Consider the following 57671-nt stretch of genomic DNA (forward strand, 5'->3'; position numbering starts at 1 on the left):
CGTCAGGACTGGAATGTCGGCGGCCATGAATGGAAGGCCGGCAGCCTGCTGGCCATCAAGGCAAGCGACTACCTGCAGGGCAAGCGCGACGTCGCCGCCCTGTTCCAGCCCAGCGCCACCACCTCGCTGGGCGGCAGCGCCGGCACCCGCGACGCGCTGATCCTGACCGTGCTCGACAACGTCAAGAGCCGGCTGGTCGAATGGAAAGTGGTGGACGGCAAATGGCAGTCGCGCCCGGTGGGCGCGCCCGGCTACGGCAGCATCAGCGTCAGCGCGGTGGACAGCGACGACTCCGACGACTACTTCTTCACCTTCACCGACTTCCTGACGCCGACCTCGCTGTCGCTGGCCCACGCCGGCAGCGACGCGCGCGAGCCGCTGAAACAGCAGCCCGCCTTCTTCGACGCCAAGCCCTATCGCATCCAGCAGTTCTTCGCCCGCTCCGACGACGGCACCCGCGTGCCCTACTTCGTGGTGGCGCGCAAGGACGTGAAGCTGAACGGCAAGAACCCGACGCTGCTGTACGGCTACGGCGGCTTCGAAGTGTCGCTGACGCCCTATTACAGCGGCACATTGGGCAAGGCCTGGCTGGAGCGAGGCGGCGTCTACGTGCTGGGCAATATCCGCGGCGGCGGCGAATACGGCCCGGCCTGGCACGAGGCGGCGTTGAAGCACAAACGCCAGAAAGCCTACGACGACTTCGCGTCCATCGCCAGGGATCTGGCCCGGCGCGGCATCGCCGACGCCCGCCATCTCGGCATCAAGGGCGGCAGCAACGGCGGCCTGCTGATGGGCGTGATGCTGACCAAGTACCCGCAGCTGTTCCACGCCGTGGTCTGCCAGGTGCCGCTGCTGGACATGCGGCGCTTCAACAAGCTCTTGGCCGGCGCCAGCTGGATGGACGAATACGGCAACCCGGACCAGCCGACAGACTGGGCCTACATCCAGCGCTATTCGCCGTACCAGAACATCCGGCCCGGCGCCAAGTACCCGGCCACGCTGTTCGCCACCTCCACGCTGGACGACCGCGTCCATCCCGGCCACGCCCGCAAGATGTACGCGGCGATGAAGGCGATGGGCGCCGATGTCCGCTATTACGAGCGCACCGAAGGCGGTCACGGCGCCGCCGCCAGCCACGATGAGGAAGCCCGCATCGCGGCGATGGAATACGCATTCCTGTGGAAAGAACTGCGCTGATCCACGACGGCCCCGCTGCGGGGCCGCTTTTTCCCCGGCAGGGGATGCGCCAACGCCCGGCCGCGCCAACGCGTCCCGGGCGTTTTATCGAATGCCCCCCGCCGGCGAAGCGCTCCCCTTTTGCCCGCTCCGCCCGGCCGCCCCCGCGGCAATCGGCCGGCCTCGCGCCTTCGCATGAAATGCAATTCAAATGCGCGCCGGCTCTACCTATAATCGAAAACGGTATCGCCGATCCGCCCCTCCTTACTCGCAGGAGCTGCCCGTGTCTCGGATTCCGCGTCTGTCCGGCTGGCTGAAACAGGAATTGCGGCTGATCGTCGCCTTCCTGTGCATGGTGGCGGCCGTCGCCGCGGTGGTGGCGTTCCAGGCGGGCCTGCACCAACGCCAACAGCTGCTGAGCGCCTACCAGATCCGCCTGGGCTACGTCACCCATACCCGCAACGACATCCTGCGGCAGCAGTTCGACCAGCTGCGCCGCGACGCGCTGTTTCTCGGCAACACGCCACCGGTGTCCGGCATCGTCCGCGCCGCGTCCAAGCAGGGCCAGGACCGCCGGAAAAACACCCGCGATGAAACCTGGAGGCGGCAACTGGGCACCATATTCGCCTCCTTCCTCGACGCCAACCCCGACCTGACCGCCATTCGCTTCATCGGCGTGGCGGACAACGGCCGGGAACTGGTGCGGGCCGAGCGCGGCCCCGGCGGCCAGGCGCAAATCGTATCCGCCCAAACGCTGCGCACGCATGGCGGCAGCGATTACATGCAAGCCACAGCCAAGCTGGCGCGGGGACAAGTCTATTTTTCCGACATCACGGCGGGCCGGCGCCATTCTCCGCATCCGCAACCCGATGCCGCGCTGCTCCCGACGCTGCGCGTGGCCACCCCGATATTCAACGAGCAGGGACGCATGTTCGGCATTGTGATCCTCAATTACAATGCCAGCCGGCTGCTGCAGTCGCTCCTGAAAAACATTCCGGTGGAGCTGCGCATCTACCTGACCAACCGCGACGGCGACTATCTGCTGCAGCCCGACCCTCAGCGCACGTTCGGCTTCGAGCATGGCCAGCGCTGGCGCTGGCAGGACGACTTCCGGCCGACTCCAGCCAGGGCCGACCAGCCGGATGGCCTGCAAGCCTATGCCTCGCCCCACGGCACCGCCTACGCCCGCTGGCTGGACATCCCCTTCGATCCAGCCGCGCCGGAACACTACTGCCGCATTTACGCCGCGCTGCCGGATCAGGCAGTCGCCAAGCTGGCCCAAACCGCCCGCCTGTCCGCGCTGGGCAGCGCGCTGGGCGTATTTTTGCTGATCGCCATGGTGCTGGCGGTCTACCGGCGCAAATACCGGCAAGCCAGCGCCCGCCAGGCTGAGCTGGCCGCCATCGTGGAAAGCTCGCACGACGCCATCATCGGCTGCTCCACCGAAGGCCGCATCGCCAGCTGGAACCTGGGCGCGGAAAAAATGCTGGGCTACCCGGCGCGGGAAACGCTGGGCAAACCGCTGGAAAACTTCATCCAGCTGCCCTCGGCGGACAGCCGCGCGCTATCCTTCCGGAGCGTCGAGCCGCGGGAGTTGACGCCGCTGGAGCTGATCTGCTTCCTCCACGACCGGGAGGGCAGGCGGCTGGATGCCGCCGTCACCGTCTCGCCGGTGCTGACCGCCGGCCGGCAGGGCGGCGTCGCTCTGATCATCCGCGACATCACCGAACAGGTGGCGAACGAGCGGCGCATCCTCGAAATGAATGCCTGGCTGGAGAGGCAAGTGGAACAGCGCACCGCGCAGATCCGGGTATTCTCCGCGCTGCAAAACGCCATCCTCGCCAATGCCGGCTACGCCATCATCGCCACCGACCAGGATGGCGTGATCACTCTGTTCAACCCCGCCGCCGAACGCATGCTGGGCTACGCCGCCGCCGACATGATAGGACGCGAATCCCTGACCCGCTTCCATGATCCGCGCGAACTGGCAGAGCGCACGCGTCTGATCGGCGAGCGCCTGGGCCAGGAGATCGAGCCCGGACTCGACGCCATCATCGCTCCGTCCCGGCTGGGCCCTGACGAAAGCCAATGGACCTACGTCCGCCGCAACGGCGGCACCCTGCCGGTGCTGCTGACCGTATCGGCGCTGGAAAACGACGATGGCCTCGTCACCGGCTATCTCGTCATCGCCGCGGACATCACCCAGCGCGAACAGGACCGCCGCCAGCTGGAACTGGCGCGCGACCAGCTGGTCAAGGCGGCGGAGGTAGCCGAACTCGGCATCTGGAGCTGGACGATAGACAGCGACATGCTGGAATGGAACGACCGCATGTTCGAGATCTACGACCTGCCCCGATCATTCCGCGACTTCGGCCTCTACTACAACCACTGGCGCGGCCGGGTCCATCCCGACGACGTCGAACAGGCGGAACACCAGCTGCAGCGCGCGCTGGAAGGCTCCGACGTCTACAACGCCGACTTCCGCATCCTGCGGCAGGACGGCGAAACCCGCCACCTGCAGGCCGCGGCCCGGGTCGAATACGGCTCAGGCGGCAAGGCGATCCGGGTGGCCGGCATCAATCGCGACGTCACGCTGGAGCGCGAACGCGAAGCGTGGCTGAGCCAGGCCAAAGCCGCGGCGGACAGCGCCAACCGCGCCAAGTCGGAGTTCCTGGCCAATATGAGCCACGAAATCCGCACGCCGATGAACGCCATCCTGGGCATGCTGCAGCTGATCCAGCAGACCGGCCTGAATCCGCGCCAGGCCGACTACGCCGACAAGGCCGCCTCGGCCGCCCGCACCCTGCTGGGCATACTCAACGACATCCTGGACTTCTCCCGGGTGGAGGTCGGCAAGCTGACGCTGGCCCCCCATCCGTTCAGCGTCGACAAACTGTTGCGCGACGTCGGCGTGATCATGTCCGCCAATGTCGGCGACAAGGACGTGGAAGTGCTGTTCGACATCGACCCCGAGCTGCCCGACTGGATCTCCGCCGACGCGCTGCGGCTGCAGCAAATCCTGATCAACCTGTCCGGCAACGCGATCAAGTTCACCGAACGCGGCGAAGTGGTGATGGCCGCGCGGCTGCTTGGCCGGAAACAGGACAAGCTGCGCATCGCCTTCTCGGTGCGCGACACCGGCATCGGCATCGCGCCCGAACATCTGCAACGCATCTTCGAGGGCTTTTCCCAGGCAGAAGCCTCGACCGCGCGCCGCTACGGCGGCTCCGGCCTGGGCCTGGCCATCAGCCAACGGCTGGTGACGCTGATGGGCGGCCAGCTGAGCGTGGAAAGCGAAGCGGGAAAAGGCAGCCTGTTCCGCTTCGAGATCGATTGCGAAACGGCCGAAGCGCCGAAACCGGCGGTCGACGTCGTCTCGCTGCGCGATCTCAGCTGCCTGGTGATAGACGACAACGACAACGCCCGCCAAACCCAGAGCGGCCTGTTGCGCGCCTTTGGCTGGCAAGTGGATACCGCGGCCAGCGGCGAGGAGGCGCTGGCCCTGATGGAGCGGCCCCGCCCGAAAGACTATGACGTTATCCTGGTGGACTGGCGCATGCCGGGACTGGACGGCTGGGAAACCTGCAGCCGGCTGCGCCAGCTGGAAAGCCGCGCGCGCGCCTCGGTGATCGTGCTGGTCACCGCTTATGGCCGCGAGCTGCTCGAGCAGCGGCGAAGCCAGTCTCCAGACATGTTCGACAGCCTGCTGGTCAAGCCCCTCACCGCCTCCATGCTGTTCGACGCCGTCGCCGACGCCCGGGCGGGCAATGGCCGCCGCGAAAGCCTCCCGCCTCCGGACGCGCCCCGGCAAATGCGGCTGAGCGGGTTGCGGCTGCTGCTGGTGGAGGACAACCTGACCAACCAGCAAGTCGCCCGCGAGCTGCTGGGCAGCGAAGGCGCCGAAATCGATGTGGCCGACTGCGGCATGGCGGCGCTGGACGCGGTTCGCAACGCCCCCGCGCCTTACAATCTGGTATTGATGGACATCCAGATGCCGGACATGGACGGCTATGCCGTCACCCGGCTTCTGCGGCAGGATTTCCCGTCCGAGGCGCTGCCCATCGTCGCCATGACCGCCAACGTGATGCCGGCGGATCGCGAAGCCGCGCTGGCATCCGGCATGAACGACCATGTCGGCAAACCCTTCGACCTGGCCCAGCTGGTCGGCGTCATCCTGCACCACGCCCGCGGCCAGGCCGCTCCGGAAAGCCGCCCTCCGGCCGCTGCCGTCGCCGGCCGGCTGCTGAACAGCGAAGCCGCCATCGTTCGCTTCGGCGGCAATCTGGAAATCTACCGCCACACCCTGCTCAGTTTCTGCGAGGAAAGCCGCGCGCTGCGGGATGGATTGCAGCAAGCGCGCCGCCTCCGGCAGCGCGAGCAAGGCATACAGTTTCTGCATACACTGAAAGGACTGGCAGCCACCATCGGCGCGGAAACCCTGGCGGCGACGTCCGCTCTGGAAGAAAAAGCGCTGCGGTCCGCCAAGCAGGATTGGCCCGCTGACTACGCCGACCTGGAACGGGAAGCCGGGCAAGCCGAACAGGCCGCCAGGCAATTGGCGGCGGAGCTGGAAAACTCGTCGCGCCTCAACGCGCCGCAGCATCCTGATGGCCAGGACCCGAGCCTCGAACTGGTCGAGGGCCTCGCCAGACTGGCCCAGCTGCTGCGCGAAGCCAATGTCGAGGCGATACAGCTGTTCGCCTCGCTCCGGCAACGCCATGGCCGCGCCCGGCCCGGCGAGTTCGACCGGCTCAACCAGGCGATCATGCAGATGAACTTCACGGCTGCCGTCCGCCTGTGCGAGGACATGCGGCAGCAGAAAGCGCCACAGCCATGAACCAAGACATCCCAGGCCTTGCCCGGCCTGCCGCCGGCCGGCGCGGCCGGATACTGGTCGTCGACGACCAGCCGGCCAATATCGTGGTCGCGCATCAGATACTGCGCGAACGGCACGATGTCTTCATGGCCACCAACGGCGAGCAGGCGCTGGAATTCTGCCGGGCCACGCCGCCGGACATGCTGCTGCTGGACGTGGAAATGCCCGGCCTCAACGGCATGGACGTATGCCGGCGCCTGAAACAGGATCCGGCCACCCATGATATTCCCGTCATCTTCGTCACCGGGCTGCAAAGCCCGCAACAGGAGCTGGAATGCTGGGAGGCCGGCGCCGCCGATTTCGTCAGCAAGCCCGTCACCCCCATCACCCTGCTCAACCGCGTCAACGCCCACCTGACGCTGAAATTCCAGGCCGACCAGTTGCGCGTGCTGGCCTATCACGACGGTTTGACCGGCATCGCCAACCGCAGGAATTTCGACGAGCGCCTCGACAAGGCCTGGCGCCACTGCCAGCGCGCGCGCAGCACGCTGGCGCTGATCCTGTCCGACGTCGACCTGTTCAAGAAATACAACGACAGCTGCGGCCACCACGCCGGCGACGAATGCCTGCGCCAGGTGGCGTCGGCGATCCAGGATCAGATGCGCCGCCCCTACGACCTGGCCGCGCGCTACGGCGGAGAGGAATTTGTCTGTCTGCTGCCGGAAACCACGCTGGCCGGCGCGGTGACGGTAGCCATCAAGATAGACGCGGCGGTGCGGGCCCTGCACATCCAGCATCCGGCCTCAAGCGTCGACGTCTGCGTCACGCTGAGCCAGGGGGTGGCCGTGATCGAACCGGATGCCGGGGAAGACGGCGAACGCCTGCTCCGCCTGGCCGACGACCAGCTGTACCTGGCCAAGCGGACTGGCCGCGGGCGCGTCTGCGCGGTTTAGCGCCCCAGCCCGCGCCTTACGATTTGCGGCTTGCGCCGTCCGCGCCGGCGCGTCCCGGCCCAGGCATTGGACAAGGCTTGATCGGAGACGATTGGACTCAAAGCCGCTAACAAAACTTCGTGGCATACCTGGGGCAAGGCGCGCGGACGCAGACCGTACAAGCAGTACGGCCAATCGACGCAACGCAGCGTCAGAGGCCTTGTTAGCGGTTCTTAGCCGCCGAGCGCGTCAACGGGAAGACGGCCCGCCATCCGGGTGGCGGATCACCAGCAAAGAGACGTCGTCGCTGGCCGCGCCGCCCTGCCTGTGCGCCTTGACGGCCTCCAGCACCGTATCCCCGATCCGGTCCGGCCAGCCGCGGCGGACCGCCTCCTCGACGCCGGGCAAGCCGAACATTGCGCCCTGGCCGTTTTTGGCCTCGGTGATGCCGTCCGAGCTGACCACCAGCGTCTGGGACGGCTGCCAGGCCAGCGTCTGCATGCTGTCATCCAAAGCATCAGCCGGCAGCACGCCAAGCGGAGGATGCTCGGACTTGCAGCGCGCCTCGACCTCTCCTCGCGCGTTGAACAGCAGCACGCAGGGCACGCCGCCGTTCCAGACGCGCGCCTGGCGGCCGGCGGAATCTATCGCTATCAGCGCGGCCGCGACGAAACGGCCGCTCGGCAGCAATTTGTGCAGCTTCTGGTTGACGCCCCGGACAATGGCCGGCATCTCGCATCCCGCCTCAGTCATCTCATGGAAACAATCGATCGCCGGCAAGGCGCTGATGGCGGCCGTCAGACCATGGCCGGTGCAGTCGGCCAGCATGATGTGTTCGCCGCCGCCCGGCGGCTGGCAGATGATGATCAGGTCGCCGTTGAAGCCTGCGGCGGGGCTCAGGTACTGCCAGACATGGTCCGGACGGGAAGTCCGCAGCCGGATCAGCCGCTCCATCAGTTCCAGCGCCAGTTGCTGCTCGAACTCGTTTTCCTGGTAATACTTCTCCAGCCGGATCGCATCCTGGTTGATCTGGTTCTGCATCTCGGCGATGCGCAGGAAAACATGGATTTTGGCTGTCAACAGGTCGAAGCTGACGGGCTTGGCCAGATAATCGTCGCCGCCGGCCTTCAGGCCTGAGACCACGCTTTCCAGCTCGTTCAGGCTGGTGAGGAAGATGATGGGCACCCAGTGCTCGCCGAACAGCTTGCGCAACTCGGTCGTGGCCTGCAAGCCATCCATCTCCGGCATGATGACGTCCATCAGCACCAGATCCGGCACCTGGCTCCGGCAGTACGCCACCGCCTCCACGCCGTTCTTCGCCGACACGCAGAGATAGCCGAGCTTCTGGATGAACTGTTCGATGAAGTAGCGGTTGGTGGCGCTATCCTCTACCAGCAAGATGGTCGTCGACGGCATCGCATCCCCAAGCCATTGCAGGTGGTCATGCACACGGTAGCCCGGCCTTTGGCCGGCCTGGCGGACGCGGCCCGAACGCCCCGTCCGCCAGGCCATTCCATAATAAGCCCCGTTCCGACCGTATTCCAGCCCATTAGCCGGACATGCGGATCATGACGAAAAGATGCAAGACGGCCATGAAAAACCCGCCGGCCGAAGCGGGCGGGTTCGGACTTGCCCGGCAGAGCCGGCTCAAGGCTGGTTAGGCGTGTTTTCCGCGAAGTATTCGTGGTTGTCCGCGTTGTTCAGCGCCTGGGCTGGATTGGTCTTCGCCAGGTTCTTGGCGCCGGCCTGGCCGTAGACGTGATCGTCGGTGCCTGCCACCACGGTGAAATGGGACAGCTCATGCACCAGCGTGCCGCCCTTGGAGTCGGTGCCCTTGGTCGGCGCGGTCCAGAAGGCGCCGCACAGATAGATGGTGTAAGGCTGCGACGGATAGACGTAGGCATAGGTGCCGCCATCGGTGCAGCTGCAATCCAGCTTGATCGGCTTGGTGTCCAGCGCGTCCTTGATGTTCACGTAATGCGACTTGGCGGTGCTCCAGTTGGCCTGGCTGTACTTGCCGAACCAAGTGGTGTAGCGCTGGGTGCCGGACGGCGTGCCTTTCAGATAGGCGTTGGTCTCGTCGGCCATCGCGCTGGCGGCGGTGACGCCGTCCCTGGACTGGTTCTGCTGGGTGACCGAGCAGTTGCCGGCGTAGGTCACGCCGCTGACCGCGGTGCGGGCCAGCGCCTGCCACTCCAGCTTGGCCGCCTGCGAACGCTGCAGCAGCGGGCTGGCCTTGCCGCCGCTGTAGCCGCTGACCGCATTGGAAACGATCGCCTCGTCCTGCGGCTGCGCCGCGCCCGACGACTTGGCGCTGACGCCGGCCGGCAGGCTGCGGTTCAATACCTTGCCGCTGTTGCTCTCGAAGCGCACGCTCAGCTGGCCGCCCTTGGACAGGTCGTAATAATCCGATACCCGCACCTTGGCATTCAGCGTCGCGCCAGGCGCCAAAGAAACCGTGTCGCGCAGCGACGGTGCCACGCGCTTGTAGCGCGGCCCCAGGTATTCAGCCTGTTTGCCGTTCACGTTCACCGCCAGGAACTGTTCCTGCAGCTCCTTGCCCGGCAGGTACCAGCGGTAAACGTGCAAGGTCTCCTTGCCGGTGTTGCGGTAGGTGACGGTGACGTCCACGTCCTGGGCGGCGCTGACTGCCGGCTGGCCCAGGCTGACTTGCAGGTCGCCGGCGAATGCGGATGAGGCGAGCAGCAGGGCCGCTGCCGCAATGGGTAATCTCTTGTCCATTGTTTTCCCTTTATTGTCAGGATGCTTTGTACATCACGAAAAGTTATAAAGTGCACAGTCATCATGCACAGATCATTAATTGCATGAACATGTCATGATCGCAATCAGAAAAAATCCTTCCGTTGCACATATCACACATGTCATATTTCAGCCACAGACCATCCACCTCCCCCGCCAGGTCTATAGTGGGTTAAAATCAGCGGTTTGCGCGGCGGGTGAGACCGATCCCGGCGCGCCGTCACAAACCCTCGACTGTTTTTCGACGGAATATGAACCAAGCATCTGATGAAAAAGCCCTGGTGGTGCTCTCGGGCGGCCAGGACTCGACCACCTGTCTCTACTGGGCGCTGCGCCGTTTCGGCGCCGGCAACGTGGAGGCCGTCACCTTCGATTACGGCCAACGCCACCGCGTGGAGCTGGATTGCGCGCGCAAGATCGCCGCTCTTGCCTGCGTGCGCCAGACCGTGCTGCCCATCGACACCTTCGCCGCCATCGGCGGCAACGCGCTGACCGATGCCGGCATCGCCCCTGAAGAAGGCGTCCGCGACGACGACGCGCTGCCCAACACCTTCGTCCCCGGACGCAATCTGGTCTTCCTCACCTTCGCCGCCGCCTTCGCCTATACCCGCGGCGCGCGCCACCTGGTGACCGGCGTCGCTCAGACCGACTACTCCGGCTATCCCGATTGCCGCGAGAACACGCTGAAGGCGCTGGAAGTGGCGCTGCGGCTGGGCATGGACAGCCGGGTGGAGCTGCACACGCCGCTGATGTACCTGTCCAAGGCCGAAACTGTGACCCTGGCGCAACAGGTGGGCGCGCTGGAAGCCCTGGCCTGGAGTCACACCTGTTACAACGGCGAGGTGCCGCCCTGCGGCCATTGCGCGTCGTGCGAACTGCGCGCCCGCGGTTTCGCCGAGGCCGGCATGCCGGATCCGCTGGTGGAGCGCTGCCAGGCCGAAGCGCAAGGACACTGAAATGCACGCCAGTTACCTGATTGCCGTCGCCGGCTTCGAAGCGGCGCGGCGGCTGCCGGCCGACCACGGCCAAGCCGCGCGGCCGCATGGCCACAGCTTCCGCCTGAGCGTGCGCAGCGATGCCCAAAACACCAGCCAGGACGCGCTGCAGGCAGCCGTCCAGGCCGCCGTGGCGCCGCTGGACTACACGGATCTGAACGCCGCGCTCGCCGCCAGCGACGATCTTTCGCTGGCGCGCCACATCGCCGACACCCTGCCCCACCCCGCAGCCATCCAGCTGCGCGGCGCGCCGGACCGCGGCGTGATGCTGGACGACGCGCGCGCGCTCAGCTGGATCAACTCATCCTTCGAGGCCGCCCATTATCTGCCCCACGTGCCGCCTGGCCATAAATGCGGGCGGCTGCATGGCCACGGCTTCGGCGTGCGCATCGTCGCCGACGCCGCCTTGAGCGGCCAGCATGATCTGGCGCGCGCCTGGGCCACGCTCCACGGCCGGCTCAACCATCGCTACCTGAACGATATTCCCGGACTGGACAACCCGACCAGCGAGGTGCTGGCCCAATGGCTGCACCAACAGCTGCGCGACGCCGTGCCCGGCCTCGCCTGGGTGGAGGTGCGCGAGACGCACAGCGCCGGCAGCCAGTTCGACGGCAAAACGTTCCGCATCTGGAAGGAGCAGCGCTTCGAAAGCGCGATGCCCTTCGACGCCGACGGCCATTACACCGGCCACAGCTATCTGGTCCGGCTGATGCTGTCCGGCGGCATCGACCGCGCCATGGGCTGGCTGCTGGACTTCGGCGACGTCAAGGACCGCTTCAAGCCCATTTACCGCCAGCTCGACCACAACCCGCTGGACAAGCTGGCCGGCCTTCGCCGCGCCGACAACGCCGCGGTGGCGGAATGGATCCACGCCCAGCTGGCGCCGCTGGTGCCGGAGCTGTCCCGGATAGACCTGATGGAAAGCGACGACGCCGGCGTGTCGCTGCATTTCCGCCAGGACATGCGCTGGCCCTTGCTGTGACCGCCGCCATCGATTGCGAGAGAATGTCGTGACTACCTATACCGTCAAGGAAATCTTCTACACGCTGCAAGGCGAAGGCCGCCAGGCCGGCCGCGCGGCGGTATTCTGCCGCTTCGCCGGCTGCAATCTGTGGTCGGGCCGCGAGGAAGACCGCGCCAAGGCCGTCTGCCAGTTCTGCGACACCGACTTCGTCGGCGCCGGCCCGGATGGCGGCAAGTTCGACGGCGCGGCGGCGCTGGCCGCCCGCATCGCCGCCGAATGGCCGCAGGACGCCGGCGGCGCGCCCTATGTGGTCTGCACCGGCGGCGAGCCGCTGCTGCAGCTGGACGCGGAACTGGTGGACGCGCTGCACGCCGAGGGCTTCGAGATCGCCGTCGAAACCAACGGCACCGTCGCCGCGCCGGCCGGGCTGGATTGGATCTGCGTCAGCCCCAAGGCAGGTTCCGAGCTGAAGCAGCGCGCCGGCGACGAACTGAAGCTGGTTTATCCGCAGGCGACCCAGATGCCGGAAACCGTCGCCCATCTGGACTTCGGCGCCTTCTATCTGCAGCCGATGGACGGCCCGGACCTGACCGCCAACACCCGTGCCGCCATCGCCTACTGCATGGCGCATCCGCAATGGCGGCTGTCGGTGCAGACCCACAAGGTGGTGAATATCCGCTGAGCGCGCCCCCATCCTGTCTCGCATGCCATTGATCAAGGGCATGAGCCCGATGCCCGGCATGTCCGGGCATCTTCGTTTCCGCGCCGCCAGCTCTCCTCCTCTCAAACGCTTCCCGTCGGGAAAATGCGCCTGCCGCGGCTCCGCTCATCGGCCATTCCGCGCCGCCGTTCTATGCCATCCGGGAAACCCGCACTATAACGACGAAAACATCCGCGCCGGGTGGAGGACGACGGCCCTCCGGCGCGGCGATCCTGCTCCGCGAAAATTTTTTGAACATTCGCGTAAGAAACGAAAAGGCATCGCGACTCAATGATTGTGCGGCGATGCCCATACGCCACCAGGACCCAGGCATCCGTCGCCATCGACAACAATCGCACTACCCAGGAGAGAAACCATGAACAGCAACAAGACTCTGATCGCCTCCGCGCTCGGCGCGGTGATCGCCCTCGGCGTGCTGGCCAGCGCCCCCGCCGCCGCCGCAGACAAAGACCAGTGCTTCGGCGTCGCCAAAGCCGGCCAGAACGATTGCAAGACCGATGCCCACGCTTGCGCCGGCCAGTCCAAGATGGACAACGACCCTGCCGACTTCAAGCTGGTGCCCGCCGGCACTTGCCAGAAGATGGGCGGTCAAACCAAACCGATGTGATTTATCCGGCTGGCAATTCCAGCCGCTTTGATTACCATACCCCGGCCGGACGGCAGAAGCCGTCCGGCGCACACTCAAGCAAGGAGTCACATATGAAGCAGAACAAAGCACTGATCGCATCCGCCCTGGGCGCCGTCATCGCCATGGGCGCGCTGAGCGCCGCCCCGGCCGCCGCCGCGGAAAAAGAAAAATGCTACGGCATCGCCCAGGCAGGCAAGAACGACTGCGCGTCCGGCACCCACTCCTGCGCCGGCCAGGCCAAAGTGGACAAGGACCCCGCTGACTGGAAATACGTAGCCAAGGGCAGCTGCGAGAAAATGGGCGGCAAGCCCGGCACCAAGTAATCCCCCATGCGGCCCGCTCATCGGCGGGCCGCCTTTTCCGGAACACCAGCATGTCCCTCACCACTCTTCCCGGCGTTTGCGGCATCGGCCTGCGCGCGCCGCACTACCGCGAAGCCCTGGCGCTTCAACCCGAGCTGGGCTGGGTGGAAGTGCACAGCGAGAATTTCTTCGACGGCGGCACCCCGCTGGCCATGCTGCGCCGCGTGGCCGAATGCTGGCCGCTGTCGCTGCACGGCGTCGGCCTGGGCCTGGGCTCGGCCGCGCGCCCTGACCGCGGCCACCTGGCGTCGCTTAGGCGGCTGGTGGACGAGGCCTGTCCGGCTTCGGTGTCCGAGCACCTGTCGTTCAACCACTCACCGCACCGCTACGTCAACGACCTGTTGCCGATGCCGTATACCCGCGCGGCGCTGGACGCGGTGGCCGGCCACGTGTCCGAGACCCAGGACGCGCTGGGCCGTCCCATCCTGCTGGAGAACCTGTCCAGCTACGTCGAGTTCCCCGGCAACCAGATGAACGAAGGCGAGTTCCTGGCCGAACTGGTCCGCATCACCGGCTGCGGCATTTTGCTGGACATCAACAACCTGTACGTCAACCGTGTCAACCTGGGCACCGACACCGGCGCCGTGCTGGCCGCCCTGCCTTTGGACGCGATCGGCGAGATCCACCTGGCCGGCTACAGCGAGCGCGAGGGCATGCTGGTGGACACCCACAGCCAGGCGGTGCATGACGAAGTCTGGCGCTTCTACCGCGAAGTGATCCGCCGCATCGGCCCGCGTCCGACGCTGATCGAGTGGGATCTCGACATCCCGCCGCTGGCCACGCTGCAAGCCGAAGCCGCCAAGGCGCAGGCGATACTGGAGGGCCGCGATGGACTGGCATGACTGGCAACACGCGCTGCTGGAAGCGATAGCCGATCCGGCGCAGGCATCCGCCGCCGCGCTGGATCTGAATCCCGCTGGGCTGGCGGTCTACCGCAACAACTACCGCATCGGCCTGATCGACGCGCTGGCACACAGCCATCCGGTCTGCCGCGAGCTGGTGGGCGAGGATTTCTTCACCGCGCTGGCGCGCGAATACGTGAAGAGCCACGCCTCGGACAGCGGCAATCTGCACCGCTACGGCGCAAGCTTCGCCGACTTCATCGCCGGCTTCGAGCATTGCCGCGACCTGCCCTACCTCGCCGACGTCGCGCGGCTGGAGTGGGCGGTCCACCGCAGCTATTACGCTGAAGACGCCCAGCCGCTGGACACCTCCGCGCTGGCGGCCATCGCGCCGGAGCAATGGGAAGCGCTGGCCTTCGCGCCGCTGCCCGACGTCGCGCTGTGCCGGGCCGGCAGCCCGGCGCTCAGCATTTGGCGCGCCCACCGCGAACAGGGTCCGCTGGACGGCCTGCTGGCGCTGCCGCCGGAAAACGCGCTGATCTACCGCGACCGCGGCGAGGTAAAAGCCCTGGCGCTGGACGATGCCCGCCACGCCTTCTACGCGGCGCTGTTCAGCGCCCCGCTGGCCGAAGCCATCGAAGCGGCCCAGGCGTTCGACGCCGATTTTGACCTGCAGCCGGCGCTGCTCGGCTTGTTCCAGCCGCCGTTGCTGGCCTCCATCCATATCCGACAAGGTGAAACCGAATGAATACCCTCGCCAAACCGGCGGTCTCCGCCTACCAGCTGCTGATCCGCAGCGCCGATCGACTGCAGCCGCTGATCTTGCTGCTGCTCAGGCTGTGGCTGTTGGATGTCTTCTTCCGTTCCGGCCTGACCAAGATAGACGACTGGGACATCACGCTGGCGCTGTTCACCGACGAATATCACGTGCCGCTGCTGCCGCCCGCCGTGGCCGCCGTGATGGCAACCTGCGGCGAGCTGGGCTTGTCCGCGCTGCTGGCGCTGGGCCTGGGCGGGCGCTTCGCCGCCGCCGGCCTGTTCATCCTCAACGCGGTGGCGGTGATCAGCTACCCCGGCTTGAACGACGTCACCCGCCAGTTCCACTACTTCTGGGGCGCCCAGCTGCTGGTGCTGCTGTCCTTCGGCCCCGGGCTGCTGTCGCTGGACACGCTGCTCAAGCGCTGGTGCGCGGGCCGCTGCCCCGCCAGCCTCAACTGAGCGGGAACCGCGCGCAGGACGGCGGCGGGCGCAAGACGTGGCATAATGAAAGCAATCGTCTTGACGCCCGATCGCACAATGAGCACTCAGAAAACCCTGGTCGTACTCGCCCCGCAGCCGGACCCGCGGCATCTCTCCGACATCGCCCGCCTGGCCGAAGCGCCGCAGCTGGACCATCCACACATCGATGTGGTGCGGATGCGCGGCGCCAATCCGGACCAAAGCCCCTCAGTGCTGGAGCGCTGCCGCTCCCACGGCTACGACGCCGCCTATATCGACAACGGCCAGGCCTTCGCCGATTTCCGCCTGCTGGTTTCCGATATGGATTCCACGCTGATCAACATCGAGTGCATAGACGAGATCGCCGACATCAAGGGCATCAAGCCCCAGGTGGCGGAGATCACCGAGCGCGCGATGCGCGGCGAGCTGGATTTCTCGGCAGCCCTGCGGGAACGGGTGGCGCTGCTGGAAGGCTTGCCGGAAGCGGCGTTGCGCCAGGTGTATGAGGAGAGGCTTAAGCTGAATCCGGGCGCCGAACATCTGCTGGCCGCCTGCCAGCGCCTCGGCATCAAGACACTGCTGGTCTCCGGCGGCTTCACCTACTTCACCGACCGGCTCAAGGCCGATTACAGCCTGGACCACGCCTACGCCAACCAGCTGGAAATCGTCGACGGCAAACTCACCGGCCGGGTGCAGGGCGACATCGTCGACGCCGAAGCGAAAAAGCGGCTGCTGATCGCCACCCGCGACGCGATGGGCCTGCGGCCCGAACAGGTGATCGCGGTCGGCGACGGCGCCAACGACCTGCCCATGCTGCGCGAGGCCGGAACCGGCGTCGCCTACCATGCCAAGCCCCGCGTCAGCGCCGAAGCCGACATCGCCATCGAGCATGGCGGCCTGGACGCCATCCTACGGCTGTTTCATTGAACAACGATGATGGCTGACAAGCAAACGTTCGAATTGCTGGAGCTGGACACCGTCAGCTTCGACGCCGATCTGCCCTTTCTGGCGCAGCCGCTGGAGGGCGACTACCCGCCCCGGCTGCAGCGCGAAACCCGGCTGGCGTTGCGGGTGCTGGCCGCGCCCGGCGAAACGCCGGACGACACCAATCCGGTGCTGATGCGGCTGGAGGCCAAGCTGGACCTGGCGCTGGAAGTCTCGTTGCTGGAACGCCACCCGGACCGGCCGTCCTGCACGCCGTGCCGCCTGGGGCTGAACGCGGTGGCCTGGCTGGACACCCAGCCATGGACGCCGGGCCAGCCGCTGCTGCTGTCGCTGTATCCCAACCCGGACTCTGCGCTCAGCCTGTGCCTGCACGGCCGGGTGCTGGAATCCCGTCCGCACGGCGGCACGCTTCGCCTGCTTAGCGCGGACATCCACGGCAGCTTCGATCTGGACACGCATTTGATGTGGGAGAAATGGGTGTTCCGGCGCCACCGCCGGGCGATATTGGAGCGTTGAAGCCGGTTCGAGGCCTCAGCCGCCGGTCATCGACATGAAGCGGACCAGCTTCTGCGGCTGCTCGCGGAATTCATGCCGCTCCGGCTTCAGCTCTATCGCCTCGCGCAGCGCCGCCTCCAGGCCGGCGTCGTCGATGCCGGCGCGCAGCAATGGGCGCAGCTCCATTTTTTCCTCCTGCCCCAGGCACATGTACAGCGTGCCGTCCACCGACAGCCGCACCCGGTTGCAGGTGGCGCAGAAGTGCTGCGAGATCGGGGTGATCATCCCCAGCGAGAAGCTGCCGTCGCGGCTGCTCCAGTAACGGGCGGGCCCTCCGCCCAGGCTCTTGGCCTGCTCGACCAGATCGAACTCCTGGCACAGGCGGCGCATCACCGGCTGCAGATCCAGGTAATGCGCGGAACGGCCGGTGTCGCCCATCGGCATCGCCTCGATCAGGCGCAGGATGAAGCCGTGCTCGATGCAGAAAGCGGTCATCGCCTCGATGTCCTGCTCATTGACGCCTTGCATCGCCACCATATTGATCTTGATCGGCGCGAAACCCGCCTCCTTGGCCGCCATCAGGCCTTCCAGCACCTTGGGCAGGCTGTCGCTGCCGGTGATCTCCGCCACGCAGTCGCGCCGCAGCGAATCCAGGCTCAGGTTGATGCGCCGCACGCCCGCGGCACGGAGCGCCGCCGCGTGGCGGCTCAATTGGGTGCCGTTGGTGGTCAGCGACAAGTCTTCCAGGCCGGGCAAGGCCGACAGCCGCGCGGCCAGCTGCGGCAGATTGCGCCGCAGCAGCGGCTCGCCGCCGGTCAAGCGCACGCGGCGGGTGCCTAGCCGGGCGAACACCGCCACCACCCGCTCGATCTCGTCGAAGGTCAGCCAGTTGTCCGGCTCCTCGAAATGCTTGAAGCCCTTGGGCAGGCAATAATTGCAGCGCAGGTCGCAGCGGTCGGTGACGGACAGCCGCAGGTACTCGATGGCCCGGCCAAAACGATCAATCAGCATGCATCCTCCGCAGCGCTTCCTTTGTGTCTCATTTAGTCGGCACTACACGGACAATCTGACATCGTCTCGCCACCGCCGCCAGCCACGGAACAGGATCGTCCGAGACTATTCTTCCATTGTACTTCACCATGCGCGGACAAGCTGATCGATAGCCATCAAAATCAAAGCGCGCGTCGCTGGCTCCAGCAGGCATGGGCCCTGTCGTCCCGCCCCCCGCTGCTCCGTCTCCCCGCCGTGGCCAATTCAGTTGCAAATGCTAGCTATTGCAGACCTCTCCCGCCCGGCTCCGCATGACAAATCGGTGGAATGGCCACACAGAATGTTACAAAAACGCTTAACTCGTCACAGAAGCCGCTCCCTATACTGGCCTCTCCAATTATTCCGATTGGATATCCGGAAACCTCATCCGGACCGGAGCCGCACCACAGAAACGCGGCCCGGCATCTACACAAGGAGCAAACAACATGGCGTTCAAAATGAAAATGCTGGCAGCCGCCCTGGCCGCCGTCGCCGCCTCCGGCGCGATGGCCGCCGCCCCGCAAGATCTGGGCAAGGTGGAGCAGGCCACCCCGGCGCAAAAACTGACCGTGACCATCGCGCTGAGCCTGCGCGACCGTGATGCCGCCGCCCGCTATCTGCAGGAAGTGCACACGCCTTCCAGCCCCAATTACCACCAGTTCCTGACCCCGTCCGAATTCCGCGCCCGCTACGCGCCGTCCGAAGCCAGCGTGGCCAAAGTCAGCGCCCGCCTGCAAGCCGCCGGCCTGAGCGTGAAGCGCGTCGGCAGCACCCTGCTGCAAGTCAGCGGACCGGCCGCCACCGTGCAAAAGGCCTTCGGCGCCGAGGTGCACGTGTTCCAGAACAAGGCCGTCGTCCAGGGCGCCGCCGCCCGCTACACCGCCCCGGTGCGCGCCTCGACGCCCGGCGTCGACCTGAGCGACGTGCAGGCCGTGATCGGCCTGGACAGCCGTCCGCACTTCCGCCCGCACCTGCGCCAGTTGCCGAACCACCTGCAGGCATCCATGGACAAGAGCGCCAGCGCCGTGACCACCGGCAATGCGCCGGGCAAATGGACCGTCACCGACCTGGCGCGCCACTACAACATCACGCCGCTCTACAACAAGGGCATCCACGGCAAGGGCGCCACCATCGGCATCGTCACCCTGGCAAGCTTCACGCCGTCCGACGCCTTCCAGTACTGGAGCTCGATCGGCCTGAACACCGATCCGAACCGCCTCACCGTGGTCGACATCGACGGCGGCCCCGGCGCGCCGAGCGACGATGGCGGCTCCAGCGAAACCACGCTGGACGTCGAACAATCCGGCGGCATCGCCCCGGACGCCAAGATCATCGTCTACCAGGCGCCCAACACCACCCAGGGCTTCGTCGATGCCTTCGCCAAGGCGATCGAATCCAACGCCGCCGACACGCTGTCGGTCAGCTGGGGCGAGTGGGAATGGTTCGACCAGCAGGCCCAGGCGGTCAATCCGGTGGGCGGCAAGAGCGCCAACGTGCTGCAGACTTACCACGACCTGTTCCTGCAGGCCGCGCTGCAAGGCCAGACCATGTTCGCCGCCTCCGGCGACTCCGGCGCCTACGACGTGAACCGCGCCGCGCCGCTGCCGCAGTACAACAAGGTGCTGTCGGTGGATAGCCCCGCCAACCAGCAGTTCATCACCGCAGCCGGCGCCACTACCGTGCCGACCACGCTGACCTTCCATCCCAACGGCAAGGAAATGAAGGTCAAGATTCCGACCGAGCGCGCCTGGGGCTGGGACTATCTGGGCGGCCTGTGCAAGGCGCTGGGCAAAGACCCGGTGGCTTGCGGCATCTTCCCCGTCGGCGACGGCGGCGGCGTCAGCAGCTTCATCGCCCGCCCGTTCTACCAGAACTGGCTGCCCGGCATGCAGAACAGCCCGGCCGGCCAGCAACTGGTGGACAGCAGCCAGAATCCGCCCCAGGTCGTCGCCACTCTGCCCGCCGACTTCAAGGGCCGCAACGTGCCGGACATCTCGATGAACGGCGACCCGGAAACCGGCTACGTGGTGTACTACACCTCCAGCAAGACCGGCTTCTCGATCCAGACCAACAACGGCGGCACCAGCTTCGTCGCGCCGCAGCTTGCCGGCATCGCCGCGCTGCTGAACCAGTCGCTGGGCGGACGCCTGGGCCTGCTGAACTTCTCGCTGTATGGCCTGGTGGCCACCGGCCACGCCTACCACGGCTCCAGCCGCCATGGCGCGCCGCTGCGCGACATCACCGCCGGCAACAACTGGGGCTACAACGCCCATCGCGGCTACGACCAGGCCACCGGCGTCGGCGTGCCGGACGTCGCCAACCTGGACGCGGCGCTGCAGCGCTACTTCTGGTTCTGAAGCGCTACGCGTGGATGAAAAACGGCCCCCTTCGGGGCCGTTTTTTGATGCTGGCGGACGAAATGCCGTCATTGCTGCAGATAATCGAACACTACCGTCCCCAGATCCAGCGTCAGATCGCAAATGAAATGCCGCGCCGACAAGACCTCCAGCACCGGCAGCGCCGAAACCGGCGCCAATGCGTGCGGGTGCAGCTCCAGCGCCCCCGGCGAACTCCACGCGCCCTTGATCACGACATTGGTGGTGTGATACCGCACCAGCTCGCAGATCCGAGGCGTGCCATCCACGTGCGGGATGATCTTCAACAAGAAGTTCGGCTCGGCCAGGCCGGCCTGCAGCGAAGACTGATCCAGCGTCTCGTGCTTGTAGCCCATGGTGCCAGTGGCGACGCGGACCGGACCGAAATCCAGGCTGCCCACCAAGGTATCCTGATGCACCTCCAGCCGGGGCTTGCCGGCCTTCTTCGGAAACCCCCACAGCTCGCGCCCTCCCGCCAGCGGCGGCTGGTCGTCCAGAAACATCGCCAGGGTATAGCTGCCGCGCTCGCCGCGGAACGTCACCGGGATCACCTGACCGCTTTCCGAATAATCGCCAAAGCCAGTCGAGTCCGGCATGCGGATGAACTCATAACGAACCACCGGCTCCGCCATCTGCAGCGGTTCCGGCAAAATCGCCTCGATCGCCGCCGGGTCGGTGCGATAGGTGATGATCATGTACTCGCGATTGACGAAACGATAGGGTCCAGGCGGGAAAGCCGGGCTGGTCAAAGGCATGGCGAACGCGCGCTGCCGGACTTCCTGCTGCTTCATGGCGAACTCCCTTCAAAAAGGATTGCATGCAAACCATCCGCAATATGTCGCAAATATCGCACTGCAACATAAACCACTGCCAGTAAGGCCAGTCGATGCCCCAACCCATTGGGACGCCGTTCCAAGCAAGACGAGATTGACGCGCCGCCGCCTCTGCCACCATCATTGCATACGCATTTTCCCATCTTGACATCGCCTCACCCCAGGCAAGGACCTGTTTATGAATGCAGCCAAGAAAATCCGCCGCTTCATCGAGGAAGGACACGATCCGCAGCAAATGCAGGTATTGAAAGAGCTGGCGGCGGCGCTGGAGATGGGCCGTTCCTATGACCTCAGCCAGCTGTACGACATCGACATGCGCTATTTCGATGTCGCGATCGACCTGCTCAAAGATTGGCGCTTCGACCACCACATCAGCTCTCGCAGCAAATTGCTGGAACAGCTGCTGACTGAAATCGCGCCGGAGCAGAAAGCCGCCGCCCAGGCCGAAGAGGCTGCCGGCGGCAAGAAAAAGAAGGGTTGAAACTCAGGCAGCCGGCTCTCGCAGATTGTCCGGCACCGGCTGCCAGCATTGCAGCATCGCGCTGCGCTTGCCCAGCTCCAGCAAAGCCATCACGCGCCAAGCCTCCTCCGCCGGCACCGGGTTCGCCTTGCCGTGCAGGATGGCGTCGCGCACCCCCGCGTAGTAGCGGAGATAATCGCCTGCCGGCCCGCAAAACACGGCCTCCTCCTCCCCGCTTACCAGCCGACCCGGTTTCATATCCACGCCCCAGCCTTCCCCGCCCGGACGCTCGCCGGCCTTCAGCGCATCCTCCTGTGGATCCAGCCCGTATTTGCTGAAGCTGCCCAGTGTGCCGTGGAGTATGAAGCGCGGCCCCGCATCGGCGACCAGCGCGCTGCCATGCAGAATCACCCGCTTGTCCGGGTAGCGCAGCATCGCATGAAACCAGTCATCGCTGGCGGCCCCGTCGCGCAGCCCCGCTATTTCCAGGCTCAGTGCCTGCGGCAAGCCGAACAGTTGCAAGGCCTGGTCCAGCAAATGCGGCCCCAGGTCGAACCACAGCCCGGCCCCCGGCCCGGACGACTCGCGCCAACGCTGGCGCACCTGCGGACGGTAGCGATCGAAATGCGACTCGAAATGGACGACCCGCCCTAAAGCGCCCTCATCCAACAGCTGGCGCACCGCCAAGAAATCCGCATCCCAGCGCCGGTTATGAAATACCGACAGCAGCCGGCCAGCCCGCTCAGCCTCTTCCATCAGCAATCTGGCCTGCGCGGCATCCAGAGTGAAGGGCTTGTCGACCACCACGTGCTTGCCGGCTCTCAACGCGGCCAAGGCTAAGGGGAAATGGCTGTCGTTCGGCGTGGCGATCACCGCCAGATCAATGTCGTCCTCAGCGAGCAAGGCCTCGGCATCAGGCAAGACCCGCGCCTGCGGCCAAGCCCGCAGAACTTGCTCCGGCCTGCTCGACGCCACCGCGATCAGCTCCACGCCTTCAGTCTCAGCCAATAAAGGGGCATGGAAGGTCGCGCCGGCATAGCCGTAGCCCAACAACCCCGCTCTCAGTCGTCTTGTCATCTTGAATCCTCCGGAGCCCACATGATACGTCGCGGCTGCCGAATGCCAAACCACGCCAACGGCAGGGTCGCGCTCAAGAATGGTTTGAAAAACTGCATCCAGAAAGGCCAAAGCCCCGCCGGGGACCGGTCGGGGCTGATGGAGGGCGGCGTTTCACCGGCACAAAGCACAAAGCCCAGCTCGTGTGAGCTGGGCTTCGTATGGGGCGTCTGGCGGTGTCCTACTTTCACATGGCGAATGCCACACTATCATCGGCGCTAAGGCGTTTCACGGTCCTGTTCGGGATGGGAAGGCGTGGGACCACCTCGCTAAGGCCACCAGACATAAACTGGCACAAACTGGAAGAAGCCTGGGCTGGTATTCAACCAACCCGCATATATTCGGTATTTGATGTACTTCGCACATCCACTCTCGTCGCCTAGCCTTGCTAAGCTACTCAAATGATAGGATCAAGCCTCACGAGCAATTAGTATCGGTTAGCTTCACGCCTCACAGCGCTTCCACACCCGACCTATCAACGTCCTGGTCTCGAACGACTCTTCAGGGAGGTCAAGCCTCCAGGGAAGTCTCATCTTCAGGCAAGTTTCCCGCTTAGATGCTTTCAGCGGTTATCTCTTCCGAACTTAGCTACCCGGCTATGCCACTGGCGTGACAACCGGTACACCAGAGGTTCGTCCACTCCGGTCCTCTCGTACTAGGAGCAGCCCCCGTCAAACTTCCAACGCCCACTGCAGATAGGGACCAAACTGTCTCACGACGTTTTGAACCCAGCTCACGTACCACTTTAAATGGCGAACAGCCATACCCTTGGGACCGGCTACAGCCCCAGGATGTGATGAGCCGACATCGAGGTGCCAAACACCGCCGTCGATGTGAACTCTTGGGCGGTATCAGCCTGTTATCCCCGGAGTACCTTTTATCCGTTGAGCGATGGCCCTTCCATTCAGAACCACCGGATCACTATGTCCTGCTTTCGCACCTGCTCGACTTGTCGGTCTCGCAGTTAAGCTACCTTTTGCCATTGCACTATCAGCACGATTTCCGACCGTACCTAGGTAACCTTCGAACTCCTCCGTTACACTTTGGGAGGAGACCGCCCCAGTCAAACTGCCTACCATGCACTGTCCCCAATCCGGATCACGGACCAAGGTTAGAACCTCAAACACACCAGGGTGGTATTTCAAGGACGGCTCCACTGAAACTAGCGTCTCAGCTTCAAAGCCTCCCACCTATCCTACACAAGTCTGTTCAAAGTCCAATGCAAAGCTACAGTAAAGGTTCACGGGGTCTTTCCGTCTAGCAGCGGGTAGATTGCATCTTCACAAACACTTCAACTTCGCTGAGTCTCAGGAGGAGACAGTGTGGCCATCGTTACGCCATTCGTGCGGGTCGGAACTTACCCGACAAGGAATTTCGCTACCTTAGGACCGTTATAGTTACGGCCGCCGTTTACCGGGGCTTCGATCAAGAGCTTGCACCCCATCACTTAACCTTCCGGCACCGGGCAGGCGTCACACCGTATACGTCCACTTTCGTGTTGGCACAGTGCTGTGTTTTTGTTAAACAGTCGCAGCCACCTATTCTCTGCGACCTGTCAAAGCTCCTCCCGCAGGGGATTCACCTCAACAGGCATACCTTCTCCCGAAGTTACGGTATCAATTTGCCGAGTTCCTTCTCCTGAGTTCTCTCAAGCGCCTTAGAATTCTCATCCTGCCCACCTGTGTCGGTTTGCGGTACGGTTCTTATGCAGCTGAAGCTTAGTGGCTTTTCCTGGAAGCGTGGTATCAGTCACTTCAGGTCCGTAGACCCTCGTCATCACTTCTCGGCCTTAAGGAGCGGCGGATTTGCCTACCACTCCAGCCTACCGGCTTAAACAGACTATTCCAACAGTCTGATGACCTAACCTTCTCCGTCCCCACATCGCACTGCATAAAAGTACGGGAATTTTAACCCGTTTCCCATCGACTACGCTTTTCAGCCTCGCCTTAGGGGCCGACTCACCCTACGCCGATGAACGTTGCGTAGGAAACCTTGGGCTTTCGGCGAGCGGGCTTTTCACCCGCTTTATCGCTACTCATGTCAGCATTCGCACTTCTGATATCTCCAGCATCCCTTACGAGACACCTTCACAGACCTACAGAACGCTCCCCTACCACGGACGCTTACGCGCCCATCCGCAGCTTCGGTTATCAGTTTGAGCCCCGTTACATCTTCCGCGCAGGACGACTCGACCAGTGAGCTATTACGCTTTCTTTAAATGATGGCTGCTTCTAAGCCAACATCCTGGCTGTCTGGGCCTTCCCACTTCGTTTACCACTTAACTGATCATTTGGGACCTTAGCTGGCGGTCTGGGTTGTTTCCCTCTTGACGATGGACGTTAGCACCCACCGTCTGTCTCCCATGCTCGCACTTTCCGGTATTCAGAGTTTGCCATGGTTTGGTAAATCGCAATGACCCCCTAGCCATAACAGTGCTTTACCCCCGGAAGTGATACATGAGGCACTACCTAAATAGTTTTCGGGGAGAACCAGCTATCTCCGAGTTTGTTTAGCCTTTCACCCCTATCCACAGCTCATCCCCTAGTTTTGCAACACTAGTGGGTTCGGACCTCCAGTGCGTGTTACCGCACCTTCATCCTGGCCATGGATAGATCACTCGGTTTCGGGTCTACGCCCAGCAACTAAAGCGCCCTATTCGGACTCGGTTTCCCTACGCCTCCCCTATTCGGTTAAGCTTGCTACTGAACGTAAGTCGCTGACCCATTATACAAAAGGTACGCAGTCACGGAACAAGTCCGCTCCCACTGTTTGTATGCATCCGGTTTCAGGTTCTATTTCACTCCCCTCCCGGGGTTCTTTTCGCCTTTCCCTCACGGTACTGGTTCACTATCGGTCGATCACGAGTATTTAGCCTTGGAGGATGGTCCCCCCATATTCAGACAGGATTTCGCGTGTCCCGCCCTACTTCTCGTATGCTTAGTACCAAGAATGCGTTTTCGTGTACGGGGCTATCACCCACTACGGCGGTCCTTTCCATGAACCTTCCACTAACGCAATCTCTATCACATACAGGCTGTTCCGCGTTCGCTCGCCACTACTTACGGAATCTCGGTTGATTTCTTTTCCTCGAGTTACTTAGATGTTTCAGTTCACTCGGTTCGCCTCCTCTGACCTATGTATTCAGTCAGGGATACCGCCTAAGCGGTGGGTTTCCCCATTCGGACATCGCGGGATCAAAGCTCTATTGCCAGCTCCCCCGCGCTTTTCGCAGGCTTACACGTCCTTCATCGCCTGTGATCGCCAAGGCATCCACCAGATGCACTTAGTCGCTTGACCCTATCATTTCAGCAGCCTAAACCACTAAAACAACAAGATGTGTTTGTGCGACGACTGCACCGCCCCTTTTGATATGGCGACGCAGCCTTAGATACAATCAAATACCCAAGATGACGATTTGTCCGCATGCAGAATTAACTGCATGCCTTCATCTCGCCGTCTCAATATATTCGGCTTCTTCAGTTTGTTAAAGATCGGGCGTTTATACAACGCAAACAGAATCAAACTTCTCAATTTGATTTTGTTTGCATTGAGTGGTGGAGGATGACGGGATCGAACCGACGACCCCCTGCTTGCAAAGCAGGTGCTCTCCCAACTGAGCTAATCCCCCAACTGGTGGGTCTGGTAGGACTCGAACCTACGACCCCTGCGTTATCAACACAGTGCTCTAACCAGCTGAGCTACAAACCCAGTAAACTTCTCTGCGCCAGGCCTCTCGACCCGGCTGCCCTTAACTACAAATAACCGATAGGCTGTAAGTGCTTGGCAATCGCCATTCTCTAGAAAGGAGGTGATCCAGCCGCAGGTTCCCCTACGGCTACCTTGTTACGACTTCACCCCAGTCATGAATCCCACCGTGGTAAGCGGCCTCCTTGCGGTTAGCCTACCCACTTCTGGTGAAACTCACTCCCATGGTGTGACGGGCGGTGTGTACAAGACCCGGGAACGTATTCACCGCAGCATGCTGATCTGCGATTACTAGCGATTCCGACTTCACGCACTCGAGTTGCAGAGTGCGATCCGGACTACGATCGGTTTTCTGAGATTAGCTCCACCTCGCGGCTTGGCAACCCTCTGTACCGACCATTGTATGACGTGTGAAGCCCTGCTCATAAGGGCCATGAGGACTTGACGTCATCCCCACCTTCCTCCGGTTTGTCACCGGCAGTCTCATTAGAGTGCCCAACTTAATGATGGCAACTAATGACAAGGGTTGCGCTCGTTGCGGGACTTAACCCAACATCTCACGACACGAGCTGACGACAGCCATGCAGCACCTGTGTTACGGCTCCCTTTCGGGCACCAAGATATCTCTACCAAGTTCCGTACATGTCAAGAGCAGGTAAGGTTTTTCGCGTTGCATCGAATTAATCCACATCATCCACCGCTTGTGCGGGTCCCCGTCAATTCCTTTGAGTTTTAACCTTGCGGCCGTACTCCCCAGGCGGTCAACTTCACGCGTTAGCTACGCTACCAAGGATTCAAACCCCCAACAGCTAGTTGACATCGTTTAGGGCGTGGACTACCAGGGTATCTAATCCTGTTTGCTCCCCACGCTTTCGTGCATGAGCGTCAGTGTCATCCCAGGGGGCTGCCTTCGCCATCGGTATTCCTCCACATCTCTACGCATTTCACTGCTACACGTGGAATTCTACCCCCCTCTGACGCACTCTAGTCGTGCAGTCTCCAATGCCGTTCCCAGGTTAAGCCCGGGGCTTTCACATCAGACTTGCACAACCGCCTGCGCACGCTTTACGCCCAGTAATTCCGATTAACGCTTGCACCCTACGTATTACCGCGGCTGCTGGCACGTAGTTAGCCGGTGCTTATTCTTCCGGTACTGTCATCCCCGCCAGGTATTAACCAGCGGGATTTCCTCCCGAACAAAAGTCCTTTACAACCCGAAGGCCTTCTTCAGACACGCGGCATGGCTGGATCAGGCTTGCGCCCATTGTCCAAAATTCCCCACTGCTGCCTCCCGTAGGAGTCTGGGCCGTGTCTCAGTCCCAGTGTGGCGGATCATCCTCTCAGACCCGCTACTGATCGTCGCCTTGGTGAGCTCTTACCTCACCAACTAGCTAATCAGACGTCGGCTGCTCGTATAACGTGAGGCCTTACGGTCCCCCACTTTCCCCCTCAGGGCGTATGCGGTATTAATCCGGCTTTCGCCGAGCTATCCCCCATTACACGGTACATTCCGACGCATTACTCACCCGTTCGCCACTCGTCAGCGGTGCAAGCACCCTGTTACCGTTCGACTTGCATGTGTAAAGCATGCCGCCAGCGTTCAATCTGAGCCAGGATCAAACTCTTCAGTTCAATCTCAAGCAAATTTTCTGGCACGCAAGTTCAAAGAAATAAACAAGTATCTCTTGTCTCTTGCAGTGCAAGTGTTCGGCTTTCGCCAAGCACTTACACCTATCGGTTATTCGTTCTGTTAAAGAGCTGTGCCGTCCGCTGCGTCACCCTCACCGGAACCGTTTCGTTTCCGCTGTTTCGTTCGCTGCGTCAGCTGAGGAGGCGAACTATACGCCCGGGCCCCTGACCCGTCAACACCTTTTGCGAGAAAAAATGAACTTTCTTCGGCTGATACGCGCAAGGCGTTGATTTATAATAAAAGGGGCCGGGAGGGATTTTCATGAAAAAGCAAAACGCCTCCCCATGAGCCACACTCCAGAGCTGTCGCCGCCAAACAAAACCGGCTCGAATCATGGATTCGAGCCGGTTTGCTTATACCTATTAATATAGATAACAGCTGATCACTCCTCGCCAGCACGCTTTTTGACAATGCTCCTGCCGCTGCCGCGCTTGCGCGCCGCCGACTGCGTTTGAGATGGCTCTTGAGTCGGAGCGACCGCCGGCGGAGCATCCTGGCCACCCTTCGCAGTCTGACGACGGACCGGCGGTTTGGCTGCAGCCGGAGAAGCCTTTGGAGCCGAAGCGCCAGCCGGCTTTTCTTCGGCCGGCTTCGCTGAACGGACTCGCCCCTTAGGCGCGGCCGGCGCGCTTGCGGGCTTGGACACCGCTCCTTCGGCTTTTTGGCCCTCCACCGGCTTGGAGGTCTGCCGGGCCGCGGGAGCGGGTGCCTTCCCCGTCTCGCCGACAGCCGGCTTGGCCAAGCGGGTTCGCCCCTTCGGCGCGGCCGGCAGGCCTGCGGGCTTGGTTGCCGGGGTGCCCGTCTCAGGCGCCGCGCTCTCGGCTTTTGCAGCTGACATATTGCCTTCCGCAGGCTTGGCTGCCTGGTCTGCCGCCGGCACAGAAGCAGCCCTCCTCTCTCCGGCTGGCTGGGCGGGACGCCTGCGTCCCGCCGGCGCCGGCGGCAAACCGGCCGGCTTCGACTCAGGCGGCTCGCCACTCGCCGGCGCCGCTGCAGCAACATGCGACCCTGCGCTTCCTTCGGCTTTTCCACCGCGACGGCGGCGGCTGGAACGGGCTGAGCCCCGCTTCTCGGCAGCGCCCTCGGCCGCCTCTTGCGCCGCGGGAGAGTCCTTGAACAGCGCGAAATCCACCTGGGAGCTTTCCAGATTGGCGCCCATCACCTTGACAGTCAGCACATCGCCAAGCCGGTACTGAACGCCGCTCTTCTCGCCGACGATGGCTTGCACATCCTTCTTGAAATGGAAGTAGTCCTTGCCCAGCTCGGAAATGTGCACCAGCCCTTCGACATATACATCGTCCAACAGCACGAATACGCCGAAGCTGGTGACCGCGCTGATCTTGCCCTGGAAGATCTCGCCGACCTTGTCGCGCATATAGTAGGTCTTGAGCCAGGACTCGACGTCCCGGCTGGCGTCGTCGGCGCGCCGCTCGGCCATCGAGCAGTGCACGCCGAGCTGCGCCCACTTGCCCGGCTTGTATTTGCCGCCCTTCAACACCGCCTTGATCGCCCGATGGACCAGCAGATCCGGATAGCGGCGGATAGGCGAGGTGAAATGGGTATAGGCTTCGTAAGCCAAGCCGAAGTGGCCGTGGTTGTCCGGGGTGTAGACCGCCTGCTGCATCGAGCGCAACAACATGGTCTGCAGCACCGGAGCATCCGGGCGCCCGTGGATCTGCTCGGCCAGCTTGCCGTAATCCTTGGCGGAGGGCTTGTCGCCGCCGCCCAGAACCAGGCCGACCAGCCGCAGATAGGTGCGCAGGTTTTCCAGCTTCTCTTCAGTCGGCCCCTCATGGACGCGGTACAGCGCCTTGTGGCCGTTTTTCTGCAGGAAATCGGCGGAACAGACGTTGGCCGCCAGCATGCACTCTTCGATCAAGCGATGCGCGTCGTTGCGCACGATGGGCACGATGCGCTCGATCTTGCCCTGCTCATTGAAGATCATCTGCGTTTCCACCGAGTCGAACTCGATGGCGCCGCGCTTGGAGCGCGCGGCCAGCAGGATCTTGAACAGCGCGTACAGGTCCTTCACCTGCGGCAGCATCGGATGGTCGGTGCCGTTCTGCAGCCAATCCCACGCCTGGTTGTAGGTGAGGCGGGCCTTGGACTGCATCACCGCAGGATAGAACTTGTACTTCTTGACCTCGCCCTTGGCGTTGATCTGCATGTCGCAGACCATGCACATGCGCTCGACGTCGGGATTCAGCGAGCAGATGCCATTGGACAGCGCCTCCGGCAGCATCGGGATCACCCGGCGCGGAAAATAGACCGAAGTGCCGCGATCCAGCGCCTCCTTGTCCAGCGCGTCGCCCGGCTGCACGTAGAAGCTGACATCGGCGATCGCCACCACCAGGCGGTAGCCCTTGCCCTGCTGCTCGGCATATACCGCGTCGTCGAAATCGCGCGCGGTTTCGCCGTCTATCGTCACCAGCGGCAGTTCGCGCAGATCGACGCGGTCCTTGGTCCAGTCTTTCTTGCGCACCTTCTTCGGCGTTTCCTTGGCCTGAGCCAGCGCGTCGTCCGGGAAGCGGTGCGGCAGCGCGTGCTTGCGCAGCGCGATCTCGATCTCCATCCCCGGATCGGCGTAATTCCCCAGCACCTCGGCCACCTTGCCGACCGGCTGATGGCGGGCGTCCGGCTGCTGCAGAATATCCACCATCACCACCTGGCCATCCTTGGCGCCGGCGTCGCCGCCCGGCTCGATCAGGATGTCGTGATTGATGCGGCGGTCTTCCGGGCGCACCACCCACACGCCGCGCTCATGCTGGATGCGGCCGACCAGCTTGGTCACCGCGTGCTCCAGCACCTCGACGATCCGCCCCTCCTGCCGGCCGCGGCGGTCGACGCCGGACGGCCGCACCATCACGCGGTCGCCGTGCATCACCTTCCTCATTTCACGCTCGGGCAGGAAGATGTCGCTACCCGTGCCTTCGCCTTCATCGGGCATGGCGAAACCGAAGCCATCCCGGTGGCCGGAAACCTTGCAGCGGATCAGATCGAGTTTCTGGGCGACGCAGACCGCGCCCTTACGATTGATGATGATTTCGCCATCGCGCTCCATCGCGCGCAGACGGCGTTCAAAGAAGGATGATTCGTCGCCGTGAATCGACAACATGCTAGCCAATTCACCCGGGAATAACGGCACCCCCTGCTCGGCGAGAATCTGCATGATGAACTCGCGGCTGGGCAAGGGATTGGAATATTTGAGTTTTTCCCTCTCGAGGAATGGATCCTGTTCGCGGAGGGAAGGACTTTTTTGCTTTTTTGAGGTTTGAGCCATTGACACCCTCAGAATTATGTCTATAATTCGCTTCTCGTTGCAGCGATGCAACAGAATGATACAGCAAAGCGACGCCCAGGTGGCGGAATTGGTAGACGCACTAGGTTCAGGTCCTAGCGCCCGCAAGGGTGTGGAAGTTCGAGTCTTCTCTTGGGCACCAATCTTACTATTGTAAGCCCGTCGCCAAGCTGGCATCATGAAAATCTGGTTGGCCCAGGTGGCGGAATTGGTAGACGCACTAGGTTCAGGTCCTAGCGCCCGCAAGGGTGTGGAAGTTCGAGTCTTCTCTTGGGCACCAATACAGATTAAAAATCGGCAGTACCGAAGCAATATGCCCAGGTGGCGGAATTGGTAGACGCACTAGGTTCAGGTCCTAGCGCCCGCAAGGGTGTGGAAGTTCGAGTCTTCTCCTGGGCACCAGATATTTTAAAATCTGACGCTTTCAGTTCCAGATTTCAGCAGCAATACAATTTAAAGTTTTAGCCCAGGTGGCGGAATTGGTAGACGCACTAGGTTCAGGTCCTAGCGCCCGCAAGGGTGTGGAAGTTCGAGTCTTCTCTTGGGCACCAAATTCAACGAAAACCCCATTGCTTCGGCAATGGGGTTTTCGTTTTTCAGCGCTCCGGAAAATACACGCTCACCCGCAATCCGCCCTCCATCGCCTGATCCAGCGACAAGCGCGCGCCATGCCGGCCCGCGATCTCCCTGACGATGGCCAGCCCCAATCCGCTGCCTTCGCGCCTCTCTCCCGCTAACCGATAAAATCGCAGCAACACCTTTTCCCGCTCCGCTTGCGGAATGCCTGGCCCGCTGTCTCTCACCTCCAGGCAAGCGCGCTGCCCATCCCGCACCGCCACCGTCACTACCGCCCCCTCTCCTGCGTAGCGCAAGGCGTTGTCCAGCAGATTATTCAGCAACTCGCGCAGCAGGGCGCGATTGCCGCGAACCGAAACGCTGTCCTCGCCCTCATATCCCAGATCCGCGCCGCGCTCATGAGCGGCGGCGGCCCACTCCAGCGCCACCTCGCGCGCCAGCGCCGCCGCGTCCACCATTTCCAGCGCGATGGGCTGGCCGTTGTCCGGCTCCAGCCGCGACATCTGCAGCAACTGCGCGACCATGTGCCCCGCCTGCCGCAGGCCAGCCAGCAATCGACGAAGTTGCCGCCGCTGTTCGGCTGGCTCCTCCTCGCGCAAAGCCAGTTCCGCCTGGGTCTGCATCACGGCCAGCGGCGTCTTCAGCTGATGGGCTGCATCGTCGATGAAGCGGCGGCGGGCGGCGAACAAACGCTGCAGCCGCTCGCCGTGCAGATTGAGCGCGTCCACCAGCGGCGCCAGCTCGCTGGGCAGCCCCGCCTTGGGCAGAGGCTCCAGATCGTCTTCGTTTCTCGACGCTACCTCGGCCGACAAACGCCGCAAGGGCCGCAGTCCCCTGCTTACCGCCAGCGAGACAATCAGCAGCAGCGTCAACACCAGCAGGATTTCCTGCAGCAAAGAGCCCAACAACAGGCTGCGCGCCAGCTCCTGCCGCGATTCGGGCGTTTCCGCCACCTGCACCCAGACATCCTGGTCCCGCAACGTGAGCATGTCCCGCACCGTTTGCCGCAGGCTGACCAGGCGCACCTCCTCGCCCAGATAGTCGGCGTCGGAAAACTGCAGCGCCGGCGCGCCCGCGCCCTTTCTCGCCGGCGCCGGCAAATCCTCGTAGCCGGTCAGCACCCTGCCCTTCTCGTCGCTGACCCGGTAAAACACCTTGCCGGCGGCATTGCTCTCGAACATCTGCAAGGCGAAGTACGGGATGTCCACCCGGATTTCTCCGCTGTGGCTGCTGATGCCGTTGGCGATGGCTCGGGCCGAGGTGTGCAGCATGCGGTCGAATGCCGCGTTGGCGCCGGCCAGGCTGCGTTGATAAGTCAGATAGGCGTCCAGCGACAGCAATAGCAGCAAGGGCAGCAACAGCCCCCACAACAAGCGCAGCCGCAGGCTGTCCGGACGCCGCCAAGCCTGGCCGTTAGCCATGGCCGCCATCCATCCGCGCCAGCAGATAGCCCAGGCCGCGCAAGGTGACGATGCCGACGTCGCCGTGCGCCAGCTTCTTGCGCAGCCGGTGCACGTAGATTTCCATAGCTTCCGCGCTGCCGGATTCGTCCAGGCCGAAAATGCGCTCGGACAGCGCGTCCTTGCTGATGGCCTTGCCGCCCTGCAGCATCAGCAGCTCCAGCACCGCGTGCTCGCGCGGAGTCAGCTTCAAGGCCTGGCCCGCCAGCGTGAACACGCGGCTGCCGCCGTCATAGCTCAGCCCGCCCACCGCCAGCAGATTGTGGTCATGGCCGTGGCTGCGGCGTATCAGCGCCCTCACCCTGGCCTCCAGCTCCACCAGGTCGAACGGTTTGGACAAGTAGTCGTCCGCCCCCATGTCCAGCCCCCGCACCCGGTCCTCCACGGATCCGTGCGCGGTCAGGATCAGCACCGGCACCGACTTGCGGCGGGCCCGCAAACGTCTGAGCACTTCCCAGCCATCCAGCCTGGGCAGGGCCAGGTCCAGGATCACCAGCGCGTAGTCCTGAGTATGCAGCACATGATCGGCGTCCTGGCCGTCATGCATCGCGTCGACGGCGAAACCCGCCTGCGTCAGGGCTTTGAGCAGGGATTCGGCCAGAGCCAGATTGTCTTCCACCAGGAGAATGCGCATGACTTGCCAAGCTGAAAGCGGATTGAAAGGTTTACTCTAATACCATGCTTGCCAGACCGCAGCCAATAGAGCCGCGGAATCAAGACGGGCCCGGTCAGGGCTCCAACAGGAGAAGGCATCATGCAAGGCAAGCTGAAACTATCACTCTGCGTCGCGGCGTTAAGCGGCTCCGCCTGGGCGGCGCCGGCGCACTATCCGTCCAGCTATCAGAATCTGGAAGCCGCCGCGGCCAAGGAAGGCAAGCTGATCATCTATTCCGCCACCGACAGCGCCGTCGCGCGGCCGCTGCTCAAGGACTTCCAGTCGCTGTATCCAGCGGTGAAGGTGGAATACCACGACATGAACACCACCGAGATCTACAACCGCTTCATCAGCGAAAACGCGGCCAACAGCGCCAGCGCCGATCTCGTGTGGAGCTCGGCGATGGACCTGCAGGTCAAGCTGGTCAACGACGGCTACGCCGCCAGCTACGCCTCGCCCGAGACATCCAATCTGCCCAAGTGGGCCCACTACCAGCAACAAGCCTACGCCACCACCTACGAACCGGTGGCCATCGTCTACAACAAGCGCCTGCTCAAACCTGAAGAAATTCCGCAGACCCGCGCCGACCTGATCCGCATCCTGAAAGCCAATCCCTCGCGCTTCAAAGGCAAGGTCACCACCTACGACATCGAGCGCTCCGGCGTCGGCTTCAACTTCCTGACCCAGGACTACCGCTACAGCCAGCAAGGCGTATGGGACCTGGTGCGCGCGCTGGGCCGATCCGGCGTCAAGCTGCAGACGTCCACCGGAGCGATGATGGAGCGCATCTCCTCCGGCGAGAACCTGATCGGCTACAACATCCTCGGCTCCTACGCCTTCGCCAAGGCCAAGAAGGACCCGTCCATCGGCTACGTCTATCCCAAGGACTACACCCAGGTCGCCAGCCGGCTGGCCATCGTGTCCAAGAAAGCCAAGCATCCCAACGCCGCCCGCCTGTGGCTGGACTACCTGCTGTCCAAGCGCGGCCAGGACATCCTCGCCAATCAAGCAGACCTGTTCTCGCTGCGATCCGACGTCGGCGGCGCAGCCTCCCTGTCCGCGCTGAACCAGCAATTGGGCAGCAGCATCAAGCCCATCCAGATCGGCCCCGGCCTGCTGGTTTACCTCGACCAGGCCAAGCGGCTGGACTTCATGCGCAACTGGCAGCAATCGCTGAAAAACTGAGCGCATCCCCCCGTCCGGCGCGCCGCATCGCCTCCGCGCCGGACGCCATACTCCGGAGTCCACGCAATGCACACTTCCTCCACCGCCGCGGCATCGCCGCCGGCGCCGCCAACCGCGCCCGGCCGCCGACTGACGCGCCACCTATGCTGGCGCAACCTGATCATCGCCTGCGTCGCGCTGGCCGTGATGGCGCCGCTGTCGCTGGTGCTGTACCAGAGCCTGCTCAACCAGCCCTTTTTCATGGCGGACAAAAGCCTGGGGCTGGACGCCTACCGCTTCATCTTCGCCGACCCGGACTTCTGGTCCGCGCTGAAGAACTCGGTGGCCATCGCCGCCGGCATGGCGCTGATCGCCATACCGCTGGGCGGCGTGCTCGCCTTCCTGATGGTCCGCACCGACCTGCCCGGCCGCCGCTGGCTGGAGCCGCTGCTGCTGACGCCGGTATTCGTCTCGCCGATGGTGCTGGCCTTCGGCTACGTGGTGGCCGCCGGCCCGGTGGGTTTCTACTCGCTGTGGCTCAAGCAACTGTTCGGCTGGGACGAGTTGCCGTGGAGCATCTATTCGCTGACCAGCATCGCCATCATCGCCGGCCTCACCCACGTGCCGCACATCTATCTCTACGCTTCCGCCGCCCTGCGCAATCTGGGATCGGACGTGGAGGAAGCGGCGCGCGTGGCCGGGGCCAGCCCGTTCCGGGTGGCGCGCGATGTCAGCCTGCCGATGATCATGCCCTCGCTGCTGTTTTCCGGCGTGCTGGTGCTGTTTCTAGGCTTTGAGATCTTCGGCCTGCCGCTGGTGCTGGGCGACCCGGAAGGCCATCTGGTGCTGGCCACCTATCTCTACAAGCTCACCAACAAGCTGGGCATTCCCTCCTATCACCTGATGGCGGCGGTGGCGGTATGCCTGATCGCCATCACCTTTCCGCTGGTGCTGCTGCAGCGGCGCCTGCTGCGCAGCGCCAACCGCTTCGTCACGGTGAAGGGCAAGGCCGGCCGCCAGCACGCGCTGTCGCTGGGCGCCTGGCGCTATCCCGCCGTCGCCATCGTGCTGCTGTGGCTGCTGCTGACCGTGGCGGTGCCGATTTCCGGCATCGCGCTGCGCTCGGTGGTCAGTCACTGGGGTGAAGGCGTATCCCTAGCCGAGGCGCTGACGCTGGAGCACTTCTCGCTGCTGTTCGAGGAAGACAGCATCGTGCGCGCCATCGTCAACACCCTGGGCGTGGGGGTGATAGGCGGCGCGCTGGCGGTGGGCTTCTACACGCTGGTGGGTTTCGCCGGCCATCGCCGCCACGACTGGGGCAGCCGGCTGCTGGACTATCTGGTGCTGCTGCCGCGCGCGGTGCCCGGCATCCTGGCCGGCCTCGCCTTTCTATGGGTGTTCTTGTTCGTCCCCGGCCTGCAGGGCGCGAAGAACAGCATGTTCTCGATCTGGCTGGCCTACACCGTGGTCTGGCTGGCCTATGGCATGCGGCTGGTGCAAAGCGCGCTGCTGCAGGTGGGCCCGGAATTGGAAGAAGCCGCCCGCAGCGTCGGAGCCAGCCCGCGCCGAGCGAGCCTGGACGTCACCCTGCCGCTGATCCGCTTCGGCCTGATTTCCAGCTGGCTGCTGATCTTCATGATTTTCGAGCGCGAATACTCCACCGCCGTCTACCTGCTGTCCCCCGGCACCGAAGTCATCGGCTCGCTGCTGGTATCGCTGTGGGCCACAGGCGCGGTGGACCAGGTGGCCGCGCTGTCCGTGATCAATATTCTGATGGTGGGCGCCGGCTTGGCCGTGGCGCTGCGCCTGGGAGTGAAACTGCATGACTAAGCTCGTCGTCGACAATCTGTTTCTCAGCTATGACGCCACGCCCATCCTCAAAGGCGTGTCCTTCATCCTCAATGCCGGAGAAGTCGTCTCGCTGCTGGGCGCTTCCGGCAGCGGCAAAACCACGCTGCTGCGGGCCATCGCCGGGCTGGAGCAGCCCTCCGCCGGCTCCATCCGCCTGAACGAGCAAACCCTGTACGACGGCGACGCCAGCCACAACCTGCCGGTGGAGAACCGCTCGCTGGGCCTGGTGTTCCAGTCTTACGCGCTGTGGCCGCACCGCACGGTGGCGGAAAACGTCGGCTACGGCCTCAAACTGCGCAAGACCGGGCAAAAAGAGATAGCCGACCGCGTGGGACAGGTGCTGGAGCAATTGGGTCTGGGCGCGCTGGGCCAGCGCTACCCCCATCAGCTATCCGGCGGCCAGCAGCAGCGAGTGGCCATCGCCCGCGCCCTGGTGTACAACCCGCCGGTCATCCTGCTGGACGAGCCGCTGTCCAACCTGGACGCCAAGCTGCGCGAGGAAGCCCGCGCCTGGCTGCGCGAACTGATCATAGAGCTGAAACTGTCCGCGTTGTGCGTCACCCACGACCAGGGCGAAGCGATGGCGATGTCCGACCGCATCCTGCTGCTCAAGCATGGCCGCATCGAACAGGCCGGCACGCCGACCGAGCTCTACTCCCAGCCCGCCAGCCTGTACAGCGCGCAGTTCATGGGCGCCAACAACACGCTGAGCGCCACCGTCGCCGCCAGCGAAGGCGACAGCGTCATCCTGCACGGCGACGGCTGGCAGCTGAAGGCCACCGCCCGCCAGCCCTTGCCGGCGGGAAGCCAAGCGCAGGCGGTGATCCGGCTGGAGCGGCTGCGAGTACGCGACGAGCCCGGCCACAACCGCCTGCCAGCCAAGCTGCTCACCTCGATGTATCTGGGCGACCGCTGGGAATACCTGCTGCAACAAGGGGAAAACCGGCTGCGCGCCTACGGCCAGGAAGCCAGGGCGGCTGGCGAATGCTGGCTGGAGTTCGGCGAGCGCGACACCTGGGCGTTCGGCCGGGAAGCATCCAATCCAAGCTAACCTCGGCAAGCGGCCGCTCCGGGCACAAACCCGGAACGGCTGTCACTCATGCCCGCCCGATACCTGCCGTCCGGCATCCTGCTCCAGCTTCCAAAACTGCAGGCTGGACAATACGGTCAGACCGCCCATGAACAGGAAAGCGTGGCCAAAATCGCCGGCGGTCAGCTGTTGATGGCCCTGCAACCAGGCAGCGCCCTGCAACGCGAACGCGCCCACGGTCACGCCGAAGCCGGCAGCCAGTTGCTGCGCGACGCTGGACAAGCTGGTGGCGTGGCTAAGCCTCTCCTTGTCGACATCGGCGAAAGTGATCGCATTCAGGCTGGTGAACTGCAGCGAACGCAGGCAACCGCCCAGCACGAACACCAGCAGCAGCAGCCAATGCGGCGTGTCTGCCTGAAACAGCGAGTACACGGCCACCGAACACCCCGCCAGAATGCTGTTCACGACCAGCACCCGCCGAAAACCGAACCGCTGCAACACCTTGGAGACAACGGTCTTCATCCCTATCGCGCCCATCGCGGTGGAACAGGTCAATAGGCCGGACTCGAACGGCGAAAAGCCGAAACCCAACTGCAGCATCAAGGGCAGCAGGAAAGGAATGGTGCCGATGCCGACCCGGAATATGAAGCCTCCGACCACGCCGGCATAAAAAGTGGGCAGCCTGAGCAACGACAGATCCAGCAGTGGATGCGACTGCCTGCGGTAATGCCACAGATAGGCCAGCAGCAGCGACGCGCCCAGCATGGATAGCCAGATCGAAGCGGTGGCTGACAACATGTGCTTGCCCTCGGTGGCCAGCCCCAGCATCAGTATCGACAGTCCGGTTCCGGTCAAAAGAAAACCCCACCAGTCCAGCCTGGGCACTTCATCCTCTTTCAGATTGGCGATAAAACGGCCCGCCAGCGCCAATCCGAGCAGGCCGATAGGAATATTGATCAGAAAGATCCATCGCCAGTGGAAATAAGTGCTGATGAAGCCGCCCAGCGGCGGCCCTATCACCGGCCCCAACAGCGCCGGCACGGTCAGGTAGCTGAGCGCCCGCACCAGATCCGCCTTGTCTATGGTGCGCAAGATGACCAGCCGCCCCACCGGCACCATCATCGCCCCGCCGATGCCCTGCAGGAAGCGCGCCAGCACAAAGCCGTGCAGGCTGCCGGTCATCGCGCACAGCAGCGAGCCCAGCATGAATACCAGAATGGCGGAACGGAAAATGCGGCGGGCGCCGAAACGGTCGGCCATCCAGCCGCTGATGGGAATGAACACCGCCAGACTGACCAGATAGGACGTCAACGCCAGCTTCAGCGAGATCGGGTCCACCCCCAGATCCTGCGCGATCACTGGCAGCGAGGTTGAAATCACGGTGGCGTCCATGTTTTCCATGAACAGCGCCGTGGCGACGATGAGCGGCGTCAGCATGCCGGGAGCGATTTTCAACTGCATGACAAAAGGATATGAGCGAGAAGCGTTTCAGTTTATCACTCTGCGACCGCCAGCGTGCCGAATGTCATGAACGCTAACAAAAAGCCGCCCGACAAAGCGGGCGGCCCGGCAACCTTCAGAGTGGAGCGGCTTAGTTGAAGGTCAGCGCCGAGGCAAAGTCACCCATCGGCTTGCCGCCGTTCCTCACCAGCGCGACATCCCGCGCGGTCACGCCCGGCAACGGCTGCAGGCTGAAGCGCCGCGTCAGGAATCGCAGGATGGATGCGGTGTCGTACTGGGTGTGATCGACATAGCCCTTCTTGGCGAACGGCGAGATCAGAATGGCCGGAATGCGGGTGCCCGGCCCCCAGCGGTCGCCCTTGGGCACCGCCGCGTGGTCGTAGAAGCCGCCGTTTTCGTCATAGGTGACGACCACCAGCATGTTCTTCCACTGCGGGCTTTGCTGCAGCTTGGCGATCACCGAGGCGATGTGGGCGTCGCCGTCCGCCACGCTGGCGTAGCCTGCATGCTGGTTCAGGTTGCCCTGCGGCTTGTAGAAAGCCACTTGCGGCAGCGCGCCCGCGGCTGCGGCGCTCAGGAAATCCTGATCGAAATCCTTCAGATGCTGGCTGCGATAGGCCGCCTGTTTGGACGAATCAAAACTGGCATAGTAGTTGAACGGTTGATGGTGAGCCTGGAAATTGGGCACGCCGCCGTTGTAGATCTTGCTGCGGTCGGCGGTGGACTGCGCCCAGCCGCCGGCATACCAGGCCCAGCTGATCTGCTTCGCGTCCAATCGGTCGGCGATGGTCGCCTGGGTCTGCGCCGGCAAGGTGTTGGCTTTGGCCGGATCGGCGTAAAGACCGCTGGCGTCGCCGGAAGCCGGCGCGTTGCCGCTGGGCTGGAACGCCGGCTGCATGGTGTTGACCGCATAGTACATGCCGGTCGCGTCCTTGGGCGTCAAATTATTGTCGTTCAGATACTTGGCCGCTCCGGAGAGCACGGATGCCGGCGTATTCGCCGCCGGCGTCAGCCGCACGAAATTGCCCTTGTCGTCGGTATCGATCGCAGAGATGCTGCCCTTGGCCGGCGAAGCATCGGCATTCGGATACTGCGGCGCGCAGGCGCAGACCAGATACTGGTGATTGAGGAAGGAGCCGCCGAAAGCGCCCATGAAGAAGTTGTCCGCCAGCGTGTATTGCTGGGCCAGCTTCCACATCGCCATCTTGCTGCCGTCGTAATAGCCCATCGACAGGCCGCCGGCGTCGGAATAAGCGGCGAACTTGTCGTTGGCGCCGCCATTGATCTGCATCTGGTTATTGTAGAAGCGGTGGACCAGGTCGCGAGTCACCACCGATTGCGGCACCGCCACGCCGGTGCCGTTCAGCCCGTTTGGATTGTCGATCTGGAACGGCGTATTGGCGAAGCCCATGGTCTGCGCCTGGCTCAAGGTCACCGCCTGGCCGGCGGCGGTCAGGCCGCCCCAGGTCGGCGGCAGCGCCGGCAGAGTCGAGTTGTCGAAATCCTTCTGCGCGACGTAGCCGCCCCTGGATGACGGATTGACGCCGGGAATGCCGTTGGCGCCAGGAAACAGGCCGTACAGATTGTCGAAGCCCCGGTTCTCGGCGTAAATCACCACCACGTTCTTGATGTCAGACAGCGCCATCCGCCTGTGCAGGCTGCTCTTGACGTCGCCGCCGGCGCCCGCCTCCTTCACCGCGCCGGCGATGGCGTCGATGTTCTGGTTGATCGCCGCCTTCAGCGCGGCTTTGACGTCGGGATCGCTTTCCTTGTTGTGGTCGCCCAGCAGCTTGTCCGCCGGCACGCCCACCCGCGCGGCCACCGCCTTGCGCGCGCTGTTCAAGTCCATGCCGCCATCCATCAGATCGGCCACCTCGGAAGACAGCGAGCTGACCACGCCGTTGGCCGCCGCCGGCGCGCGGAATACCAAGGGGTCGGTCACCGGCGCGGCGGTCTGGGTATCGGGGTCGTACCGAACGGCATCAGTGCCCACTTCCACCACCACGTCGCCCTGGCCGCTCAGACGAAACGCGCCATTGTCGTCGGTATAGGTCGAGAGCTCGGCGGCATCGCAGCGGCCGTTGCCGTTGCGGTCCAGACAGACTTTGGCGTGGCGGAAGTAACTGCCGGTCACCACCCCGCTGGTGGAGGCAGAGCCGCCGCCGCTGCCGCAGGCGCTCAATACAGCGGCGCCGACCAGGGTCAGCGCCAGGCCACAGGCTAAACGTTGCATCACGGATTTCCTTGCTGTTTAACGGAAAATGCGAAGTATCGCGACGGCATGTTACATTACATTTACATTCTGTCAGTATTTCCCGTATGAACAGATGCCGCATTTCCATTTTCATCTTTTTGTCATTAACCCCAAGTACAGTCCCGCCACCGCAATCAACACCGCCATCATGCAACGCCTTCTGCTCTCCATCGCCTTCGCCTGCGCCGGCCTCGTCCAGGCTGCCGCTCCGGCCAAACCCGCCTATCAGAGCGCCAGCTATGCGCCCGGCCCGCACCCGGTCAGCGCCAAACAGCTGGAGGAGCTAGGCCGCCAGTTGTTCTTCGACCGTTCGTTGTCCGCCTCCGGCCGGATGTCCTGCGCCACCTGCCACAGCCCGTCCCATGCCTACGGCCCGCCGAACGGATTGGCCGCTCAGCTGGGCGGCAAGGATGGCAAACAGCCCGGCACCCGCGCCGCGCCTTCCCTGCGCTATCTGCAAAGCGTGCCGCCATTCAGCGAGCACTTCCACGACAACGACGGCAACGACAGCGAAGACGCGGGGCCCACCGGCGGCTATACCTGGGACGGCCGCGCCGACTCCACCCATGCCCAGGCCTCGCTGCCGCTGCTGGCCGCCAACGAAATGGCCAACGGCACGCCGGCCGCGGTGGTCGACAAGCTGCGGCGCTCCGCCGCCGCCGCGCGCTTCCAGAAGCTGTTCGGCACCGACATCTTCAGCCACCCCGCCCAGGCTTTCGACAAGGCCGCGCTGGCGCTGGAAGTGTTCCAGCAGAATCCGCGCGAGTTTTATCCCTACAACAGCAAGTACGACGCCTACCTGCGCGGCCAGGCCAAGCTGAGCGCGAAGGAAGCGCGCGGACTGAAGGCGTTCAACGATCCGGACAAGGGCAACTGCGCGTCCTGCCACATCAGCCAGCGCAGCGAGAGCGGCGCCTTCCCCGCCTTCACCGACTACGGCCATATCGCCGTCGGCGCGCCGCGCAATCCGGAGCTGGCCGCCAACCGCGACGGCCATTACTTCGATCTGGGCCTGTGCGGCCCGGCGCGCACCGACTTCAAGAACCGCGGCGACTACTGCGGCCTGTTCCGCACTCCTTCGCTGCGCAACGTGGCCAGCCGCACGACCTTCTTCCACAACGGCGCCTTCCATGACCTGCGCCAGGTGCTGCGCTTCTACGCCGAACGCGACACCCGCCCCGGCAAGTGGTATCCGAAGGGCAAAGACGGCAAGGTAGCCAAGTTCGACGACCTGCCGGCGCGCTATCAGGCCAACGTCAACATGGAAGCGCCGTTCGGCGGCAAGGCGGGCGGCAAAGCCATGTTCAGCGAGCGCGACATCGACGACATGCTGGCCTTCCTGAAAACGCTGAACGACGGCTACAAGCCGGCGGGCCGCGGCAAAAGCTGAGCCGCGGCGGCGGGACAGCGGCTATGCTGAAGGGTCGATTCCATACCGCCGGAGAGCTCGATGAAAGTTCAGCGCATCGTCGCCAATATCGCCACCGCCTCGCCGGCCGCGGCGGAACGCTTCTACCGCGATGTGCTGGGCCTGGACATGGTGATGGACCACGGCTGGATCCGCATTTACGCATCCGACGCCGCCATGCAGCCGCAAATCAGCTTCGCCAGCGAAGGCGGCTCCGGCACCCCGGTGCCGGAACTGTCCATCGAAGTGGACGATCTGGAGCAGGCGCTGGCGCGCGCGCAGAGCGCCGGCATCGCCATCGAATACGGGCCGGCGGTCGAGCCCTGGGGCGTGCGCCGCTTCTTCGTCCGCGACCCGCTGGGCAAACTGGTCAACATCCTCCAGCACTTGGGCTGAGCCTTTCCCGCCACGGGCTCCGTACATCCACTTAATCCCGCCAAACGCTCCCCCGCAGCACCCGCTCCCGGCATATGTTTCAAACACGGACGGCCTCAACGCCGCCGCGCAGATCATAAAAACAGCCGCATCCACGCACCCGCATCAGGAAAGGGACCGACGCGCCGCGTCCGGCCCCGGGAGCCCCCATGAGCAAACTCAGACCGGCCCAGCTCGGGCCCATCGTCGGCCATACCACCGCCAGCAGCGCGCGCGTCTGGATACGCGGCTCCGCCGGCGACGAGGGCGCAGACATCGACGGCGAGTGCCGCACCATAGGCGTGATCGCCATCGCTTGGGAAAACGGCCGCCGCCCGCGCCGGCGCCGCGTCCATTATTTCCGGCTGCGGCGAGAGTACGACCGCACCGGCACCTTCACCCTGGGCGAGGAGCTGGGCCTGAAGCCGGCGGACAGCGCGCCCGCCCCGCTGCTCCCTGACACCGATTACATCGTCCGCGTCGGCACCCTGCTGCTGGACGATCCCGCTCCGGAAGACGACAGCCTGTCCCACGACGAGCTGGCCAAGCGCCTGCCCGCCGCCGAAGTCTGGCTCGACGATCTGGAGGCGCTGCCGGCGGAAGAATCCGAAGCCCGCTTCCGCACTTTCCCGGCGGCGGACGCGCCCGCCGGCCGGCTGAGCTTCATCGTCGGCTCCTGCCGCTATCCCGGCCTGCTGTGGAAGACCAAGCAATCCGACGCCATCTTCGAGCCGCTGCTGCGGGAAGCCAAGGGGCAGGATGGGCGCGACGCCGCGCGGCTGCTGTTGATGGTGGGCGACCAGATCTACGCCGACATGCTCAACCGCCACGTGCCGCTGGGGCTGGCCGACACCTTCGAAGAGTTCCAGCAGCGCTACCACAGCGCCTTCGGCTCCCGCCACATGCGCCGGCTGCTGCGCCAATTGCCGGCCTACATGATCCTGGACGACCACGAAATAGAGGACAACTGGAGCCAGGACCGCGTCCGCCGCGCCGAGAGCCGGCGCGTGTTCAACCTGGCCATCGCCGCCTACCGCAGCTACCAGTGGGTGCACGGCCCCAGTTGCTACGGCCAGCGGCTGTTCTACCAGTTCCAGTGCGGCCGCTACCCGTTTTTCGCGATGGATTCGCGCACCCAGCGCTATATGGACGACGTGCCGGACAATCTGGACGACAACCACCTGCTGGGCCGCCCCAGCCTGGCCGACGAGGAGCCCAGCCAGCTCGACCTGCTGCTGGCCTGGCTGGCCGATTGCCAGGACAAGCTGGGCGACACGCCCAAGTTCATCGTCAGCCCCAGCGTGTTCGCGCCCAATCCGATGGACGCCCGCAGCGGACGCGCCGGCTGCGGCGCGGACCGCGCCCGCTGGTGCGAGGCCACCGACTCCTGGCCCGCCTTTCCCGCCACCCGCGCCGCGCTGCTGCGGCTCATCGTGGAGAAGCGGGTGCAGAACGTGGTCTTCCTGTCGGGCGACATCCACTGCAGCAATATCGCCGAGCTGAGCCTGAGCGGCTCCGCCGAGGCCGAGCGGCTGCGCGTATTGTCGATCACCTCCTCGGCCTTCTACTGGCCCTTCCCCTTCGCCGACGGCGACCCGTCCGGCTTCGTCCACGACTCGCGCGCGCAGGGACAGGAAGACGGCTTCGACTTCTGCGCCGGCGGCAAGCCGCACCGGATGGACTACCGCGCCTGGAACTTCACCCAGGAAGACAATTTCTGCCGCGTGGACCTTGATCCCGCGACGGCGAAACTGACCGTGACGGCTTTCGGCAACCAGGGACAAGTGCTGGAGAGCGGCGGCTGGTTCGGCCAAAGCGGCAAACCGCTGCGCGCGGAGCTGGCGCTGGCGCCGTGGACTGAGACTTGAGTCGAGCGCATCCAGGCAAACAAAAAGCCCACCGCGAACGGTGGGCTTTTCTCTGGCTGAACCTAGGTTCGATTACAGACCGAACGGGTGGCGCAGCACGATGGTTTCTTCGCGGTCCGGACCGGTGGACACGATGTCGACCGGGGCGCCGCACACCTCTTCGATGCGCTTCAGATAAGCCTGGGCGTTGGCCGGCAGGTCTTCCCAGCGCTTGACGCCGACGGTGGTGCCGGTCCAGCCCGGCAGGGTTTCGTACACCGGCACGCACTTGGTGACGGCGTCAGAGCCGAACGGCAGGATGTCGACCTTCTGGCCATCCAGCATGTAGCCGGTGCACAGCTTGATCTCTTTCAAGCCGTCCATCACGTCCAGCTTCATCACGCACAGGCCGGACACGCCGTTGATCTGGATCGAGCGCTTCAGCGCGGCGGCATCGAACCAGCCGCAGCGGCGCGGACGGCCGGTAACGGAACCGAACTCGTTGCCGCGCTCGGCCAGGAAGGCGCCGATTTCGTTTTCCTGCTCGGTAGGGAACGGACCGGAGCCCACGCGGGTGGCGTAGCCCTTGACGATGCCCAGCACGTAGTTGAGCATTTGCGGCGCCACGCCGGCGCCTGGCGCGGCGGCCCCGGCCACGCAGTTGGACGAGGTCACGTACGGATAGGTGCCGTGGTCGATGTCCAGCAGGGTGCCCTGGGCGCCTTCGAACAGGATGGGCGTGCCAGCCTGGTCCAGGTCGTACAGGATGCGGGACACGTCGGCCACCATCGGCTTGATGCGCTCGGCCATCTTCATGGTGTCGGCCAGGATCGCTTCGTAGCTTACCGGCTCGGCCTTGAACAGATTGGTCAGCAGGAAATTGTAGTAGTCTACGTTTTCCTTCAGTTTGGTCTCGAAGCGGGCCGGATCGAACAGGTCGATCACCTTCAGCGCGCGGCGGGCGACCTTGTCTTCGTAGCAGGGGCCGATGCCGCGGCCGGTGGTGCCGATCTTGGCGTCGCCCTTGGCGGCTTCGCGGGCCTGGTCCAGCGCGATGTGGTACGGCAGGATCAGCGGGCAGCCTTCGGCGATCTTCAGGCGGGCCGAAGCGTTGACGCCGGCGGCTTCCAGCTCGTCGATCTCCTTCAGCAGCGCTTCGGGCGACAGCACCACGCCGTTGCCGATGAAGCACTCGACATCCGGACGCAGAATGCCGGACGGCACCAGGCGCACGACGGTTTTCTTGCCATTCACCCACAGGGTGTGGCCGGCGTTGTGGCCGCCTTGGAAGCGCACAACGGCACGCGCGTGGTCGGTCAGCCAGTCAACGATTTTGCCCTTGCCTTCGTCACCCCACTGGGTGCCAATCACGACAACGTTCTTGGACATTGGAAAAAACCTCTTCGTCAGTCAGATTCAAACAAAAATTCAATGAAACGGCGCCAGCTGCCAGCCATCGGCAGCGGGAACCAGCTCTCGGTCGCAATTCAATGCGGCCGCGGATTCTCCCAGGTAATCCACCACCACCATCTCGCCGCCGGCGCGCAGGCGCGCCACTTCGGCCGCTGCCGCCGGCAGATGGCGGGCGGAGACGCGGATGCCGCGGCTGGGATCGCGCTCCGGCAGGATGCGCAGCAGATCGCGCAGATCCAGGCTAAAGCCGGTGGCCGGACGGGCGCGGCCGAAACGGCGGCCGACATTGTCGTAGCGGCCGCCGCGGGCGATCGCGTCGGACCAGCCCGGCGCGTAGGCCGCGAACATCAGGCCGGTGTGGTAGAAGTCGCCGCGCAGCTCGGCCAGATCGAAGCTCACTTCCACCCTGCCCTCCATCGCGCGGGCGATCGCCGACAACTGCATCAGACCCAACTCCACCTCCGGCAGCGACGGCAGCCGGGTGCGCGCCTTCTCCAGCACCGCCGCCGGGCCGTACAGCTCCGGCAGCGCCAGGAAGGCGCTCTTGTAGGGCTCGGCCACGCCGACCACCCGCGCGGCGATGCCGGCGGCGTCCTTGTTCTGCAGCAGGCCGAACAGCTCGCGGCTGACCTCGGGCGACAGGCCGGCCGCCGCGGCCAGGCCGCGGTAGATGGCGATATGGCCGACGTCCAGCCGCAGCTTCTTCACGCCGGTTTTCTCCAGCGTGGACAGCATCAGCTCGATGATCTCGAGGTCGGCCTCGATGCCGGCGTAGCCGTACAGCTCGGCCCCCACCTGCAGCGGCTCGCGCGAGCTGGTCAGGCCGGACGGGCGGCTGTGCACCACGCTGCCGGCGTAGCACAGGCGCGTCACGCCGGTGCGCTCGCCCAGCAGGTGGGCGTCGATGCGCGCCACCTGCGGCGTGATGTCGGCGCGCAGGCCGAGCTGGCGCCCGGACAGCTGGTCGTCCAGCTTGAAGGTTTTCAGGTCCAGCGTGTCGTCGCCTTCGCTCACCAGGGAGTCGATGTATTCGATCAACGGCGGCAGCACCAGCTCGTAGCCGGCCACGCGAAAGCCTTCCAGCATCGCGGCCTTGGCCGACTCCACCTGGCGCGCGGTGGCCGGTAGGATGTCAGCGATGTATTCGGGTAACAGCCAATTACGCATTTCGTTTCAACAGAATAAAAGGCGGGAGGGGACCCGCCTTGTCATCAGCAAACTGGCCAGGTCGCCCCGGCCAGTCTTCTTAAAAATCAATTGTCGCCTACTTGCTCTTGCCTTGCCCCGCCTGCGGATTCTTCAAATATTTGAAGAAATCGCTGCTCGGATCGAGCACCATCACGTCGCTCTTGTTCTTGAACGACTCCTTGTACGCTTCCATGCTGCGCCAGAACGCGTAGAACTCGGGGTTCTTGCCATAGGCGTCGGCGTAGATCGCCGCCGCCTTGGCGTCGCCCGCGCCCTTCAGCTCCTGCGCCTTGCGGTAGGCTTCGGCCAGGATCACGTCGCGCTGCTTGTCGGCCTCAGCCCGCACGCGCTCGGCGTCGGCGGAGCCTTCGCTGCGCAGCTGGCTGGCCACGGTGCGGCGTTCGGACTGCATCCGGTCGTAGACGGAACTGCTTATTTTATCCGGAAAATCGACTCGTTTTAAGCGCACGTCGAGAATTTCCACACCTATTTTACGCGCATCCGCGTCCGCGCGCTTGCGAACCGTCTCCATCACCTGGTCGCGCTGGCCGGAAATGACGTCGGCGACGGTCTTCTGGCCGAACTCGGCGCGCAGGCCGTCGTTGATGGTCTGCTTCAGTCGGGCCACCGCGCCAGCCTCGGAGCCGACGCTCTTGTAGAACTGCGACACATCCACAACCCGCCATTTGACGAAGCTGTCGACCAGCACGTTTTTCTTCTCGCGGGTGTTGAACAGCTCCGGCGCCTCGGCGTCAATGGTCTGCACGCGACGGTCGAAGTAGCGGACGTTCTGCAGCAGCGGGATCTTGAACTGGATGCCCGGCTCGGAGATCACCTTCACGACTTCGCCGAACTGGAAAACCAGCGCGTACTGGCGCTGATCGACGGTAAACAGCGACAGGCTGGCGACGAACAGCACGCCGACCACCGCCGCCAGGGTGGGAATCAGTCTTTCAGTCATCGCTCCGCTCCAAAGAAATCACGACCGCGCGACGCGTCGCGCCCGTTCTTCGCCGCGGGCGGCGAAGCCGGCTGGGCCGGGGCCTCGGGGGCCGGGGTTGCGGAGGGTTGCGCCGGAGCGGCGGCGCCCGGAGAGGCCATCTGCGTGAGCTTGTCCAGCGGCAGGTAGAGCAGGCTGTTGCCGCCCTTCTGGTCCACCAGCACCTTGCTGCTGTTGGTCATGATCTGCTGCATCATGTCCAGGTACAGCCGGTCGCGCATGACCTTGGGCGCCTTGTTGTATTCAGGCAACACTTGTTTGAAACGCTCGGCATCGCCCTGGGCGCGCTCCACCACCTGCTGCTGGTAGCCTTCGGCCTCCTGCACCAGGCGCGAGGCCATGCCCTTGGCCTTGGGCACCACTTCGTTGGCGTAGGCCATGCCCTCGTTGCGCAGCTTGTCCTTGTCCTGGCCGGCCTTCACGGCGTCGTCGAACGCCGCCAGCACGGCCTGCGGCGGCTGCACGTCGTTGATGTTGACCTTGGCGACGCGGATGCCGGCGCGGTAGCGGTCCAGCACATCCTGGATCAGCTTGCGGGCGTCGGCGGCGATCTGGGCGCGGCCTTCGTTCAGCACGAAGTCCACCTTGTTGCGACCCACCACCTCGCGGATCGCGGTTTCGGCGGCCTGCTTGACCAGATCCTTGCCGTCGCGCTCGCGCGCGGCGTTGTTGAACAGGAAGGCGCGCGCGTCCTTGATGTCGTACTGCACCGATAGCTGCACGTCGATGATGTTCTGGTCCGAGGTCAGCATCAGCGACTCTTCCGGCACGCGGTTCTGCGCGCTGCCGCGGTAGCCCACTTCGATGCTGCGCAACTCGGTCAAGTTGACGATCTCGGCCTTCTCGAACGGATACGGCGCATGCCATTGCAGGCCGGGCTCGGTCAGGCGGTTGTAGCTGCCCAGCCTCAGCACCACGCCCTCTTCGCGGGCGTCGACGATGTAGAAGCCGCTGGCCAGCCACAAGGCGGCCAGCACGCCGACCACGACGGCGGCGCCGCCCTTGTACGACGGCGGAGTGAACGACGCGCCGGGGCGGCCGCCCTGATTGCCGCCCTGGCCGCCCTTATCGGGCTTGCCGCCCAAGAGGCGGGACAGTTTTCGGTTCAGATCACGGAACACTTCATCGAGGTCCGGTGGCCCATTCTGGCCGTTGCGGCCACGGTTCGGGTCATTCTGCGACATGCTCGTATGGTTCTTTATGGTTGTTTGCGAAAGGTTGCACCCGTTCGGCAATCGCCTCGCGCAAGAGTTCCAGGCCTTCGCCCTTCAACGCCGACACGCGCACCGAGACGATCACGCCCTCCTCGTCCCGTTCGATCTCCGGCGGCAGCTCGCGCAAATCGCTCTTGTTCCACACGATCAGCTGCGGGATGCCGTCGGCTTCGATTTCGGCCAGCACCTTGTTCACTTCGTCTATCTGCGCGTCGCGCGTATCGTTGGCGCAGTCCACCACGTGCAGCAACAGATTGGCCTGCACCGTTTCCTCCAGCGTCGCGCGGAACGCCGCTACCAGGGTATGCGGCAGATCGCGGATGAAACCGACGGTGTCCGACACCACCACCGAGGCCTGGTGGTGGAGGAACAGCTTGCGGCTGGTGGTGTCCAGCGTGGCGAACAATTGGTCGGCGGCGTAGATGTTGGCCTTGGTCAGCGCGTTGAACAGCGTGGATTTGCCGGCGTTGGTGTAGCCGACGATGGACACCGAGGCAACGCCCGCGCGGTTGCGACTCTTGCGCTGGGTATTGCGCTGTTTCTGCACCTGAGCCAGCCTGTCCTTCAACGCCTTGACCCGGATGCCCAGCAGCCGGCGGTCGGTTTCCAGCTGGGTTTCGCCCGGGCCGCGCAAGCCGACGCCGCCCTTCTGCCGCTCCAAGTGGGTCCAGCCGCGCACCAGGCGGGTGGACAGATGCGACAGCTGGGCCAGCTCCACCTGCAGCTTGCCTTCGTGGCTGCGCGCGCGCTGGGCGAAGATGTCCAGGATCAGGCTGTTGCGGTCGATCACGCGGCACTGCAGCGCGCGCTCCAGGTTGCGCTCCTGGCCCGGCGACAGCGCGTGGTTGAAGATCACCACGTTGGCGCCGGAGGCCCGCACCATGGAGGCGATCTCCTCCACCTTGCCCTTGCCGGCGAACAGCGCCGCGTCGGGACGCTGCCGCTTGCCCTGCACCATGCCCAGGATTTCCACCTTGCTGCCGCGCACCAGCTCGGCGCACTCCGCGACGCTCTCCTGGTAGTCGGCATCACCAAAATCCAGGCTGACCAGGATGGCCTGGTCGCCTAAGTCGGGACGATCAAACACTGTTTGCTAACCATATTGAGTACGGCGGTAAATGACAAAGGCCGAATGGCCGCATCCTGGGATGCGGCCAATCGGCCCGACCGGCGAAGCTAAGACGGCTTAAGCGTCCTGCGCCTGTTCCTGCTTTTGCGCCGGGTGCTCGTGCGGGATGTTGACCGGGCGGGCCGGAACCACGGTGGAGATGGCGTGCTTGTAAACCATCTGCGTCACCGTGTTCTTCAACAGAACGACGTATTGGTCGAAAGATTCAACCTGACCTTGCAGCTTGATGCCGTTAACCAGATAAATGGAAACCGGCACGTGTTCCTTGCGCAGGATATTCAGGAAGGGGTCTTGTAACATTTGCCCTTTAGAGCTCATTCGTTTTTCTCCGAATCGTTGATTGTTGTATTAACTGTCCAGCGAACAGCGCGGCGGCCTGCTTATTTTTAGCAGAAAACATTCCGTCGTACTATTTCTTGCTGTTTTTGCCGTAGCGAACTTCCTTTTCCCTGCCCCGCATCTTGGACATTGGCTTGGCCTTGGCCCGCGGCTTGTCCTTTTCATCGTTGTCGAACGGATTGTCCGACGACTTGTACTGCACTCTCAGCGGCGTCCCCTGCAGCTTGAACACTTTACGGAAAGTGTGTTCCAGATAGCGGGTATAACTGGCCGGAATGCTGTCCAGCGCGTTGCCGTGCACCACGATTATCGGCGGGTTCTGGCCGCCCTGGTGCGCATAGCGCATCTTGGGGCGGATCAGGCCGGACCGCGGCGGCTGCTGACGCTCCAGCGCCACCTGCAGCACGCGGGTGAGCTTGGGGGTCGCCAGCTTGGCCATGGCCGCGCGGTAGGCTTCGTCGATGGACTTGAACAAGTCTGCCACACCGCGGCCCTCGATGGCCGAGATGTAATGAAACTTTGCGAAATCCAGGAAGTTCAGCTTGCGGGCGATCTCGCGGCGCACGTTTTCCTTCTGCTCGCCGTCCAGATTGTCCCACTTGTTGACCGCCACCACCAAAGCCCGGCCCGCTTCCAGCGCGAAGCCGGCGATGGTGGCGTCCTGTTCGGAGATGTCCAGCTGCGCGTCCAGCACCAGCACCGCGACGTTGGCGTCCTCGATCGCCTTCATGGTCTTGATGACGGAAAACTTCTCCAGCATCTCGTTGACCTTGGCGCGGCGGCGCACGCCCGCGGTGTCGATGATGGTATAGGTATGGCCTTCGCGCTCAAAATCAATATAGATGCTGTCGCGCGTGGTCCCGGCCTGGTCGAAGGCGATCACCCGCTCTTCGCCGAGGATGGCGTTCACCAGCGTGGACTTGCCGACGTTGGGGCGGCCGATCACGGCGAACTTCGGATGGCGGCTGTCTTCTTCCTCCACCTCGTCGGGAAAGCCTTCCAGCACCAGTTCCATCAGTTCGCGCACGCCGTCGCCGTGGGCGGCGGAGATCACCAGCGGTTCGCCCAGCGCCAGTTCGTGGAACTCGGCCCCGGCGATCGCGTGCTTCATGCCTTCCGCCTTGTTGACGGCCAGGAATACCGGGCGGTCAAGCTGGCGCAGGCGGTTGGCGATGATCTTGTCCTGCGGCGTCAGGCCGGAGCGGCCGTCCACCAGGAACACCACGGCGTCCGCCTCGTCGACGGCCTGCAGCGTTTGCTTGGCCATCTCGAACAGGATGCCTTCGTCCACCACCGGCTCGAAACCGCCGGTGTCGACCACCAGGTACGGCTTCTCGCCGACCCGGCCTTGGCCGTAGTGTCGGTCACGCGTCAGGCCCGGCTGGTCGGCGACCAGCGCGTCGCGGCTGCGAGTCAGCCGGTTGAAAAGGGTCGACTTTCCCACATTGGGGCGGCCGACCAGCGCTACGGTAGGTTTCATCTAAAACTGCTTATCCCAGATTCAGCATCGCCAAGCGGCCGTCCTGCCCCTGGATCAGGGCGGAGGAGCCGAGCGACACCGGTTGATTGACCGGCCCGGTGGTGCCGATCTTGTTGCGTCCGACGATGCCTCCGCTCTCGTTGGACAGCAGATGGGCATAACCCTCGCCGTCCACCACCAGCACGAAGCGTCCGATCATTGCGGGACCGGAAACGCCGCGGTATTTGAGGTCGTCGTTTTTCCATACATTGCGGCCGCTCTGGCGATCATACGCCCAGATCGAGCCGTCTTCCGCAGTCACGTAGACATTGCGGGCATCCACAGCCACGCCTCGGCTGGACGACACCTCGCGCGCCCACTGCAGGCTGCCCGAGCGGGCGTCGAAGCACGCCACGCGGCCCTGGTAGGCCACGGCGCACACCTGGCCGCCGTCGAAGACCGGGCGGCTGGTGACGTCGGTGACCCGCTCCAGCTCGGTGGCGCCGCGCGGCGTCGCCACCGCGCCCTGCCAGATGGTGTTGCCGGTGAGCGGATTGACAATGTCGACGCGGCCGCCGGCCTGCCCCACCATCACCGCTTCCTTGCCCACCGACTGCATCGAGCCGTTGTTGCGCACGGTCAGTTGCGGCAGCACGTTCACCACCGACCATTGCTGCTTGCCGTCGGCCAGGCTGAAGCCGGTCAGGCGGGCGTCGTTGGTGCGGACCACGGCGATATCGCCGGCGATCTGCGGCGCCTCCAGCATCAGGCTGGTCAGCGGCTGTTCCCACAGGATCTTGCCGCTGGTGCGGTTGACGGCCAGCAGCTTGGCATCCTGGGTGCCGACCAGCACGGTGTCGCCGGCGACGGCCACGCCGCTGGCCAACGCGCGCTTGAGCGACACATCGGACTGCGCGCGGCCGGACAGCGCGTCCACGCTGCGGATGCGGCCTTCCACGTCGGCGGTCACCACATTGCCGTTGGCGTACACCGGCAGGAAGCTGGCGGCCGGCGCGGCCTGCTGCAGCGTCCATTTGACGTCCAGCGTCTGCAGCGGCTTGATCGCCGCCAGCGGCGTCGGCTGGAACTGGGTGGAGCCCTCGAACCAGCTGGCGCAGCCGGCCAGCAGCAGCGAGGACGTCAGAGCGGTAAGCAACAGTTGGCGGCGCATGCGGTCAGCCTCCCAACGCGTCGAGCTTGGTTTGCGCCAGCTGGCGGCTCGGGCTGTCGCCCAGCATCTTCGCCAGCGCGGCCTTGTAGGCGTCGCGAGCGCCGCTGCTGTCGCCCTTGGCGACGAACACATCGCCCTTCAGCTCCAGGAACTCGGCGTCGAAAGCGGCCGGATGGGCCTGGTTCAGCTCGCCGATCGCGCCGTCGAACTTTTTCTGGTCCAGCAGCAGCGAAGCCAGGCGCAGACGGGCGATCGCCTGCAGCTCCTCGTCCTTGCCGTTCTTCAATACCCACTCCAGCTGGCTGGCGGCCAGCGCCGGGTCGTTCTTGTCGAACGCGGCCTTGGCCAGCACCAGCGCGGCGCGGCTGGCGTAGAGGGTGCCGGCGTATTCGCCCTGCAGTTGCTGGGCGGCCGATTTCAGCTTGGCGATGTCCTTGGCGGCCACCGCGTTGTCGACGGCCTCGTAGGCGGTCGCGGCCTTCTCGGACTGGCCGCGTTCGTACATGCCGTAAGCCTTGTAGCCCAAGTAGCCCAGGCTGACGGCCAGCACCGCGCCGCCGATCAGCTTGCCCCACTGCTGCCAGAATGCCTTCAGAGAATCGATCTGTTCCTGTTCCTGCAAGTCGAACGCCATCGCGTTCCCCCTTCCTATCAAGCTTTCAGAGTGGCGAGGGTGGCCAGAACCGCATCGGCCGCCACGGTCTGCTGGGCGGCTTCGGCGCGCAGCGCCTTCACCACCACCTGACCGGCCTGGATTTCGTTCTCACCGACGATCAGCGCGAACTGCGCGCCGCTGGCGTCGGCCTTTTTCATTTGCGACTTGAAGCTGGCGTCGCCCAGATGCTGCACCACCGAGTAGCCGGCGGCGCGCAGGCTCTGCGCGAGCTTCATCGAATACAGGCCCGCGCCCTCGCCCTGGTTGACCAGGAAGACGTCGACGCTGCGCTGCGCCGGCAGCAGGCCCTTGTCCTGCAGCAACAGCAGCACGCGCTCCATGCCCATGCCGAAGCCGATGCCGGAGGCGGCCTTGCCGCCCAGCTGCTCGATCAGGCCGTCGTAGCGGCCGCCGGCGCAGATGGTGCCCTGGGCGCCCAGCTCGGAGGTCACCCACTCGAACACCGAGCGGTTGTAGTAGTCGAGGCCGCGCACCAGGCGCGGGTTCTCGATGTACTCGATGCCCAGCGCGGCGATCATCGCCTTCCAGCCCTCGTAATGGGCGCGAGACTCCTCGCCCAGATAGTCGGACAGCTTGGGCGCGGCGTTGGCCATTTCCTGCAGCGCCGGGTTCTTGGTGTCCAGCACGCGCAGCGGGTTGGTGTGCATCCGGCGCTTGCCGTCCTCGTCCAGGATGTCGACGTGGCGCTCCAGGTAGGCGATCAGCGCCTCGCGGTGGGCGGCGCGCTCTTCGGCGTTGCCCAGCGAGTTGATCTCCAGCCGCACGTACTGGCTGATGCCCAGGCGGCGCCACAGATCGGCGGTCATCGCGATGATCTCGGCGTCGATGTCCGGACCGGCCAGGCCCAGCGCCTCCACGCCCACCTGGTGGAACTGGCGGTAGCGCCCCTTCTGCGGGCGCTCGTGGCGATACATCGGCCCCATGTACCACAGCTTGGGCGTGGCGTTGTACAGCAGGTTGTGCTCCACCACCGCGCGCAGCGTGCCGGCGGTGCCTTCCGGGCGCAGCGTCAGGCTGTCGCCATTCAGGCTGTCGACGAAGGTGTACATTTCCTTCTCGACGATGTCGGTCACTTCGCCGATGGAGCGCACGAACAGCGGCGTGCCTTCGACGATGGGGGTGCGGATGTTCTGGTAGCCGTAGTCGGCCAGCAGCTTGCGCAGCGCCTCTTCAAAGTATTCCCACTGGTAGGATTCGGCCGGCAGCACATCGTTCATGCCCTTGACCGCTTGGTATTTCTGAGCCATTGCTATCTTCTTGTATCAGCTGGATTCTGGTTTCGTCAGACGCTCACCGAACGGATCGGAATGATGCGATTGCCATCCTCGCGGCGCTTGGCGCCGCCCTCCCCGTAGCGGGTCTTCACGTACTCGTCGACGATGGCGGTGAACTCCGCGGGAATGTTGTCGCCCTTCAGCGTCACATCTTTCTGCCCGTCCACGTAAACCGGTGCCACCGGCACTTCGCCGGTGCCGGGCAGCGAGATGCCGATGTCGGCCAGCTTGGATTCGCCCGGCCCGTTGACCACGCAGCCCATCACCGCCACCTTCATGTCTTCGACGCCCGGATACTGCAGCCGCCAGATGGGCATCTGCTCGCGCAGATAGTTCTGGATGTGGTCGGCCAGTTCCTGGAAGAAGGTGCTGGTGGTGCGGCCGCAGCCCGGACAGGCGGTGACCAGCGGCGTGAAGCTGCGCAGGCCCATGGTCTGCAGCAGTTCCTGCGCCACCACCACTTCCTTGGTGCGCGCCTCGCCCGGTTGCGGGGTCAGCGAGATTCGGATGGTGTCGCCTATGCCTTCCTGCAGCAAGACCGCCAGCGCGGCGCTGGAGGCGACGATGCCCTTGCTGCCCATTCCGGCCTCGGTCAGACCCAGGTGCAAGGGGTAGTCGCAGCGGCCGCCCAATTCGCGATAGACGCTGATCAGGTCCTGCACATTGCTGACCTTGCACGACAGGATGATGTTGTCCGGCGACAGGCCGATCTCCACCGCCTTGTCGGCCGACTCCAGCGCCGACACGATCAGCGCCTCCTGCATCAGCTTGGGCAGCGGCAAGGGATTCGCGGCGCGGTTGTTGGCGTCCATCATCCGCGCCAGCAGCGCCTGGTCCAGGCTGCCCCAGTTGACGCCGATGCGGACGGCCTTGTCATGCTCCATCGCGGTGCGGATCATGAAGGCGAACTTGTCGTCGCCCTTGGCGCCCTTGCCGACATTGCCCGGATTGATCCGGTACTTGGCCAGCGCCTTCGCGCAATCGGGAAACTCCTTCAACAGGCGGTCGCCGTTGAAGTGGAAATCGCCGACCAGCGGCACGTCGCAACCCAGGTCGTCAAGCCGCTGGCGGATTTCCGCCACGCGGCCCGCCGCTTCCGGCGAGTTGACGGTGATGCGCACCACTTCGGAGCCGGCCTGCGCCAGCTGGTATACCTGCTCGGCCGTGCCCGCCGCGTCGGCGGTGTCGGTGTTGGTCATCGACTGCACCATCACCGGCGCGCCCGAACCCACCAAAACATGTCCCACCCGCACCAGGCGGGTGGGACGGCGCGCGATGTTCACGCTATCCATTCGCTACCCTGCATCACTTGAGTTGAATCTTGGCGG

Annotated in this window: 42 protein-coding genes, 6 tRNA genes, 3 rRNA genes and 1 pseudogene (2 of these 52 running past the window's edge); 25 read left to right on the plus strand and 27 right to left on the minus strand. The window is 64.2% G+C overall.

Annotation, left to right across the window (positions count from 1 at the left end; genetic code table 11):
- From BKX93_RS08270 to BKX93_RS08280, 3 genes are all read left to right on the plus strand, one after another.
- A protein-coding gene (locus BKX93_RS08270) for a prolyl oligopeptidase family serine peptidase (protein ID WP_070979484.1) crosses the window boundary here: on the plus strand, positions 1–1197 show its 3' portion. The gene continues 876 nt to the left of window position 1, outside the view; only the last 1197 of its 2073 coding nucleotides appear in the window; its start codon lies beyond the left edge, outside the window; it ends in the stop codon at positions 1195–1197.
- 262 nt (positions 1198–1459) lie between these two features.
- Positions 1460–6013 (plus strand): PAS domain S-box protein, encoded by a 4554-nt coding sequence (locus BKX93_RS08275; protein WP_186009509.1) that lies wholly within the window; start codon positions 1460–1462, stop codon positions 6011–6013.
- Positions 6010–6945, plus strand: coding sequence for a diguanylate cyclase domain-containing protein (locus tag BKX93_RS08280; RefSeq protein WP_046157201.1), 936 nt, complete (start codon positions 6010–6012; stop codon positions 6943–6945). The genes BKX93_RS08275 and BKX93_RS08280 overlap by 4 nt, the downstream gene beginning before the upstream one ends.
- 228 nt (positions 6946–7173) lie before the next feature.
- On the opposite strand, the gene BKX93_RS08285 is transcribed toward BKX93_RS08280, so the two are convergent.
- The gene (locus BKX93_RS08285; RefSeq protein ID WP_046157202.1) at positions 7174–8340 is read right to left on the minus strand and encodes a SpoIIE family protein phosphatase; all 1167 of its coding nucleotides are present in this window, start codon (positions 8338–8340) and stop codon (positions 7174–7176) included.
- 231 nt (positions 8341–8571) lie between these two features.
- Positions 8572–9666: a M35 family metalloendopeptidase gene (locus BKX93_RS08290; RefSeq protein WP_046157203.1), complete on the minus strand. Its 1095-nt coding sequence runs from the start codon at positions 9664–9666 to the stop codon at positions 8572–8574.
- A gap of 269 nt (positions 9667–9935) precedes the next feature.
- Here BKX93_RS08290 and queC point away from each other — a divergent pair, with 269 nt between their 5' ends.
- The 10 genes from queC to BKX93_RS08340 all read left to right on the plus strand — a co-directional run bounded on the left by queC (position 9936) and on the right by BKX93_RS08340 (position 16875).
- Positions 9936–10640 (plus strand): 7-cyano-7-deazaguanine synthase QueC, encoded by a 705-nt coding sequence (queC, locus tag BKX93_RS08295; RefSeq protein ID WP_070979485.1) that lies wholly within the window; start codon positions 9936–9938, stop codon positions 10638–10640.
- A gap of 1 nt (position 10641) precedes the next feature.
- Positions 10642–11661 carry a 6-pyruvoyl trahydropterin synthase family protein gene (locus BKX93_RS25945; protein WP_070979487.1) on the plus strand — a complete coding sequence of 340 codons (1020 nt, stop codon included), beginning with the start codon at positions 10642–10644 and terminating at the stop codon, positions 11659–11661.
- Between the two features lie 28 nt (positions 11662–11689).
- On the plus strand, positions 11690–12325 hold the full coding sequence (gene queE, locus BKX93_RS08305; protein ID WP_070979489.1) for a 7-carboxy-7-deazaguanine synthase: 636 nt from the start codon (positions 11690–11692) through the stop codon (positions 12323–12325).
- Between the two features lie 394 nt (positions 12326–12719).
- On the plus strand, positions 12720–12971 hold the full coding sequence (locus BKX93_RS08310; RefSeq protein WP_046157207.1) for a BufA1 family periplasmic bufferin-type metallophore: 252 nt from the start codon (positions 12720–12722) through the stop codon (positions 12969–12971).
- Between the two features lie 92 nt (positions 12972–13063).
- A complete protein-coding gene (locus BKX93_RS08315) occupies positions 13064–13315 on the plus strand; it encodes a BufA1 family periplasmic bufferin-type metallophore (RefSeq protein ID WP_046157208.1) in 252 nt (83 codons plus the stop codon).
- Positions 13316–13365: 50 nt separating this feature from the next.
- Positions 13366–14196, plus strand: a complete 831-nt coding sequence (gene bufB, locus BKX93_RS08320; protein WP_070979491.1) for an MNIO family bufferin maturase — start codon at positions 13366–13368, stop codon at positions 14194–14196.
- On the plus strand, positions 14183–14944 hold the full coding sequence (locus BKX93_RS08325; RefSeq protein ID WP_070979493.1) for an HvfC/BufC N-terminal domain-containing protein: 762 nt from the start codon (positions 14183–14185) through the stop codon (positions 14942–14944). The genes bufB and BKX93_RS08325 overlap by 14 nt, the downstream gene beginning before the upstream one ends.
- Positions 14941–15414: a DoxX family protein gene (locus BKX93_RS08330; RefSeq protein ID WP_046157210.1), complete on the plus strand. Its 474-nt coding sequence runs from the start codon at positions 14941–14943 to the stop codon at positions 15412–15414. The genes BKX93_RS08325 and BKX93_RS08330 overlap by 4 nt, the downstream gene beginning before the upstream one ends.
- 78 nt (positions 15415–15492) lie before the next feature.
- Positions 15493–16341 carry a phosphoserine phosphatase SerB gene (serB, locus tag BKX93_RS08335; protein WP_046157211.1) on the plus strand — a complete coding sequence of 283 codons (849 nt, stop codon included), beginning with the start codon at positions 15493–15495 and terminating at the stop codon, positions 16339–16341.
- A gap of 9 nt (positions 16342–16350) precedes the next feature.
- On the plus strand, positions 16351–16875 hold the full coding sequence (locus tag BKX93_RS08340) for a hypothetical protein (RefSeq protein ID WP_046157223.1): 525 nt from the start codon (positions 16351–16353) through the stop codon (positions 16873–16875).
- 15 nt (positions 16876–16890) lie between these two features.
- On the opposite strand, the gene moaA is transcribed toward BKX93_RS08340, so the two are convergent.
- Positions 16891–17865: a GTP 3',8-cyclase MoaA gene (gene moaA / locus BKX93_RS08345; RefSeq protein WP_046167405.1), complete on the minus strand. Its 975-nt coding sequence runs from the start codon at positions 17863–17865 to the stop codon at positions 16891–16893.
- Between the two features lie 464 nt (positions 17866–18329).
- Here moaA and BKX93_RS08350 point away from each other — a divergent pair, with 464 nt between their 5' ends.
- Positions 18330–20240 carry a S53 family peptidase gene (locus BKX93_RS08350; RefSeq protein ID WP_083340479.1) on the plus strand — a complete coding sequence of 637 codons (1911 nt, stop codon included), beginning with the start codon at positions 18330–18332 and terminating at the stop codon, positions 20238–20240.
- Between the two features lie 68 nt (positions 20241–20308).
- On the opposite strand, the gene BKX93_RS08355 is transcribed toward BKX93_RS08350, so the two are convergent.
- A complete protein-coding gene (locus tag BKX93_RS08355; protein WP_070979494.1) occupies positions 20309–21049 on the minus strand; it encodes an acetoacetate decarboxylase in 741 nt (246 codons plus the stop codon).
- Between the two features lie 220 nt (positions 21050–21269).
- On the opposite strand from BKX93_RS08355, the gene BKX93_RS08360 reads away from it, so the two are divergent.
- A complete protein-coding gene (locus tag BKX93_RS08360) occupies positions 21270–21572 on the plus strand; it encodes a hypothetical protein (protein ID WP_046157214.1) in 303 nt (100 codons plus the stop codon).
- Positions 21573–21575: 3 nt separating this feature from the next.
- On the opposite strand, the gene BKX93_RS08365 is transcribed toward BKX93_RS08360, so the two are convergent.
- From BKX93_RS08365 to rnr, 7 genes and pseudogenes are all read right to left on the minus strand, one after another.
- The gene (locus tag BKX93_RS08365) at positions 21576–22628 is read right to left on the minus strand and encodes an oxidoreductase (RefSeq protein ID WP_046167404.1); all 1053 of its coding nucleotides are present in this window, start codon (positions 22626–22628) and stop codon (positions 21576–21578) included.
- A gap of 207 nt (positions 22629–22835) precedes the next feature.
- A 5S ribosomal RNA gene (gene rrf / locus BKX93_RS08370) occupies positions 22836–22950 on the minus strand.
- Positions 22951–23073: 123 nt separating this feature from the next.
- Positions 23074–25964: ribosomal RNA gene (locus BKX93_RS08375) — 23S ribosomal RNA — on the minus strand.
- Between the two features lie 255 nt (positions 25965–26219).
- Positions 26220–26295, minus strand: a tRNA-Ala gene (locus BKX93_RS08380).
- A gap of 3 nt (positions 26296–26298) precedes the next feature.
- A tRNA-Ile gene (locus BKX93_RS08385) sits at positions 26299–26375 on the minus strand.
- A gap of 93 nt (positions 26376–26468) precedes the next feature.
- Positions 26469–28004, minus strand: a 16S ribosomal RNA gene (locus BKX93_RS08390).
- Together the 16S, 23S and 5S rRNA genes with 2 tRNA genes alongside form the textbook arrangement of a ribosomal RNA operon.
- Before the next feature lie 866 nt (positions 28005–28870).
- Positions 28871–31342, minus strand: a pseudogene (gene rnr, locus BKX93_RS08395) (ribonuclease R); the annotation flags it as partial.
- 73 nt (positions 31343–31415) lie between these two features.
- Here rnr and BKX93_RS08400 point away from each other — a divergent pair.
- The 4 genes from BKX93_RS08400 to BKX93_RS08415 all read left to right on the plus strand — a co-directional run bounded on the left by BKX93_RS08400 (position 31416) and on the right by BKX93_RS08415 (position 31911).
- Positions 31416–31502, plus strand: a tRNA-Leu gene (locus BKX93_RS08400).
- A 51-nt stretch (positions 31503–31553) separates the two neighbouring features.
- Positions 31554–31640 (plus strand) — tRNA-Leu (locus BKX93_RS08405).
- 35 nt (positions 31641–31675) lie between these two features.
- Positions 31676–31762: transfer RNA gene (locus tag BKX93_RS08410), tRNA-Leu, on the plus strand.
- Positions 31763–31824: 62 nt separating this feature from the next.
- Positions 31825–31911, plus strand: a tRNA-Leu gene (locus BKX93_RS08415).
- 45 nt (positions 31912–31956) lie between these two features.
- Here BKX93_RS08415 and BKX93_RS08420 read toward each other — a convergent pair.
- Both BKX93_RS08420 and BKX93_RS08425 read right to left on the minus strand, forming a co-directional pair.
- Positions 31957–33357: a sensor histidine kinase gene (locus BKX93_RS08420; protein ID WP_070981745.1), complete on the minus strand. Its 1401-nt coding sequence runs from the start codon at positions 33355–33357 to the stop codon at positions 31957–31959.
- Entirely contained in the window at positions 33350–34030 is a 681-nt protein-coding gene (locus BKX93_RS08425) for a response regulator (protein WP_070979497.1), read from the minus strand. Before BKX93_RS08425 ends, BKX93_RS08420 begins: the two co-directional genes overlap by 8 nt.
- A 120-nt stretch (positions 34031–34150) precedes the next feature.
- Between BKX93_RS08425 and BKX93_RS08430 the strand changes: the two genes are divergently transcribed.
- The 3 genes from BKX93_RS08430 to BKX93_RS08440 all read left to right on the plus strand — a co-directional run bounded on the left by BKX93_RS08430 (position 34151) and on the right by BKX93_RS08440 (position 38117).
- The gene (locus BKX93_RS08430) at positions 34151–35236 is read left to right on the plus strand and encodes an ABC transporter substrate-binding protein (protein WP_070979499.1); all 1086 of its coding nucleotides are present in this window, start codon (positions 34151–34153) and stop codon (positions 35234–35236) included.
- 66 nt (positions 35237–35302) lie between these two features.
- On the plus strand, positions 35303–37045 hold the full coding sequence (locus BKX93_RS08435) for an ABC transporter permease (RefSeq protein WP_070979501.1): 1743 nt from the start codon (positions 35303–35305) through the stop codon (positions 37043–37045).
- Complete coding sequence (locus tag BKX93_RS08440) at positions 37038–38117, plus strand: ABC transporter ATP-binding protein (protein WP_070979503.1); 1080 nt, start codon at positions 37038–37040, stop codon at positions 38115–38117. Before BKX93_RS08435 ends, BKX93_RS08440 begins: the two co-directional genes overlap by 8 nt.
- Positions 38118–38159: 42 nt before the next feature.
- Here the strand turns inward: BKX93_RS08440 and BKX93_RS08445 are convergent, their stop codons facing one another.
- Both BKX93_RS08445 and BKX93_RS08450 read right to left on the minus strand, forming a co-directional pair.
- On the minus strand, positions 38160–39557 hold the full coding sequence (locus tag BKX93_RS08445; protein ID WP_046166835.1) for a DHA2 family efflux MFS transporter permease subunit: 1398 nt from the start codon (positions 39555–39557) through the stop codon (positions 38160–38162).
- Between the two features lie 130 nt (positions 39558–39687).
- The gene (locus BKX93_RS08450; protein WP_070979505.1) at positions 39688–41790 is read right to left on the minus strand and encodes an acid phosphatase; all 2103 of its coding nucleotides are present in this window, start codon (positions 41788–41790) and stop codon (positions 39688–39690) included.
- Positions 41791–41959: 169 nt separating this feature from the next.
- On the opposite strand from BKX93_RS08450, the gene BKX93_RS08455 reads away from it, so the two are divergent.
- The 3 genes from BKX93_RS08455 (at position 41960) to BKX93_RS08465 (ending at position 45501) form a co-directional block, all read left to right on the plus strand.
- Entirely contained in the window at positions 41960–43201 is a 1242-nt protein-coding gene (locus BKX93_RS08455; protein ID WP_070981747.1) for a cytochrome-c peroxidase, read from the plus strand.
- 60 nt (positions 43202–43261) lie between these two features.
- Positions 43262–43615 carry a VOC family protein gene (locus BKX93_RS08460; protein ID WP_046158341.1) on the plus strand — a complete coding sequence of 118 codons (354 nt, stop codon included), beginning with the start codon at positions 43262–43264 and terminating at the stop codon, positions 43613–43615.
- 188 nt (positions 43616–43803) lie between these two features.
- On the plus strand, positions 43804–45501 hold the full coding sequence (locus BKX93_RS08465; protein WP_070979506.1) for an alkaline phosphatase D family protein: 1698 nt from the start codon (positions 43804–43806) through the stop codon (positions 45499–45501).
- 72 nt (positions 45502–45573) lie between these two features.
- On the opposite strand, the gene BKX93_RS08470 is transcribed toward BKX93_RS08465, so the two are convergent.
- From BKX93_RS08470 to BKX93_RS08525, 12 genes are all read right to left on the minus strand, one after another.
- Positions 45574–46869, minus strand: coding sequence for an adenylosuccinate synthase (locus BKX93_RS08470; RefSeq protein WP_046158343.1), 1296 nt, complete (start codon positions 46867–46869; stop codon positions 45574–45576).
- A gap of 39 nt (positions 46870–46908) precedes the next feature.
- Complete coding sequence (locus tag BKX93_RS08475; RefSeq protein ID WP_070979508.1) at positions 46909–48060, minus strand: ATP phosphoribosyltransferase regulatory subunit; 1152 nt, start codon at positions 48058–48060, stop codon at positions 46909–46911.
- A gap of 97 nt (positions 48061–48157) precedes the next feature.
- Positions 48158–49042 (minus strand): protease modulator HflC, encoded by an 885-nt coding sequence (gene hflC, locus BKX93_RS08480; RefSeq protein WP_046158345.1) that lies wholly within the window; start codon positions 49040–49042, stop codon positions 48158–48160.
- A complete protein-coding gene (gene hflK / locus BKX93_RS08485) occupies positions 49039–50265 on the minus strand; it encodes an FtsH protease activity modulator HflK (RefSeq protein WP_046158346.1) in 1227 nt (408 codons plus the stop codon). Before hflK ends, hflC begins: the two co-directional genes overlap by 4 nt.
- The gene (gene hflX, locus BKX93_RS08490) at positions 50252–51382 is read right to left on the minus strand and encodes a ribosome rescue GTPase HflX (RefSeq protein WP_046158347.1); all 1131 of its coding nucleotides are present in this window, start codon (positions 51380–51382) and stop codon (positions 50252–50254) included. Before hflX ends, hflK begins: the two co-directional genes overlap by 14 nt.
- Positions 51383–51481: 99 nt before the next feature.
- Positions 51482–51742 (minus strand): RNA chaperone Hfq, encoded by a 261-nt coding sequence (gene hfq / locus BKX93_RS08495; protein WP_011137080.1) that lies wholly within the window; start codon positions 51740–51742, stop codon positions 51482–51484.
- Between the two features lie 91 nt (positions 51743–51833).
- The gene (gene der, locus BKX93_RS08500; RefSeq protein WP_046158348.1) at positions 51834–53243 is read right to left on the minus strand and encodes a ribosome biogenesis GTPase Der; all 1410 of its coding nucleotides are present in this window, start codon (positions 53241–53243) and stop codon (positions 51834–51836) included.
- Positions 53244–53253: 10 nt separating this feature from the next.
- Positions 53254–54393 (minus strand): outer membrane protein assembly factor BamB, encoded by a 1140-nt coding sequence (gene bamB / locus BKX93_RS08505; RefSeq protein WP_046158349.1) that lies wholly within the window; start codon positions 54391–54393, stop codon positions 53254–53256.
- 4 nt (positions 54394–54397) lie between these two features.
- Positions 54398–55027, minus strand: a complete 630-nt coding sequence (locus BKX93_RS08510) for a YfgM family protein (RefSeq protein WP_046158350.1) — start codon at positions 55025–55027, stop codon at positions 54398–54400.
- A 17-nt stretch (positions 55028–55044) separates the two neighbouring features.
- Entirely contained in the window at positions 55045–56316 is a 1272-nt protein-coding gene (hisS, locus tag BKX93_RS08515; protein ID WP_070979509.1) for a histidine--tRNA ligase, read from the minus strand.
- Between the two features lie 35 nt (positions 56317–56351).
- Entirely contained in the window at positions 56352–57635 is a 1284-nt protein-coding gene (gene ispG / locus BKX93_RS08520; protein ID WP_046158352.1) for a flavodoxin-dependent (E)-4-hydroxy-3-methylbut-2-enyl-diphosphate synthase, read from the minus strand.
- 13 nt (positions 57636–57648) lie between these two features.
- A protein-coding gene (locus BKX93_RS08525; RefSeq protein WP_046158353.1) for a RodZ domain-containing protein crosses the window boundary here: on the minus strand, positions 57649–57671 show its end. Its footprint extends 916 nt past the window's final position; the window shows 23 of its 939 coding nt (coding positions 917–939); its start codon lies off the right edge, out of view; it ends in the stop codon at positions 57649–57651.

Origin of the sequence: Chromobacterium vaccinii, from assembly GCF_001855275.1 — a bacterium.
In the GTDB taxonomy this organism is placed as follows: Bacteria; Pseudomonadota; Gammaproteobacteria; order Burkholderiales; family Chromobacteriaceae; genus Chromobacterium; species Chromobacterium vaccinii.

Bases quoted from the DNA above. Each gene is read 5' to 3' on its own strand.
- BKX93_RS08280 (WP_046157201.1), top strand. From the start codon at position 6,010: ATGAACCAAGACATCCCAGGCCTTGCCCGGCCTGCCGCCGGCCGGCGC.
- BKX93_RS08285 (WP_046157202.1), bottom strand. From the start codon at position 8,340: ATGCCGTCGACGACCATCTTGCTGGTAGAGGATAGCGCCACCAACCGC.
- BKX93_RS08290 (WP_046157203.1), bottom strand. From the start codon at position 9,666: ATGGACAAGAGATTACCCATTGCGGCAGCGGCCCTGCTGCTCGCCTCA.
- queC (WP_070979485.1), top strand. From the start codon at position 9,936: ATGAACCAAGCATCTGATGAAAAAGCCCTGGTGGTGCTCTCGGGCGGC.
- BKX93_RS25945 (WP_070979487.1), top strand. From the start codon at position 10,642: ATGCACGCCAGTTACCTGATTGCCGTCGCCGGCTTCGAAGCGGCGCGG.
- BKX93_RS08310 (WP_046157207.1), top strand. From the start codon at position 12,720: ATGAACAGCAACAAGACTCTGATCGCCTCCGCGCTCGGCGCGGTGATC.
- BKX93_RS08315 (WP_046157208.1), top strand. From the start codon at position 13,064: ATGAAGCAGAACAAAGCACTGATCGCATCCGCCCTGGGCGCCGTCATC.
- bufB (WP_070979491.1), top strand. From the start codon at position 13,366: ATGTCCCTCACCACTCTTCCCGGCGTTTGCGGCATCGGCCTGCGCGCG.
- BKX93_RS08325 (WP_070979493.1), top strand. From the start codon at position 14,183: ATGGACTGGCATGACTGGCAACACGCGCTGCTGGAAGCGATAGCCGAT.
- BKX93_RS08330 (WP_046157210.1), top strand. From the start codon at position 14,941: ATGAATACCCTCGCCAAACCGGCGGTCTCCGCCTACCAGCTGCTGATC.
- serB (WP_046157211.1), top strand. From the start codon at position 15,493: ATGAGCACTCAGAAAACCCTGGTCGTACTCGCCCCGCAGCCGGACCCG.
- BKX93_RS08340 (WP_046157223.1), top strand. From the start codon at position 16,351: ATGGCTGACAAGCAAACGTTCGAATTGCTGGAGCTGGACACCGTCAGC.
- moaA (WP_046167405.1), bottom strand. From the start codon at position 17,865: ATGCTGATTGATCGTTTTGGCCGGGCCATCGAGTACCTGCGGCTGTCC.
- BKX93_RS08350 (WP_083340479.1), top strand. From the start codon at position 18,330: ATGGCGTTCAAAATGAAAATGCTGGCAGCCGCCCTGGCCGCCGTCGCC.
- BKX93_RS08355 (WP_070979494.1), bottom strand. From the start codon at position 21,049: ATGAAGCAGCAGGAAGTCCGGCAGCGCGCGTTCGCCATGCCTTTGACC.
- BKX93_RS08360 (WP_046157214.1), top strand. From the start codon at position 21,270: ATGAATGCAGCCAAGAAAATCCGCCGCTTCATCGAGGAAGGACACGAT.
- BKX93_RS08365 (WP_046167404.1), bottom strand. From the start codon at position 22,628: ATGACAAGACGACTGAGAGCGGGGTTGTTGGGCTACGGCTATGCCGGC.
- BKX93_RS08420 (WP_070981745.1), bottom strand. From the start codon at position 33,357: ATGGCTAACGGCCAGGCTTGGCGGCGTCCGGACAGCCTGCGGCTGCGC.
- BKX93_RS08425 (WP_070979497.1), bottom strand. From the start codon at position 34,030: ATGCGCATTCTCCTGGTGGAAGACAATCTGGCTCTGGCCGAATCCCTG.
- BKX93_RS08430 (WP_070979499.1), top strand. From the start codon at position 34,151: ATGCAAGGCAAGCTGAAACTATCACTCTGCGTCGCGGCGTTAAGCGGC.
- BKX93_RS08435 (WP_070979501.1), top strand. From the start codon at position 35,303: ATGCACACTTCCTCCACCGCCGCGGCATCGCCGCCGGCGCCGCCAACC.
- BKX93_RS08440 (WP_070979503.1), top strand. From the start codon at position 37,038: ATGACTAAGCTCGTCGTCGACAATCTGTTTCTCAGCTATGACGCCACG.
- BKX93_RS08445 (WP_046166835.1), bottom strand. From the start codon at position 39,557: ATGCAGTTGAAAATCGCTCCCGGCATGCTGACGCCGCTCATCGTCGCC.
- BKX93_RS08450 (WP_070979505.1), bottom strand. From the start codon at position 41,790: ATGCAACGTTTAGCCTGTGGCCTGGCGCTGACCCTGGTCGGCGCCGCT.
- BKX93_RS08455 (WP_070981747.1), top strand. From the start codon at position 41,960: ATGCAACGCCTTCTGCTCTCCATCGCCTTCGCCTGCGCCGGCCTCGTC.
- BKX93_RS08460 (WP_046158341.1), top strand. From the start codon at position 43,262: ATGAAAGTTCAGCGCATCGTCGCCAATATCGCCACCGCCTCGCCGGCC.
- BKX93_RS08465 (WP_070979506.1), top strand. From the start codon at position 43,804: ATGAGCAAACTCAGACCGGCCCAGCTCGGGCCCATCGTCGGCCATACC.
- BKX93_RS08470 (WP_046158343.1), bottom strand. From the start codon at position 46,869: ATGTCCAAGAACGTTGTCGTGATTGGCACCCAGTGGGGTGACGAAGGC.
- BKX93_RS08475 (WP_070979508.1), bottom strand. From the start codon at position 48,060: ATGCGTAATTGGCTGTTACCCGAATACATCGCTGACATCCTACCGGCC.
- hflC (WP_046158345.1), bottom strand. From the start codon at position 49,042: ATGACTGAAAGACTGATTCCCACCCTGGCGGCGGTGGTCGGCGTGCTG.
- hflK (WP_046158346.1), bottom strand. From the start codon at position 50,265: ATGTCGCAGAATGACCCGAACCGTGGCCGCAACGGCCAGAATGGGCCA.
- hfq (WP_011137080.1), bottom strand. From the start codon at position 51,742: ATGAGCTCTAAAGGGCAAATGTTACAAGACCCCTTCCTGAATATCCTG.
- der (WP_046158348.1), bottom strand. From the start codon at position 53,243: ATGAAACCTACCGTAGCGCTGGTCGGCCGCCCCAATGTGGGAAAGTCG.
- bamB (WP_046158349.1), bottom strand. From the start codon at position 54,393: ATGCGCCGCCAACTGTTGCTTACCGCTCTGACGTCCTCGCTGCTGCTG.
- BKX93_RS08510 (WP_046158350.1), bottom strand. From the start codon at position 55,027: ATGGCGTTCGACTTGCAGGAACAGGAACAGATCGATTCTCTGAAGGCA.
- hisS (WP_070979509.1), bottom strand. From the start codon at position 56,316: ATGGCTCAGAAATACCAAGCGGTCAAGGGCATGAACGATGTGCTGCCG.
- ispG (WP_046158352.1), bottom strand. From the start codon at position 57,635: ATGGATAGCGTGAACATCGCGCGCCGTCCCACCCGCCTGGTGCGGGTG.